The 54395-nt window shown below is 63.1% G+C and carries 63 protein-coding genes, 3 tRNA genes and 1 pseudogene (2 of these 67 cut by a window edge); 30 read left to right on the top strand and 37 right to left on the bottom strand.

Features of this window, described 5'->3' with window-relative positions:
• The 10 genes from BSL82_RS01220 to BSL82_RS01180 form a co-directional block, all read right to left on the bottom strand.
• On the bottom strand, window positions 1-663 hold the 5' portion of the coding sequence (locus BSL82_RS01220) for a phage/plasmid primase, P4 family (RefSeq protein ID WP_083578972.1). The gene continues 789 nt to the left of window position 1, outside the view; 663 of the gene's 1452 nt are visible here — the first part of the coding sequence; it begins with the start codon at window positions 661-663; the stop codon falls past the left edge of the window.
• Complete coding sequence (locus BSL82_RS01215; RefSeq protein ID WP_072595660.1) at window positions 654-992, bottom strand: hypothetical protein; 339 nt, start codon at window positions 990-992, stop codon at window positions 654-656. The genes BSL82_RS01220 and BSL82_RS01215 overlap by 10 nt, the downstream gene beginning before the upstream one ends.
• Complete coding sequence (locus tag BSL82_RS01210; protein ID WP_072595659.1) at window positions 989-1441, bottom strand: hypothetical protein; 453 nt, start codon at window positions 1439-1441, stop codon at window positions 989-991. Before BSL82_RS01210 ends, BSL82_RS01215 begins: the two co-directional genes overlap by 4 nt.
• Window positions 1422-1634, bottom strand: a complete 213-nt coding sequence (locus BSL82_RS01205; protein ID WP_072595658.1) for a hypothetical protein — start codon at window positions 1632-1634, stop codon at window positions 1422-1424. Before BSL82_RS01205 ends, BSL82_RS01210 begins: the two co-directional genes overlap by 20 nt.
• Entirely contained in the window at window positions 1631-2293 is a 663-nt protein-coding gene (locus BSL82_RS01200; RefSeq protein ID WP_072595657.1) for a hypothetical protein, read from the bottom strand. The genes BSL82_RS01205 and BSL82_RS01200 overlap by 4 nt, the downstream gene beginning before the upstream one ends.
• Entirely contained in the window at window positions 2293-2745 is a 453-nt protein-coding gene (locus BSL82_RS21660; protein WP_418361266.1) for a DUF2312 domain-containing protein, read from the bottom strand. Before BSL82_RS21660 ends, BSL82_RS01200 begins: the two co-directional genes overlap by 1 nt.
• A gap of 3 nt (window positions 2746-2748) precedes the next feature.
• The gene (locus tag BSL82_RS01190) at window positions 2749-3162 is read right to left on the bottom strand and encodes a hypothetical protein (protein WP_072595656.1); all 414 of its coding nucleotides are present in this window, start codon (window positions 3160-3162) and stop codon (window positions 2749-2751) included.
• Window positions 3163-3223: 61 nt separating this feature from the next.
• Window positions 3224-3379 (bottom strand): hypothetical protein, encoded by a 156-nt coding sequence (locus tag BSL82_RS20210; RefSeq protein WP_158010595.1) that lies wholly within the window; start codon window positions 3377-3379, stop codon window positions 3224-3226.
• Window positions 3376-3915, bottom strand: a complete 540-nt coding sequence (locus BSL82_RS01185) for a hypothetical protein (RefSeq protein ID WP_072595655.1) — start codon at window positions 3913-3915, stop codon at window positions 3376-3378. Before BSL82_RS01185 ends, BSL82_RS20210 begins: the two co-directional genes overlap by 4 nt.
• A complete protein-coding gene (locus BSL82_RS01180) occupies window positions 3915-4070 on the bottom strand; it encodes a hypothetical protein (protein WP_158010594.1) in 156 nt (51 codons plus the stop codon). The genes BSL82_RS01185 and BSL82_RS01180 overlap by 1 nt, the downstream gene beginning before the upstream one ends.
• 30 nt (window positions 4071-4100) lie before the next feature.
• On the opposite strand from BSL82_RS01180, the gene BSL82_RS01175 reads away from it, so the two are divergent.
• The 16 genes from BSL82_RS01175 (at window position 4101) to BSL82_RS01115 (ending at window position 11985) form a co-directional block, all read left to right on the top strand.
• Entirely contained in the window at window positions 4101-4868 is a 768-nt protein-coding gene (locus BSL82_RS01175) for a LexA family protein (protein WP_158010593.1), read from the top strand.
• A gap of 30 nt (window positions 4869-4898) precedes the next feature.
• Window positions 4899-5651: a hypothetical protein gene (locus BSL82_RS01170; protein ID WP_162274361.1), complete on the top strand. Its 753-nt coding sequence runs from the start codon at window positions 4899-4901 to the stop codon at window positions 5649-5651.
• Between the two features lie 44 nt (window positions 5652-5695).
• Window positions 5696-5992, top strand: a complete 297-nt coding sequence (locus BSL82_RS01165; RefSeq protein ID WP_072595651.1) for a TM2 domain-containing protein — start codon at window positions 5696-5698, stop codon at window positions 5990-5992.
• Window positions 5973-6164, top strand: coding sequence for a hypothetical protein (locus tag BSL82_RS01160; protein WP_072595650.1), 192 nt, complete (start codon window positions 5973-5975; stop codon window positions 6162-6164). Before BSL82_RS01165 ends, BSL82_RS01160 begins: the two co-directional genes overlap by 20 nt.
• A gap of 3 nt (window positions 6165-6167) precedes the next feature.
• Window positions 6168-6644: a hypothetical protein gene (locus tag BSL82_RS01155; RefSeq protein ID WP_072595649.1), complete on the top strand. Its 477-nt coding sequence runs from the start codon at window positions 6168-6170 to the stop codon at window positions 6642-6644.
• Entirely contained in the window at window positions 6641-6829 is a 189-nt protein-coding gene (locus tag BSL82_RS01150; RefSeq protein ID WP_072595648.1) for a hypothetical protein, read from the top strand. Before BSL82_RS01155 ends, BSL82_RS01150 begins: the two co-directional genes overlap by 4 nt.
• 200 nt (window positions 6830-7029) lie before the next feature.
• Window positions 7030-7395 (top strand): hypothetical protein, encoded by a 366-nt coding sequence (locus BSL82_RS01145; protein ID WP_072595647.1) that lies wholly within the window; start codon window positions 7030-7032, stop codon window positions 7393-7395.
• A 257-nt stretch (window positions 7396-7652) separates the two neighbouring features.
• Window positions 7653-7814 (top strand): hypothetical protein, encoded by a 162-nt coding sequence (locus BSL82_RS20205; protein ID WP_158010592.1) that lies wholly within the window; start codon window positions 7653-7655, stop codon window positions 7812-7814.
• A complete protein-coding gene (locus BSL82_RS20200) occupies window positions 7811-7972 on the top strand; it encodes a hypothetical protein (RefSeq protein WP_158010591.1) in 162 nt (53 codons plus the stop codon). Before BSL82_RS20205 ends, BSL82_RS20200 begins: the two co-directional genes overlap by 4 nt.
• Window positions 7973-8398: 426 nt before the next feature.
• The gene (locus tag BSL82_RS01135) at window positions 8399-9088 is read left to right on the top strand and encodes a YqaJ viral recombinase family protein (RefSeq protein ID WP_072595645.1); all 690 of its coding nucleotides are present in this window, start codon (window positions 8399-8401) and stop codon (window positions 9086-9088) included.
• Entirely contained in the window at window positions 9085-9990 is a 906-nt protein-coding gene (locus BSL82_RS01130) for a prolipoprotein diacylglyceryl transferase (protein WP_072595644.1), read from the top strand. The genes BSL82_RS01135 and BSL82_RS01130 overlap by 4 nt, the downstream gene beginning before the upstream one ends.
• On the top strand, window positions 9990-10139 hold the full coding sequence (locus BSL82_RS20195) for a hypothetical protein (protein WP_158010590.1): 150 nt from the start codon (window positions 9990-9992) through the stop codon (window positions 10137-10139). Before BSL82_RS01130 ends, BSL82_RS20195 begins: the two co-directional genes overlap by 1 nt.
• Window positions 10140-10272: 133 nt before the next feature.
• Window positions 10273-10488 (top strand): hypothetical protein, encoded by a 216-nt coding sequence (locus BSL82_RS01125; protein ID WP_072595643.1) that lies wholly within the window; start codon window positions 10273-10275, stop codon window positions 10486-10488.
• The gene (locus BSL82_RS01120; protein WP_072595642.1) at window positions 10485-10664 is read left to right on the top strand and encodes a hypothetical protein; all 180 of its coding nucleotides are present in this window, start codon (window positions 10485-10487) and stop codon (window positions 10662-10664) included. Before BSL82_RS01125 ends, BSL82_RS01120 begins: the two co-directional genes overlap by 4 nt.
• On the top strand, window positions 10657-10863 hold the full coding sequence (locus BSL82_RS20190) for a hypothetical protein (RefSeq protein WP_158010589.1): 207 nt from the start codon (window positions 10657-10659) through the stop codon (window positions 10861-10863). Before BSL82_RS01120 ends, BSL82_RS20190 begins: the two co-directional genes overlap by 8 nt.
• A gap of 144 nt (window positions 10864-11007) precedes the next feature.
• Window positions 11008-11985 carry a tyrosine-type recombinase/integrase gene (locus tag BSL82_RS01115; RefSeq protein ID WP_158010588.1) on the top strand — a complete coding sequence of 326 codons (978 nt, stop codon included), beginning with the start codon at window positions 11008-11010 and terminating at the stop codon, window positions 11983-11985.
• 76 nt (window positions 11986-12061) lie between these two features.
• Here the strand turns inward: BSL82_RS01115 and BSL82_RS01110 are convergent.
• Together BSL82_RS01110 and BSL82_RS01105 are read right to left on the bottom strand one after the other, a co-directional pair.
• Window positions 12062-12138 (bottom strand) — tRNA-Pro (locus BSL82_RS01110).
• 92 nt (window positions 12139-12230) lie between these two features.
• Window positions 12231-13529, bottom strand: coding sequence for an FAD-dependent oxidoreductase (locus BSL82_RS01105; RefSeq protein ID WP_072595641.1), 1299 nt, complete (start codon window positions 13527-13529; stop codon window positions 12231-12233).
• 389 nt (window positions 13530-13918) lie between these two features.
• On the opposite strand from BSL82_RS01105, the gene lepA reads away from it, so the two are divergent.
• Window positions 13919-15727 carry a translation elongation factor 4 gene (gene lepA / locus BSL82_RS01100; RefSeq protein WP_072595640.1) on the top strand — a complete coding sequence of 603 codons (1809 nt, stop codon included), beginning with the start codon at window positions 13919-13921 and terminating at the stop codon, window positions 15725-15727.
• A 222-nt stretch (window positions 15728-15949) separates the two neighbouring features.
• Here lepA and BSL82_RS01095 read toward each other — a convergent pair whose 3' ends face one another.
• A complete protein-coding gene (locus tag BSL82_RS01095) occupies window positions 15950-16723 on the bottom strand; it encodes a DUF1134 domain-containing protein (RefSeq protein ID WP_072595639.1) in 774 nt (257 codons plus the stop codon).
• 163 nt (window positions 16724-16886) lie between these two features.
• On the opposite strand from BSL82_RS01095, the gene BSL82_RS01090 reads away from it, so the two are divergent.
• The 3 genes from BSL82_RS01090 to yghU all read left to right on the top strand — a co-directional run bounded on the left by BSL82_RS01090 (window position 16887) and on the right by yghU (window position 19310).
• Window positions 16887-18191: a UDP-glucose dehydrogenase family protein gene (locus BSL82_RS01090; RefSeq protein WP_072595638.1), complete on the top strand. Its 1305-nt coding sequence runs from the start codon at window positions 16887-16889 to the stop codon at window positions 18189-18191.
• A 41-nt stretch (window positions 18192-18232) separates the two neighbouring features.
• Window positions 18233-18325 (top strand) — tRNA-Ser (locus tag BSL82_RS01085).
• A gap of 121 nt (window positions 18326-18446) precedes the next feature.
• The gene (yghU, locus tag BSL82_RS01080) at window positions 18447-19310 is read left to right on the top strand and encodes a glutathione-dependent disulfide-bond oxidoreductase (protein WP_072598534.1); all 864 of its coding nucleotides are present in this window, start codon (window positions 18447-18449) and stop codon (window positions 19308-19310) included.
• Between the two features lie 87 nt (window positions 19311-19397).
• Here the strand turns inward: yghU and BSL82_RS01075 are convergent, their stop codons facing one another.
• Both BSL82_RS01075 and BSL82_RS01070 read right to left on the bottom strand, forming a co-directional pair.
• The gene (locus BSL82_RS01075; protein ID WP_072595637.1) at window positions 19398-19862 is read right to left on the bottom strand and encodes a hypothetical protein; all 465 of its coding nucleotides are present in this window, start codon (window positions 19860-19862) and stop codon (window positions 19398-19400) included.
• A gap of 72 nt (window positions 19863-19934) precedes the next feature.
• The gene (locus BSL82_RS01070) at window positions 19935-20912 is read right to left on the bottom strand and encodes a diguanylate cyclase (RefSeq protein ID WP_072595636.1); all 978 of its coding nucleotides are present in this window, start codon (window positions 20910-20912) and stop codon (window positions 19935-19937) included.
• Between the two features lie 145 nt (window positions 20913-21057).
• Here BSL82_RS01070 and BSL82_RS01065 point away from each other — a divergent pair, with 145 nt between their 5' ends.
• Window positions 21058-21309, top strand: a complete 252-nt coding sequence (locus BSL82_RS01065; RefSeq protein WP_072598533.1) for a DUF3297 family protein — start codon at window positions 21058-21060, stop codon at window positions 21307-21309.
• A gap of 19 nt (window positions 21310-21328) precedes the next feature.
• Here the strand turns inward: BSL82_RS01065 and BSL82_RS01060 are convergent.
• Window positions 21329-21404: transfer RNA gene (locus BSL82_RS01060), tRNA-Ile, on the bottom strand.
• A 79-nt stretch (window positions 21405-21483) separates the two neighbouring features.
• Window positions 21484-23502 (bottom strand): sensor histidine kinase, encoded by a 2019-nt coding sequence (locus BSL82_RS01055; protein ID WP_072595635.1) that lies wholly within the window; start codon window positions 23500-23502, stop codon window positions 21484-21486.
• A 174-nt stretch (window positions 23503-23676) separates the two neighbouring features.
• On the opposite strand from BSL82_RS01055, the gene BSL82_RS01050 reads away from it, so the two are divergent.
• Together BSL82_RS01050 and BSL82_RS21600 are read left to right on the top strand one after the other, a co-directional pair.
• The gene (locus BSL82_RS01050) at window positions 23677-24156 is read left to right on the top strand and encodes an Lrp/AsnC family transcriptional regulator (protein ID WP_072595634.1); all 480 of its coding nucleotides are present in this window, start codon (window positions 23677-23679) and stop codon (window positions 24154-24156) included.
• 81 nt (window positions 24157-24237) lie between these two features.
• Window positions 24238-24375, top strand: a complete 138-nt coding sequence (locus BSL82_RS21600; protein WP_158010587.1) for a hypothetical protein — start codon at window positions 24238-24240, stop codon at window positions 24373-24375.
• Window positions 24376-24391: 16 nt separating this feature from the next.
• Here BSL82_RS21600 and BSL82_RS01045 read toward each other — a convergent pair whose 3' ends face one another.
• Genes BSL82_RS01045 through BSL82_RS01030 form a run of 4 tightly spaced genes read right to left on the bottom strand, consistent with a single transcriptional unit; the run spans window position 24392 to window position 27423 of the window.
• Window positions 24392-25813, bottom strand: coding sequence for an NAD(P)(+) transhydrogenase (Re/Si-specific) subunit beta (locus BSL82_RS01045; RefSeq protein ID WP_072595633.1), 1422 nt, complete (start codon window positions 25811-25813; stop codon window positions 24392-24394).
• Between the two features lie 40 nt (window positions 25814-25853).
• Entirely contained in the window at window positions 25854-26141 is a 288-nt protein-coding gene (locus BSL82_RS01040) for a proton-translocating transhydrogenase family protein (protein WP_072595632.1), read from the bottom strand.
• 11 nt (window positions 26142-26152) lie between these two features.
• Window positions 26153-27283 (bottom strand): NAD(P) transhydrogenase subunit alpha, encoded by a 1131-nt coding sequence (locus BSL82_RS01035; RefSeq protein WP_072595631.1) that lies wholly within the window; start codon window positions 27281-27283, stop codon window positions 26153-26155.
• A complete protein-coding gene (locus BSL82_RS01030) occupies window positions 27283-27423 on the bottom strand; it encodes an aa3-type cytochrome c oxidase subunit IV (protein ID WP_226998541.1) in 141 nt (46 codons plus the stop codon). Before BSL82_RS01030 ends, BSL82_RS01035 begins: the two co-directional genes overlap by 1 nt.
• 209 nt (window positions 27424-27632) lie before the next feature.
• Here BSL82_RS01030 and BSL82_RS01025 point away from each other — a divergent pair.
• Window positions 27633-27815: pseudogene (locus BSL82_RS01025) on the top strand (helix-turn-helix domain-containing protein); the annotation flags it as partial.
• Here BSL82_RS01025 and folP read toward each other — a convergent pair.
• From folP to BSL82_RS00980, 9 genes are all read right to left on the bottom strand, one after another.
• The gene (gene folP, locus BSL82_RS01020; RefSeq protein ID WP_072595630.1) at window positions 27812-28942 is read right to left on the bottom strand and encodes a dihydropteroate synthase; all 1131 of its coding nucleotides are present in this window, start codon (window positions 28940-28942) and stop codon (window positions 27812-27814) included. The pseudogene BSL82_RS01025 and the gene folP overlap by 4 nt on opposite strands.
• The gene (locus BSL82_RS01015; RefSeq protein ID WP_083578968.1) at window positions 28935-30017 is read right to left on the bottom strand and encodes a site-specific DNA-methyltransferase; all 1083 of its coding nucleotides are present in this window, start codon (window positions 30015-30017) and stop codon (window positions 28935-28937) included. The genes folP and BSL82_RS01015 overlap by 8 nt, the downstream gene beginning before the upstream one ends.
• A gap of 211 nt (window positions 30018-30228) precedes the next feature.
• The gene (gene rnhB, locus BSL82_RS01010; protein WP_072595628.1) at window positions 30229-30828 is read right to left on the bottom strand and encodes a ribonuclease HII; all 600 of its coding nucleotides are present in this window, start codon (window positions 30826-30828) and stop codon (window positions 30229-30231) included.
• On the bottom strand, window positions 30825-31640 hold the full coding sequence (gene thiD / locus BSL82_RS01005; RefSeq protein WP_083578967.1) for a bifunctional hydroxymethylpyrimidine kinase/phosphomethylpyrimidine kinase: 816 nt from the start codon (window positions 31638-31640) through the stop codon (window positions 30825-30827). The genes rnhB and thiD overlap by 4 nt, the downstream gene beginning before the upstream one ends.
• Window positions 31637-32974 carry a phosphoglucosamine mutase gene (glmM, locus tag BSL82_RS01000; RefSeq protein ID WP_072595627.1) on the bottom strand — a complete coding sequence of 446 codons (1338 nt, stop codon included), beginning with the start codon at window positions 32972-32974 and terminating at the stop codon, window positions 31637-31639. Before glmM ends, thiD begins: the two co-directional genes overlap by 4 nt.
• Before the next feature lie 82 nt (window positions 32975-33056).
• Window positions 33057-33758 carry an NnrU family protein gene (locus tag BSL82_RS00995; protein ID WP_072595626.1) on the bottom strand — a complete coding sequence of 234 codons (702 nt, stop codon included), beginning with the start codon at window positions 33756-33758 and terminating at the stop codon, window positions 33057-33059.
• Complete coding sequence (locus tag BSL82_RS00990; protein WP_226998717.1) at window positions 33755-35005, bottom strand: amidohydrolase family protein; 1251 nt, start codon at window positions 35003-35005, stop codon at window positions 33755-33757. The genes BSL82_RS00995 and BSL82_RS00990 overlap by 4 nt, the downstream gene beginning before the upstream one ends.
• Before the next feature lie 49 nt (window positions 35006-35054).
• The gene (locus tag BSL82_RS00985; protein ID WP_072595624.1) at window positions 35055-36485 is read right to left on the bottom strand and encodes an amidohydrolase; all 1431 of its coding nucleotides are present in this window, start codon (window positions 36483-36485) and stop codon (window positions 35055-35057) included.
• Window positions 36482-38002 (bottom strand): peptide MFS transporter, encoded by a 1521-nt coding sequence (locus BSL82_RS00980; RefSeq protein WP_072595623.1) that lies wholly within the window; start codon window positions 38000-38002, stop codon window positions 36482-36484. The genes BSL82_RS00985 and BSL82_RS00980 overlap by 4 nt, the downstream gene beginning before the upstream one ends.
• A 133-nt stretch (window positions 38003-38135) precedes the next feature.
• Here BSL82_RS00980 and BSL82_RS00975 point away from each other — a divergent pair, with 133 nt between their 5' ends.
• The 3 genes from BSL82_RS00975 to BSL82_RS00965 all read left to right on the top strand — a co-directional run bounded on the left by BSL82_RS00975 (window position 38136) and on the right by BSL82_RS00965 (window position 40640).
• The gene (locus BSL82_RS00975) at window positions 38136-38723 is read left to right on the top strand and encodes a nitroreductase family protein (protein ID WP_072595622.1); all 588 of its coding nucleotides are present in this window, start codon (window positions 38136-38138) and stop codon (window positions 38721-38723) included.
• Window positions 38724-38881: 158 nt separating this feature from the next.
• Window positions 38882-39583: a cistern family PEP-CTERM protein gene (locus tag BSL82_RS00970; RefSeq protein WP_072595621.1), complete on the top strand. Its 702-nt coding sequence runs from the start codon at window positions 38882-38884 to the stop codon at window positions 39581-39583.
• Window positions 39584-39674: 91 nt separating this feature from the next.
• Entirely contained in the window at window positions 39675-40640 is a 966-nt protein-coding gene (locus tag BSL82_RS00965; RefSeq protein ID WP_072595620.1) for an L-threonylcarbamoyladenylate synthase, read from the top strand.
• Here BSL82_RS00965 and msrA read toward each other — a convergent pair.
• Window positions 40627-41163 (bottom strand): peptide-methionine (S)-S-oxide reductase MsrA, encoded by a 537-nt coding sequence (gene msrA / locus BSL82_RS00960; RefSeq protein ID WP_072595619.1) that lies wholly within the window; start codon window positions 41161-41163, stop codon window positions 40627-40629. The genes BSL82_RS00965 and msrA overlap by 14 nt on opposite strands.
• 14 nt (window positions 41164-41177) lie before the next feature.
• Window positions 41178-41828: a hypothetical protein gene (locus tag BSL82_RS00955; protein WP_072598531.1), complete on the bottom strand. Its 651-nt coding sequence runs from the start codon at window positions 41826-41828 to the stop codon at window positions 41178-41180.
• A 92-nt stretch (window positions 41829-41920) separates the two neighbouring features.
• Between BSL82_RS00955 and ispH the strand changes: the two genes are divergently transcribed.
• The 3 genes from ispH to rnhA are packed head-to-tail and all read left to right on the top strand — an operon-like array spanning window position 41921 to window position 44278.
• A complete protein-coding gene (gene ispH, locus BSL82_RS00950; RefSeq protein WP_072598530.1) occupies window positions 41921-42871 on the top strand; it encodes a 4-hydroxy-3-methylbut-2-enyl diphosphate reductase in 951 nt (316 codons plus the stop codon).
• Between the two features lies 1 nt (window position 42872).
• The gene (gene thrB, locus BSL82_RS00945) at window positions 42873-43829 is read left to right on the top strand and encodes a homoserine kinase (RefSeq protein ID WP_072595618.1); all 957 of its coding nucleotides are present in this window, start codon (window positions 42873-42875) and stop codon (window positions 43827-43829) included.
• Window positions 43829-44278 carry a ribonuclease HI gene (gene rnhA, locus BSL82_RS00940; protein WP_072595617.1) on the top strand — a complete coding sequence of 150 codons (450 nt, stop codon included), beginning with the start codon at window positions 43829-43831 and terminating at the stop codon, window positions 44276-44278. Before thrB ends, rnhA begins: the two co-directional genes overlap by 1 nt.
• Window positions 44279-44392: 114 nt before the next feature.
• On the opposite strand, the gene rpoC is transcribed toward rnhA, so the two are convergent.
• The 5 genes from rpoC to rplA all read right to left on the bottom strand — a co-directional run.
• The gene (gene rpoC, locus BSL82_RS00935; protein WP_072595616.1) at window positions 44393-48655 is read right to left on the bottom strand and encodes a DNA-directed RNA polymerase subunit beta'; all 4263 of its coding nucleotides are present in this window, start codon (window positions 48653-48655) and stop codon (window positions 44393-44395) included.
• 57 nt (window positions 48656-48712) lie between these two features.
• Entirely contained in the window at window positions 48713-52870 is a 4158-nt protein-coding gene (rpoB, locus tag BSL82_RS00930) for a DNA-directed RNA polymerase subunit beta (RefSeq protein ID WP_072595615.1), read from the bottom strand.
• A gap of 246 nt (window positions 52871-53116) precedes the next feature.
• The gene (gene rplL, locus BSL82_RS00925) at window positions 53117-53497 is read right to left on the bottom strand and encodes a 50S ribosomal protein L7/L12 (protein WP_072595614.1); all 381 of its coding nucleotides are present in this window, start codon (window positions 53495-53497) and stop codon (window positions 53117-53119) included.
• 54 nt (window positions 53498-53551) lie between these two features.
• Entirely contained in the window at window positions 53552-54067 is a 516-nt protein-coding gene (gene rplJ / locus BSL82_RS00920) for a 50S ribosomal protein L10 (protein ID WP_072595613.1), read from the bottom strand.
• Window positions 54068-54335: 268 nt separating this feature from the next.
• Window positions 54336-54395: the 3' portion of a 50S ribosomal protein L1 gene (gene rplA / locus BSL82_RS00915; RefSeq protein WP_072595612.1), read on the bottom strand. 639 nt of this gene lie beyond the right edge of the window; only the last 60 of its 699 coding nucleotides appear in the window; the start codon falls outside the window, past its right edge; it ends in the stop codon at window positions 54336-54338.

Raw genomic sequence — 54395 nt, 5'->3', positions numbered from 1 at the left:
ACCATAAATAAAGAACAGTGAGTGCTCGGTGGTCATGCCCGTGAGGCAGTACCCGGCCACGCGCTGGAGGTAGGTCATCATGGCCGGATCGTTGCGAGTGGCATCTTGGAGGAACTGAAGCCAGCGCTCGGGCCTCTCGCTCGACGGCTGGCAACTGGTTCGTTTGGTAATGTATTCACCTGGACGCGGCTTATGCATCCTGCCTGTTTTTAGGTTAAGCGTTCCGCCGGGCGTGCCAAGCAGCCACGGATCGCTGTCCCAGATCTCCGATGTGACGGAGTGAACCGGGTCGGCGCGAGCAAAGCGCTCAGCGCCCGCCGCGACACTGGATTTGCACATAGCCTTTCTGCCGGAGCCGAGCCTTCGCCCGAGAACTCGCGCATAGTGAAACGCTACGGGAGTATCGAGTTTCATCCAGTGAGTTTCGGCCCACTGGAACCACGCACCGGCATGATGGTCGAAACGCATTGTGCTGCCGAATTCACGAGTGAAGGCGAGCGCCACCGAATCCTCTGACGGCTCCATCGCGTGCGCGTTTGGCAGCTCGACGACATTGTTCATGTCCTCATCTGGATCATCAAAGGCGGCCGGAACCCGTTCGGCTTGGGTCTTCGCCTCGGCCTCCAGCCATGCAGCCTCGTCATCTGATGCCGTCACGCGCATGGCCTCTCCGGTCGTCCGGTTATAATTTCAGCACTGGTGCGCTCCGGAAGGCTCTCGACCTCCTCGATCGCCGTAAGCGCCTGAAGCATCGTCATCAGGGCATCGCTGATCTTTTGCAGATCGTCACCGAGCAGGTCGCGATAGAGATAGGTGCTGACCATGTCGCTGATGGCCCAGGCCACATGCTTGCGCCATTCCGGGCGGCCGGGTTCGTTATTGCCAAGCGCCTGCTGCGCAAGGTTTTGCGCAATCATCATCCGCTTCCGGAACTTCAGTTGCGCCGGGTCGGCCGCGAACGGCACAACAAGCCCAAGCTGATCCTCGGTCATGCGGCGATCCTCCCGACGAAAGGCGCGCCGGCGTGCATCAGGTGCTTCATCAGCGTTTCCGGGGTGCGGTAGACGCCGCATTTGTGCCCCATGCGGTAAAGCCGGTTCAGGCGCTCGCGCTGTTGCGTGGACGGCATTTTCTGCCCGTCCTTGAACTCCGCGAAGAAAACACCCCGGTCGCTGTCGTGATGGGCGGCCCATGTGATGACGAGATCGAGCGCGCCGGCTCGCGCGCCCTCGCGCCAACGCTGGATGCGCTCCCAGTCCGATGCACGTCCGGCATTCGGAATGGCGACGATATCTACAGCGGGCGCTATGCGCGCCATCTGCGCGATGAACGACTGTTGCCGCTGGATTTCGGACGAGGTTAGTCTGTCCTTCGGCTCGATGAACCATGGCTCGTCGCCATCCTCCGCGATGGCGAGCAGATCATCCAGGGGACTGCGCACGCTGGCGTCTCCCTTGCTCGACCTGAAGCATGTATTCGGCGCGCTTGAGCGACAGCCGATATTGCTTCGCCAGTGATACGGCTGTGATGTTGCGCAGGTGCACCGCGCTTGAGAGAAGCCGCTGTGCATTGGCGACGGCCTGCGCGCTGTCTACGGCGGGCGGCTTGTATGTGTTGGCGCGGATCATGCTCATGCCGCCACGCCTCCCAATGTCTGCGTGTAGACGCGGCTGAAACTCTGCCTGCGTTCGGGACGCGCTGGCGCTTCGGCCGCGGCGAACATGCGGTTGAGCAGCTTTTCCGGCGTCTCGCTGGCGGCCTGATCCTCGATGATCCGACGCGCCTCCGCTGACGGAACTCGCTTCACCCGCACCAAGTGGCGATATTCGTTGACCAGATGTGGTGGACACCAGTCGAGCACGGTCGCCGTGCGCTTACGCCCGGCTTCCGGACGAGAGGCGAGATAGTTTTGCCACTGCTCGTCCGTCCACGGCCTTGTGCCGAGCGCACGGGCGCGTTCGCGGATTTTCTGCGGATCACGCTTCGCCCGCGCCCTGGTGATGCGGTCGACCAGCATCGCGCGGTAGGCGGGATCTTCTAGCTTGCGGTTGACGGCAGCGCGATGACGGGCGCGGAGTTCCGGGTCAGCCATGATCGCGCGGGCACGCTCGGCCTGGTTCCTTTTCAGGATGATGGGGTCTTGCCTGATGCCGAGGATGCGACACGCTGATTTGACCGTGCCGATCGACATTCCGATTGCGTCGGCGATTTCGGCATGGGGTCTGCTGTCGCCGATCATCCGCCGCAGCGTGTCCTCGTGCTGCGTCCAGCTATATTCCCCCCGCCTCGGCATCAGAACGCCAGTCCGAGTTGGACGGCGTAGGTTTCGCGCAATGCGTTCTGCTCCTCGCGCTTCTGGCGCTCGACAGCCCGCTCACGGATCACCCATTTGATGGTCGGAACGTCGAAGCCCTGGCTCTTGGCCTCGGCGAACACGTCTTTCAGGTCATCGTTGAGGCCCTTGCGCTCCTCGATCAGGCGCTCGGCGCGTTCGACATATTGGCGAAGCTGATCGGCGGCCACGTTCATCGGCATTTCCCCGGAATTGTGCCCGGCCGTCGGCGCGGACGTATCGATATGCTCAAGCTCGCCACGCGCTTCCGCTGCGTCGGTCAGGCGCGCCTCTTCGGCGTTGAACCCGGCGATCGATGCGGCGGCCTCGGTCGATTGCCCGCTCCGACGCGCGGCGAGATAGGCGCGGAGCTGGATGGAGCCCGGTGATGCTGGATTATTCCCCCCGGACATGGGTCAGGCCACGCGCCTCAGATGGCGGTCGGCACGAGCGATAAGGTTGTCGAGCTTTGCGCGCGCCCTGCGCAGGACCGGGGCGATCTCCACCAGTTCCTGATGCGTCAGGTCGGACCCGCCATCGCTGTCGCCTTCCTTGGCCTCCGCGATTGCATGGGCGGCGGAAAGCACCGGTAGCAGGTCGCAGCCGTCGGTGTTGCAAGTGGCGTGTTGAGGCACGGCGCGGGAACCGGATGGCGCGATGGCTGGATCGATGGTTCCCGGGCCGAATTCGTGCTCGAAACTGAGCAATGTGACCGTGTCGAGATTGCCCTTGAGCCCGCGGGCGTTTTTGATCGTGCCGGGCGAAACTCCTACCCGGTCGGCAAGATCCTCGTCGGTCAACCGGTGCTCGAACTGCACCCGGCGGATCATTTCGGCGACCCCTGCCCGGTAGGAATTGTTTGTCGGCCTCGGCTGTCTCGGAGCCAATACGTTATTCGGCTGCGGCATTATTGGTTTCCTCATGGAATGGAGGTTCATCATCTCCGACCGCGATCTGGCGGATCGGCACGAAACGAAGCGGCTCGACGACGTAGAGGCCGTCGGTCTCGGAAATCACGCACGGCTGCGCGAGAAGAGCGGCGATCATGCTGAACCTCCGCCGGAGCTTGTTACGGCTCCGGCTTCGGCTACAGTTGGGGTGCGATCACCAACTGAAAGGACGGGCCACCCATGTCGGACGACCACGCAAGTCTTGTCTTCAACCTCATTCTGGACTGCGGCCACAAGGTCGAGATATCGCTGGGGCGGCTCGATGTTGGTGGTGAGTTCATCTGCCCGCGCTGCAAGGCGGTCTCGCACTTCCCTGAGGAGCAGCGTGTCGCCCTCAAACGTAAGTTCAGGACCAAGGAGTTTCGGGAGCGGAACGCCATTATCGTTCACCCGCGGCGCGGATAGGTCGTCCATCACGCAGGCCAGAGCGGCGATGGCGAGATGCTCGATGTCCTCGCCGTCAGCCGAATATTCATATCGGCGGCCGGTCTCCAGGCGGATCGTCCGATTGGAGGCGGGGATCAAGTCTATGTCCATGATCTCGAACACGCGGACGGTCGTTCCATTCGCGACCACGTCGAAGCCGATGGCGACTGGCGCGAGACGCACGGAAAGAGATACGATCTCCGCCATCACGCCGCCGAGGCCTGTTGGCGAGGGCGTCGGGCCTCCATGTACGATTCCAGCGCAAGCAAAGTGGACGCGGTCGGGTTCCAGCCTTCCGCCTCGACATCTCTGAGCGTGTTCGGGTGCAGGCCAGCCGCGATGGCGAGCCCTGCCCTTGTCACGCCGGGCTCCCGAAGGAGCGCCCGGACGGCATGAATTGTCTCGGATACCATGACCGGGAGAAAAACACATCTGAATGTGATTTTCAAGCCATCAATCACATCAAGATGGGATTATCTGGTGCTATCCGGTTGGGAATGGACAAGGTTGCCGAAAAGCGGGAACGGTTGCGCGCCTTTATGAAGGAGCGCGGGCTAAAGGCGTCGCGGTGGGCGAAGCCTGCGGGCGTGTCGGCCAACTCCATATACAATTTCCTGAATGGGCACTCGGAGGGGCTGGACGCGGCGACATATGCGAAGCTGGCCCGCGTAGCCGACGTGCCCGTCTGGATGCTTACGGGGGAACATCCCGACATCAGCGCGCCGACCGCCGTGATGGTGTCGGGGTTTGTTGAGGCGGGGTGCTGGCAGGTGGCGGATGAGTGGGATGAATCGCAATGGTATCCGGTGGACGTGCCGATCCCGCCCAGATTTCAAAGACGAGCGAAGGCCTTGGAGGTGCGCGGAAAGTCGATGAACCTCGACTATCCGGAGGGCTCAATTGCGATCTGGGTGGACATGCTCGATTTCCGCACGCCGAAAGACGGCGACCACGTGATCGTCTATGCCCACGCGCGCGATGACACGATTGAAGCAACGATTAAGGAATATCGAGTATCCGACGGCAAGGCATGGCTGTGGCCGCGATCAACGGAGCCGGAACATCAGGCACCTGTCAACGTCGACGAGCCCGCGGAATATGTGAAGTGGATTGAGGTCAAGGGTATTGTGATCGGCTCTTACAGGCCAAGGGTGTTTTGAAGATCAGCAATTCGCGAGCCAGGGAACATTGTGAAAAAGGGGGGACAATTGCGGACGGGAAGAAAATGGACGCTTCTGCTTCAACGAGGCGCGGCATTTGCGATGCTGGCACCCATCTTATCGTGGATGTCGGTTCCCGCGTGGGGGCAGGCGCTGGACGACTGGTCTGACGCGCTTAATATCCGGGCGACGTCATATCTGGACCCTGGCCCGGCGCATGTCGTGCAGATATCCGTTGGTGAGCCGCTCGTAAGAGACATCAAAGAGCGCATTGCCACCGGCGCAAAGCTGCTGGAACCCGTGGCAATGCCGGAAAAAGTTAGCGCGAAAATGCCCCTTCGGACGGGTGAGCCGCTATTTCAGATTGGCACGAAAAAGGCATTCAAGGCGTGCACCGTAAGATTGAATGAACTGAGGTGGCCCACCTGCCTTATTGATGACGATGGTGATGGCCGATTCGATCGAGCTGGCCGAAATTCTCTAGCTCCCGCTCATCCGTTAGCGGCCCCGGCTGCTTATGCAACATCGAGCGATATTCGGGTTCCGGCCGTGGCGTCAGGCTTTTCGCGAGCAATTCTGTACCAGGGCTTCGCAGGTGATGCGCTTCGCTTGAGCTACCGCGAGTTCTCGGATGACATTGCCAGACCAGCGTTCAGCGAAGATCTGAGCGTGCCTTTAGGCAAAACGTTCCCGCAGAAATTTGCGGTCAAAGGCCTTGTGTTCACAATTCATTCCATCGACGGGATGGGGTTGGAATATAGCCTCGAATCGACCGCCTGGTGAGTTGGTAATGCCTTTTGATGGGCGGGCGTAGCAGGGGGAAGAATATGGCGCTATCGACCGCGCAACTTTCACTGATAGAGCAGCGGGTGGCAAATGACGGTCCGAGTACCGCCGTCGCATTCCTGCTTTGGCTCTTTACGTGGTTTCTAAGTGGCCACCGTTTTTACCTGGGCCGGGGCGGTAGTGCCGTTCTGCAGATCCTCAGCTATTTCCTTCTGATTGGCTTCATCTGGTGGATCGTCGACGGGTTTAGGCTCACCGACATGATACGGCAGAAGCGGGACGATCTTCGTCACCGGCTGACAACCGATATGCTCGCGCATGCCGGGGTCGAAGCGTAGCCCGACCCGCTACCGCCTGATGCTGTTCCGCCGTCCGGCCGGGCCGTGGCGCGAGACGATCGAGGAAGCGCGCGAGGATGCGATCAGGCAGGGCCTCGGCGCGCAGGATGAGCATGTGCCGGATCGGGTCTATCTGGACGCGGCGGCGTGGGTAAAAGTATCAGGGGGATGAGTAATGGCAGAGCCTGGCGCGCCCCTTGTGGCACGATGGATCGGCTCTTTTCTGCGGGCGATCCCCGGTCCATCCGAAGCCTGGGCTGATATCGTGGGGCATCTTGCATGGCCAGTGGTGGCGGTGTTCCTTGTCTATCGCTTCAGGCGCTATTTGCGGGTGTTTCTCGGCACAATTGCAAACCGGCTCCAAACGGATCATATCAAAATCGGGACGTTCGAGTTCACTCCAAATTCACCTGTGTGGGTGCTTGATCCCGACGAGGTAGACGAATCGACATTTGCTTTCGACGGGGATGACGTGAGGCGGATCGAGGCCATTTTCGAGTTCGTCGGCCAGAACGATGGCTATCACAAGGTGATGAAGTGGCTGAACCAAGCGACCACTGGATCGTTGAAATTGGAAGATTTCGTAACCAGGCCCGAGTATGCTACGCTGCGTGCGCGAGCTTTTAGAGAGATTGAAGGATTGTCGATATGACAAAGAAATTCTTCACGAAGGTCTCACCCAAGGCCGTTGAAGGAATTCGCAGGGTTTTTGAGCGCGACGGCGCGGAGGTTCATGCGCAGCTCCAGTCAGACGGAACGGCGATTGTCGTTGTGATCTCGCCGGATGACGGCGGGTCGTCGCAGAAGCGCGCAACCAGGCAGCGCGAAGCAGCTTAAACGTTCCCCCCCTCCCATTGCGACCGACTGACCCGCCCATGTGGCGGGTTTCTTTTTGCGCGAATCGGGCGTCGCACATCAAAACCACATCATAATGTGATTTCTCACTTGCATATCACATCCTAATGTGATTTTATCCTCCCCATCACCGCAGATCGCCTCCGGGCCGAAGACGCGGACAGGATGGGAAGACAAGCACAATGGCATGGAACCTCGCAACACCGCCGCACCTTCGCAGGCCGGACGATCACGAGACCACGATCAAGACCGTGGCATGGGATCAATACCCGGTCGCCAAGGTGCTCTTGGAGGCGTGCTACCAACTCTCGCTGATCGCGGAGGGAGATCGCGTCACCTGCGCCATGGAAAAGATCATGGCGCGCGATGCTCTGGCGACGGTCAAGGATCAGCTTTCGGACTATCGCTTTCAGGTTCTCGACGACGAAGACACCTATGACCCGGACGTGCTGGTCGAAGGCATCGAAGTCGAAGACGCGATCCGCAAAGCCTGCGCGATCAAGATTGCCGATATTCAGGTGATCGGGCGCGGAAAGGTCGCGGGATGAAACGCGCCCTCTTCCCCTTCAAGATGCTGGCGATGTTCATCTTCATCGTCGGTGGCCTGATCCTCTCACCATTCGCGAGGAAGAAATGAACGCAATAACTCCCCCCTATTCCCGCTCCTCTTACGAAGGGGATGGCGGGTGGAAGGACGGCAGGCTTGGGCAGGCTTACGATCTGCTCTGGTCCGTGTTGGAAGAACGCGGGGAACGGCCGTTCGGCAATCCTCTACTTGCTCAGATCGAGAACTTGGATGCGGGTCATGATTAACGAACGCGATGATGGCCGGTGCCCCGAATGCGGCGAAGACGAGATGGACGGGGCGCGCTGCTATTACTGCGGCTTCCACGATTACAACTGCGGCATTTGCGACAAGTGCACGGTTCCGCAGGAATGCGCCCAAGCATCGGAGGATCGGAAATGATCTACCGCAAGCAAGAGAACGCCTTCCGCAAGTGCAGGGATGCTCTGTGTGATGGTCCGGATGATCCCTTGGTCCTCGTTGTGATGATGATAGCCATGTTCGGCGGACTGCTGGCGTGGATCAAGATTGTCTACACGGTGGCGGAGTTGTTCAAATGAAGTTCTGCAAGGACTGTAAGCACGCCGCGCCGGATCGCTTTTATAACACGCCATTTCTGCGCAGGACGACCAAGGACAGTTGGCGTTTCGCAAGGTGCTTCCATCCGTCGCTCGTCTTTAAGGAAACCAATCTGGTGAGTGGCGAGATAGCCGTTGATTACGACACGTGCTCTTCAAAGCGCCGATCCGGGTGCGGCGAAGACGCCAAGTATTTCGAGCCACGAGAATAGTCCCCGCGCCGTCCTCGCGCGCCATCCCTGTAGGCGCGACGGCTTTATCAACAGCGTCCCGGTTCGAGGGCCGGGATGCGGGAGGATCACTGAAATGAGGGCCGTGGAAATTGGTCGGGCGGAATCCCCTTTGCTCCCACCCGGACAGGTCGATGCACGACCCTCTTTTCAGTGATTAATTTGGAAGGGTTCTAACATGGGCATCACCCATTATCCGTTGATGATCCAGGGCAGCGACGAATGGCTGCAAATCCGCTGCGGCCTTCTGACTGCCAGCGAAATGAAGCTGATCGTCACGCCGACGCTCAAGATCGCCAGCAACGATAAGGAGCGCGCGCATCTGTACGAGCTGCTTGCCCAGCGCATCACCGGCTATGTCGAGCCGCATTATGTGAGCGACGACATGCTGCGCGGGCAGGACGACGAGATCGAGGCGCGCGCGCTGTACGCGAAGAACTATGCGCTCGTGCAGGAAATGGGCTTCATCACCAACGACCGTTGGGGCTTCACGATCGGCTATTCACCGGACGGGCTGGTGGGCGACGACGGGGCGATCGAAGCCAAGTCGCGCCGGCAGAAATATCAGGTGCAGACGGTCATCGAGAACCTGTCGAACGAGACGGTTCCGGCTGACTTCGCGATCCAGCTTCAAACCGGCTTGCTGGTGTCGGAGCGGCGATGGATCGACTTCATCAGCTACAGCGGCGGGCTGCCGATGGCGGTCATCCGCGTGTTTCCAGACCCGATCGTTCAGGACGCCATCGTCAACGCGGCGGGCGAGTTCGAAGCCCGGCTGTTGAAGCGGATGGACGAATATCATGCGGCGATATCTGCCCGAAAGCTCGTGCAGACCAAGCGCCGCGTCGAGCAGGAGATGTACGTATGAACGACATGAGCGCAGTAATCGTGCCGAAGTCGGACCAGATCAATGCCGACGATCTGATTTCCGGCCCGCGCACCATTCGCATCACCGAAGTGGATATTCGGCCCGGCACTGAACAGCCCGTCTCGATCTATTTCGAGAACGACGAGGGTAAGCCGTGGAGGCCGTGCAAGTCCATGAGCCGCGTTCTGGTGTCGGCATGGGGGCCGGACGCAAAGGCTTATGTCGGCCGCAGCGTCACGCTCTACCGCGACCCCAAGGTTAAATGGGGCGGCATGGAGGTCGGCGGCATCCGGGTTTCGCACCTGTCACATATCGAGCGCGACATGGTGATGGCGCTCACCGCGACCAAGGGCAAGCGCGCACCCTATACGGTCAAGCCGCTGGCCGCTCAGGAGCCGCCACAGACCGCGAAGGTCGATCGCGTTGCTGAGGGCGTGAAGGCTCTTGTCGCGCGCCTGAGCGCACCTCGAGCCGATCGTACGGCAATCGCGGCCGAAGGTGGCGTGGTTCAGCAACGCGCATGGCTGGCAGCCAACCGCCCGGATCTATCCGCGCAGGTCGAGGCGCTGTTCAAGCCTGCCGACAATCCCTTTGACGAACAGCCCGCCACGACCCCGGCGGCTGTGCAGTCCCCGGAACCGGCGGTTAAGGAAGACGCCGGGCAATCTGCTGCACCCATCCCTGATGATGCCGAGCCCGGGGCGGCGTCAGTGGAGATCCCTGAAGCCGCGCTGGCACTGATCGGCGAGATCAACGGCTGCGACACCGAGGAACTGCTGTTCGAGGTGGAGAACGCCAAGGCCAACGCCGACGTCTACAAGGCCCAGCCCGCGCACATCCGCGCGATGATCGACGCGGCGACGGATCAGCGGCGGAAGCTGTTGAGGGGGGAGATGCTGTGATGGCGGTGATCGAGGTCTTCTTTCTGGTGGCCAACGTCGTGTGCGGCATGTTGGGGCTCGCGATCGGCGGCAGTGCCTACCTAGCCATGGGCAATATGTTCGTGGCGGGATGGATGGCGGCAACGCTGGTGCGGCGGACCCTGCGGTGACCACCCGCGATCTACAGACGCAGCACTGCAAGCGATGCCTGGACGAATCCTACACAGAAGCCCCGCATACCGAGGGCTGGGAATATCGGGACGGGTGGCTGTGTCAGGTCTGCAAGTTGAAGGAGATGAAGAGGTGAGCAAGTCGTTCCTAGCCATAGCCGAAGCAGCCGATTTTCCGGCGTCAACCATGACGTTCATCGTCCCGCAGGGCACCCCTCTTGCGGGCGGCGTGTTCGAGATCAAGCGCATTCGCAGCACCACGGATGAGGATAGGGCGACGTTCTCGAAAGAACTGGCGATGAACCAGGCCGAATATGATCGCCGGGAAGCGGCCGGAGAGGAAATATGAGCACCATCGTCAAGTTCCCCGGCGTTCGACATGCCGGGCCGTCGCTCGACTATCTGAACAGCCCGCCGCTACATCCGGAGCCGAAACCGGGCTTTGGCCTCAAGCTGCGCTGGGCAATGTTCGGCGCGTCGCTGTCGATCATCGTCATGTTCACGATGGGGGCGATCGGTGGGTGAACCCATCCCCGTCACCTGCACGACCTGCGCGCGCTCGTTTGAATATGAGCAAGCCAAACTGCTCGACGGCGGGTTGAACGCGCAGGGATGGGACTGTCGGGGCGGCAATCGCGTGTGCCCGGGGTGTCGATCAGGAACCGCCGTTGCCGCAGCGCCGACGACTTTTGAAGCGGCGGGGGAGAAAGATGGCAATGCATGAGAGGCCCTACACCGTCGCCACGCTTGCGGCCCGATGGGAATGCTCCGAAGGGGCGATCCGCGCCCGCATTCGCTCCGGCGAGTTGCAAACCTTCCGGATCGGGACATTAATCCGCATCCCGGCATCCGAGGTGGAGAGAATAGAATGTCCGACCCATTCACAGTCCAGCGATTCAGAGACGGATGGGCTATCGTCTGGAAGGACGAAGGAGGCAAGCGCCACCGCCATGCCCTTGCGGCCGCCAGTCGGGTTGCAGCGGAAGCAGAAGCGCGCCAGCGCTGGCGGCTCGGCGATCATACATCGTGGACCGTGGGCCGGGTGATGCTCGCATATCTCGACGACAGGGAAAAGGCGGAGATCGCCAGCATAAGCCGCCGCAAGGACGCCTGGAAGGCGATGCGGCACTATTGGGATGATGTGAACCCGGCCCTGATCGATGAGGCCATGTGCAAGGGCTACGCGGCCCAGCGGAATGCCGGACAGGCGACGATTCGCTATGAGTTGTCGCAGCTTTCGGTTGCGCTGCGCTGGGGCAAGGACGCGAAGCTGATAAAGGAAGCGCCTTCCATCTGGAGGCCGGACGCGCCAGACCGAATCGAGCGGCATCTGACCAAGGAGCAGTTCAGGAAGTTCCTTTCCGAAGTGAAGGCCCCACACGCCCAGCTCTACATGGTGCTGGCGCTGGCGACGTGCGCGCGCCCAACCGCGATCCTGCAACTGACGTGGGATCGGGTGGATTTTGAGCGCGGCCTTATCAACCTCAACCGGGCTGGCCGGGTGCAGACCGCCAAGCGCCGCCCGACCGTTCCCATCGCCGACTACGCCAAGCAGCCGCTCAAGGAAGCCTATGAGGCACGGCAGAGCGAATATGTGATCGAGCGGGGCGGCAAGGGCATCCAGAACATCAAGAAAGCCTTCCTTGCAGCATCCCAAAGGAGCGCTGTTCACGCAACGCCGTACACGCTCCGCCATACCGGCGCTGTCTGGCGCGCCGAGGACGGCATTCCGATGAGCGAATTGGCCCAGCTTATGGGGCATGACGACAGCCGGACCACCGAGAAGCACTACGCAAGATATTCGCCAACTTATCTCAGAAAGGCAGCCAATGCAGGTTCATGGTGAACCTCAAAAAGCAGGCGCGGGGTTCAATCGAACCCTCGCCTGCTGTCCATTTAGAGGAAAAAAGCTAGGAAAATCATGGTCGGGGAGAGAGGATTCGAACCTCCGGCCCCTGCCTCCCGAAGACAGTGCTCTACCAGGCTGAGCTACTCCCCGACACATTCCCCGGCGTGAACCGGGGGGGCGCAGTGGCGCGGCTTATAGGAGGCGTTGGTGTTGACCGCAAGCGGGTTTAGAACGCCGCCGCATCATGGATTGATCGCCGACAGCATCTCGTCGATGCTCGTGAATTTCTCTCGCGGGCTGCCGTCGCGCGCCCGTGCGATTTCGGCGGCGTCGATCTTCTTCCAGTCCTGAAAGGTCACGACCTTCAGCCCACGCGTGGCGATCAGCCGATCAAGGCCCGGCCGCCCTTCCCTTGTGCCCGAAGGCGCATCGGCCGCGATCAGTTCGGCGATGGCGAACCCGTCGGGACGGTTGGTGCCGATCGTCCCGGTCGGCCCGCGCCGTGCCCAGCCCACGCAATAAAGGCCGGGCGCGATGCGCCCCTCCTCGTTCGTGAACCGCCCAAGCCTGTCGTCATAGGGAATGCCGGGTATCGGATGGGTCCGATAGCCGATGCACGACACCACCATTCCGCAGGGAATGACGATCTCCTCCCCGGTTCCGACTGCATTTCCGTTTTCGTCCAGCCGCGTTCGCTCCACGATCAGGCGTTCCACCCTGCCCTCGCCCTCGATCCGGACGGGCCGCATGTAAAAGTCGAAGCGGATGTCGATTTCCGCGTCCCGGCCGTTGGTCCGCGCGAACTGCCGGAGATGCGTCACCGATTTGCGCACGCCCGGCTCTAGCCCGGCATCGGCTTCCTCGGGAGGCAGATCCTCTGACCGGACATGCGGCACGGCCCGTTGAAGCTCCCCCAACTCGCCCAGTTCCTTGGGCGTCATCTGGATCTGGTGCGGCCCGCGTCGGCTGACGATGTGGATGTGCTTCACCCCGGAAAGGCTGAGCGCGGCAAGGGCATGGCGGGCGATGTCCGATCCCTCGAACTCGTCGCGCGTCTTGGCGAGCACGCGCGTGACGTCCAGCGCGACATTGCCCGCGCCTATGACAGCCACGGAATCGGTCAGCAGCGGTGGATCCAGATGCGCGAAGGCCGGGTGACCATTGTACCAGCCGACCAGCGTGGCCGAACCGATCACGCCCGGCAGTTCCTCGCCCGGAATGCCGAGCTTTCTGTCGCCCGGAGCGCCGGTCGCCACCACGACCGCATGGTAAAGGTCGAGCAGCTCGGCCACCGTCACCGAACTGCCGATATCTATATTGCCGATGAAACGGACATTGTCCGTCAGCGCGGTGGTTTCGTAGCGCCGCGACACCGCCTTGATCGATTGATGATCCGGGGCAACCCCTGCCCGAATCAGCCCGAACGGGGTCGGCAGCCTGTCGATGACATCAATGCGTACTTCGTCGCCGAACTGTTTTTGCAGTGCCTCGGCGGTGTAATAACCGGCGGGGCCGGAACCAATGATCGCGACGTGCAGCATCCACAACTCCTCGCTTTTAAGCCGATGCTAGCGCATCCAGCCATCGCAGCAAGGACTTGGAGGAAAAAACCGCTTCCCGGGGGTCTAGGTCGGGAAGCGGTCATTGACGGCGAGAAGCGGGTTAGCGGCCGAGGCCGCTTGCGCAAGTCCGGACGCCACCCGAAACTCGCATCAATAACGTGGTGGAAAGGGTCCAAGACCACGTACCCTCATTTCTGCATCACTCGTGCCAAATGATGGAAAGAGACGGAAATCCGCCATATTAACCAATTTGGTTATGGTTAACGGCTTCGGCGGGTGTAAAATGCTTCGACGCGCGATGGCGGAGCGAATTCGCGTAGCGCTTCGCCCCCTTACACAAGCCCGTGTTTTCGGCTAACGCCGCGCGCATGACCGCACCGATAGACCGCATCCGCAACTTCTCGATCATCGCGCACATCGACCATGGCAAGTCCACCCTTGCCGACCGGCTGATCCAGCGCACCGGCGGGCTGACCGATCGCGAAATGTCCGAGCAGGTGCTGGACAATATGGATATCGAGCGCGAGCGCGGCATCACCATCAAGGCACAGACGGTCCGCCTGAACTACACCGCGAAGAACGGCGAAAGCTATGTCCTCAACCTGATGGACACGCCGGGCCATGTCGATTTCGCCTATGAGGTGTCGCGCTCGCTCGCCGCCTGCGAGGGCGCGCTGCTGGTGGTGGACGCGGCCCAGGGCGTGGAGGCGCAGACGCTGGCCAACGTCTATCAGTCGATCGAGCATGACCATGAAATCGTGCCCGTGATCAACAAGATCGACCTGCCCGCCGCCGAACCGGAGAAGGTGAAGGCGGAGATCGAGGACATCATCGGCCTTCCCGCCGACGATGCGGTGCTTGCCAGCGCCAAGACCGGCATCGGCATCGACGAAATACTGGAAGCCATCGTCCACCGCATTCCGCCGCCCAAGGGCGATCCGAACGCGCCGCTCAAGGCGATGCTCGTCGATAGCTGGTACGACCCCTACCTCGGCGTCGTCATCCTTGTCCGCGTGATCGACGGCGCGCTGAAGAAGGGCCAGCAAGTCAAGTTCATGCAGGCGGGCACCATCCATCTGATCGATCGCGTCGGTTGCTTCCGCCCCAAGATCGAGACGCTCGACGCGCTTGGCCCGGGCGAGATCGGCTTCATCACCGCGCAGATCAAGGAGGTGTCGCAGACCGCCGTCGGCGATACGATCACCGATGCGAAAAGACCCACGGCCGCCCCCCTGCCCGGCTTCAAGGAAGCGCAGCCGGTGGTGTTCTGCGGCCTTTTTCCCGTCGACGCCAACGACTTCGAGAAGCTGCGCGAGAGCATGTACAAGCTCCGCCTCAACGACGCCTCGTTCAGCTTCGAGATGGAGACATCGGCCGCGCTCGGCTTCGGTTTCCGCTGCGGCTTCCTGGGCCTTTTGCATCTGGAGATCATTCAGGAACGGCTCAGCCGGGAATATGACCTCGACCTCATCACCACCGCGCCTTCGGTGGTCTACAACATCTTCATGAACGACGGGTCGATGAAGGAGCTTCACAATCCGGCCGACATGCCCGACCCGGTCCATATAGACCGCATCGAGGAGCCGTGGATCGACGCCACCATCTATGTGCCCGACGAATATCTCGGCAGCATCCTGAAGCTGTGCCAGGACCGGCGCGGCATCCAGAAGAACCTCACCTATGTCGCCGGGCGGGCGCAGCTCACCTATGAACTGCCGCTCAACGAAGTGGTGTTCGACTTCTACGACCGGCTGAAGTCGATCAGCCGGGGATACGCCAGCTTCGATTATCAGCAGATCGGCCACCGCGAGGGCGACCTGGTGAAGATGACGATCCTTGTGAACAGCGAGAATGTCGACGCGCTGGCGATGATCGTCCACCGCAGCCAGGCGGAAGCGCGCGGCCGTCACATGTGCGAGCGGATGAAGGACCTGATCCCCCGCCACCTGTTCAAGATTCCGATTCAGGCGGCCATCGGCGGCCGGGTCATCGCGCGCGAAACCATAGCCGCCCTCCGCAAGGACGTGACCGCCAAATGCTATGGCGGCGACATCAGCCGCAAGAAGAAGCTTCTGGAAAAGCAGAAGGAAGGCAAGAAGCGGATGCGCGAGTACGGCAGCGTCCAGATCCCGCAGGAAGCCTTCATCGCGGCGCTGCGCATGGGCGACGACAAATAGAAAAAACGCCCACTTCGGGGGAAGTGGGCGGTAGTTGGGGGACAGCTTCCAAGCGCAAGCTTTTCCACTATCCGGTTCGCCGAGCCTGATTATCCCTTTTTTGGACACCCGCCTATTCCCGGAAATGGGTATATTCAGGTCCCAAAGAAGATTTTATGTCCGGATCGGATGAAGGCGGGGTGTCGATCGTCGATTTGCCGTACGATGCGGCCGGATGACCATTCAGAACGGCAATATCTTCGATTTCTTCGAGAACTTCATATAGCCCACATTGGCCCCCAGCCGCCAGCCGACGCCGAGCTTGATCGGAACGATGATGATATCGTCGCGCTGCAGATAATTGGCAGTGAAGCCGCCGACGAAATAGAGCTTGCCCTCGATCTGCGGAAAGCGCTCGAACAGACTCTCGGTGTCATAAAGGTGATAGACGAGCGCGAATGTCTTCGACGCATCCGCGCCGATGTCAAAGCCGACGGACGGCCCGGTCCAATAGACCGGACGCTCGCCCTCCACCTTGTGGAACAGCGTGCCCGAGCCATAACGCAGGCCGACGGCAAACGCGCCGCCCGCCTCCCGGCCGACGATATAGCCGTTGGGCTCGCCATTTTCCCGGAAGATGCCCTCAATCAATCCGGCAAGCCCTTCGGCGCCCTTACCGAAAACATTCTCGGCCTTGGCGAGCACATCTTCCTGCGAATAGGTCTGGGCTGAAGGCGAGGTTCCGGCGGCGGCCGCTGCGGCGTCTGCCTGCGCGCCGCCCGTTTCCGGCTGGCCCGACGGCACCGCTGCGGCAGCTGGAACCGGAGACTGGGCTTGCGGCTGCACCGGCTGGCCGGCCGCTGCTGCAGGGTCGACGGTCCCGACCGGAGCCAGATCGGCATTGGCCGCGTTCAGCGCGGCATCACCCGTTTGCGCATGGGCCGACAGGGGAGCAAGCGCCGATGGTATGAGAACTGCCCATAAGGCTAAGCTCAACTTGGCTCGTTTGAGGCGCATCAAACCTTTCTCCCCGCTTGCGATCTGCCGCTAGATATTGACCGTTATCGCGATCTGGCCTGTCAGTGCAATGAACGGATCGGCAAAAGGCGAATTTGAGCGGCTCGACACGCAAGGACTGGCCCGGCATAGGTCCAGCGCGGTTTAGATCAGGGAGTAAGCTATGCAGGTGACGATCATCGGTTCAGGCTATGTGGGGCTTGTATCCGGAACCTGCTTTGCCGATTTCGGCCATGAAGTCGTGTGCGTCGACAAGGACAGTGCGAAGATTGAGGCGCTGAATGCCGGCAAGATCCCGATCTATGAGCCGGGCCTCGACGATCTTGTCGCAACCAACGTGGCGGCGGGCCGGCTGTCCTTCACCACCGAACTGGCCGATGCGGTCGCCAGCGCCGATGCAGTGTTCATCGCGGTCGGCACACCGTCGCGTCGCGGCGACGGCCATGCCGATCTCAGCTATGTTCATGCCGCGGCGGAAGAAATCGCACAGTCGCTTTCCGGCTATACCATTATCGTCACCAAATCGACCGTGCCTGTCGGCACCGGCGACGAAGTGGAGCGCATCGTCAGGGACGTCGCGCCGCAAGCCGATTTCGATGTCGTTTCCAATCCGGAGTTCCTGCGCGAAGGCGCGGCGATAGAGGATTTCAAGCGGCCCGACCGCATCGTCGTGGGCACCACCAGCGAACGCGCGCAGGAGGTGATGGCCCAGCTCTACCGGCCATTGTACCTCAACCGCTCTCCCCTGCTGTTCACCGCGCGCCGTACGGCGGAGCTGATCAAATACGCCGCCAACGCCTTTCTCGCGGTCAAGATCACCTTCATCAACGAAATCGCGGACCTGTGCGAGCAGGTGGGCGCGAACGTACAGGACGTCGCGCGCGGCATCGGCCTCGACAACCGCATCGGGTCGAAGTTCCTTCATGCAGGGCCGGGCTATGGCGGCTCCTGCTTCCCCAAGGACACGCTGGCGCTGCTGAAGACGGCGCAGGACCATGATTCGCCCGTGCGGATCGTGGAGGCGACCGTGGCAGTAAACGACAACCGCAAGCGGGCGATGGGCCGCAAGGTCATCAGCGCCATGGGCGGCAACGCGCGCGGCAAGACCGTGGCCGTGCTTGGCCTGACGTTCAAGCCCAACACCGACGACATGCGCGAAGCGCCGTCGATCGCCATCGTCCAGACGCTTCAGGACGCAGGCGCGCGGGTCCGCGCCTATGACCCCGTGGGCATGGATCAGGCCCGGCGCGTCATCGAAAACGTCGATTACGCCGAAAGCGCCTATGGCGCGATCGAGGGCGCCGACGCGGTGGTGATCGTGACGGAATGGGACGCATTCCGCGCGCTGGACCTGAAGCGCGTGAAGTCGCTGCTGAAATCGCCCGTTTTCGTCGATCTGCGGAACATCTATCCGGTGGATGAGGTGACGCGCGCCGGGCTGGAATATACTTCCATCGGACGCAGTTGAACCCTGCGCGAAGCCCGGCTATAGCCGCTCGGCCGACTCCGGGAGACGTGGGTGAGTGGCTGAAACCAGCGGTTTGCTAAACCGCCGTAGGGGGATTACTCCTACCGAGGGTTCGAATCCCTCCGTCTCCGCCAGTTCGCCGTTGTTTATCGCCCGGAGACGTCGGTTCAATCTGGCCCAGATCATCCCCGAGCACTTTTGCCCGACGCTAACGGGGGAACAACACCAGGAGCGAAATCCAATGACCGCAGAGCCATATGTCCCCCGCGCGTGTGGACGTGGGATGCCGGAAAAACCGGCGGCGCATTTGCGAGCATCAATCGTCCGATCGCCGGCGCGACGCACGAGAAAGACCTTCCGGTCGGCGAGCACCCCCTTCAGCTATATTCGCTGGCGACGCCCAACGGCCAGAAGGTGACCATCATGCTCGAGGAGTTGCTCGAGCTTGGCATGAACGCGGAATATGACGCCTGGCCGATCCGTATCACCGAAGGCGACCAGTTCTCCTCCGGCTTCGTGTCCGTCAATCCGAACAGCAAGATCCCCGCGCTGCTCGATCGCGGCACATCGCCGCCCCAGCGCGTGTTCGAATCCGGCGCGATCCTGCTTTATCTCGCCGAGAAATTCGGGGCCTTTCTCCCGACCGATCATGCCAGCCGCACCGAGGTGCTGAGTTGGCTGTTCTGGCAGATGGGCAGCGCCCCCCTGCTGGGAGGCGGCTTCGGTCACTTCTACCTCTATGCGCCTGAAAAATACGAATATGCCATCAACCGCTACACCATGGAGGTGAAGCGCCAACTGGATGTCCTCGACCGGCAACTGGCCGATAGCGAGTATATCGCAGGAGACGCCTACAGCATCGCCGACATCGCGATCTGGCCGTGGTATGGCCGCGTCGTGACGGGCGACGCCTACGAGGCTTCCGAATTCCTGTCGGCTGACAGCTACACGCACTTGATCAGATGGGCGCGGCAGATCGGCGAGCGGCCGGCGGTGCAGCGCGGGGTGATGGTCAACCGCCTCAACGGCCCGCTCGAAGGCCAATTGCATGAACGACACAGCGCCGCCGATTTCGAAACCAGAACGCAAGACAAGCTGGAGGCAACCGGCGACTCCTGACGGAGGGCATAGCGCCCTCGGATGTTCGGCGAACGCGAAGAGCCGGGACCGTCGAACAATGCGGCCCCGGCCTTCACGGGGTTCCGGTTAACGCCTGTCTTTCGAACGCTCTGCGCGTGGGGGGCGGCCCTGAAAGCCGGGGCGCGACTGGTTCATGTGCCGCCGTTCGATGCGCGACGGCACACGCTTCACCTCCGCCTCCGTTGAGCGTTCGCGCCAGCGCTCGCGCGCCTCGGCGCGGTCCTTGCCGCTCCAGCGGGACTTGTCCGAATGCCGCCTGCCTTCCCACTTTCCGTCCGGCTTGCGGTCCTTCCAGCGTGAAGAATGGCGGTGTCGGGGCACATGATAATATCCGGGGCTGTCCCGATAGCCATAATCATAGCCGTAGTAGCCCGGATAATATCCGGGGTAGCCGTAGTCGTCATACCAGCCGGAACCGACCGAAACCGATCCGTAGGAACGCCCGTATCCGTCGGTCATGCATCCGGAAAGGGCCAGGCCGGCGATCAGCAGCGCGGCCAGTCCGGCCGGGCGAGACATCGGCATCCTCATAACATCGTCTCCCGCACAGGGTCTATCGTGCGAGGGTAAACGCTGCCCGTTGAATGGGGGGTGAACCCGGGGTCAGGCCGAAAGCCGCGATGACGCAGCGCTTCCCCTGCCCTGAAAGCCGATGACGTTCGACGGCGGGACGGAGGCTCCATGGACACGCACGACATTGCGCCCTGCCCGCTTCGCCTCATAGCACGCGAGGTCCGCGCGGCGCAGCGCGTCGCGGGCGGAGGCGGTGGTCGGCGTGATGGCGGCGACGCCGATGCTGGCGGTCACCGGGTCAAGATTCCGGTTCCTTCCGATCGTCACTGCGGACACGCGCTTTCTCAGCCGCTCCAATATCACCCGTCCGGTCTCCACCCCGCAATCGAACAGGATTATGCCGAATTCGTCGCCGCCAAAGCGGGCGACCTGATCTCCGCTGCGGATCGATTTTTCAAGTTCGCGGCTCACCGCAACCAGCACCATGTCGCCATATTCGTGCCCCGCGGTGTCGTTGACGGCCTTGAATCCGTCCAGGTCCATGAAGCACAGGCAATGTTCCTTGCCTGTCCGCCGGGCGCTCTCCAGGGCTTCGGTCAGGGTCATCTGAAACTTGCGGCGATTGGGAAGGCCGGTCAGCGGATCGTGCAGCGCCTTGTGCTCCAGTTCACGCTGGATCTCGCGAACATCGGTCATGTCCACGATCTGGGAGATGAAATGGGCTGGCCGCCCCCGTTCATCCCTGGACATGGAGACCGACAGCAATCCCCAGACGATGCTGCCGTCCTTTCGTACATAGCGCTTTTCCAGCCGGTAGTTCTCGCGCCTCCCCGCGATCAGATCGTCGACCAGTTGGAGATCGGCCTCCAGATCGTCGGGATGGGTGAGTTTCTGGAAATTAAGCTTCGAAAGCTCTTCCGGGGAATAGCCGAGCAGGCGCGAAATCGCGCGGTTGACCCTCAGCCAGCGGCCATCGGTGGAGACAAGCGCGAAGCCGACCGGAGAGTCATTGAGGAGGCTTTGATAGAATCCATCGCCAAATGAACATTCCCCGGTGTCCGCATCCATCGGAAGCTACTTTCCCTGATCCCGCCCCTTTCCTAGCGAAGCCCGGTTAAGGAAGTCTTGGCGATGCTTCGTGAACCGCATTGGCATTCCGGACCGGCGCGTCTATCTGCCCTCTTGCATTTGTTCGCACATCCAAGAGGCCAAGATGACCGATGTTCCGCCCGACCGTCTCGCGATCGACCCGCGCAGCCCCTATCATGACGCGGCGCTTCTGCAGCGGGGCGTAGGCATTCGCTTCAAGGGCGTAGAAAAGACCAATGTGGAGGAATATTGCGTCAGCGAAGGGTGGATACGGGTGGCTGCGGGAAACACACGCGACCGTCAGGGCAACCCGCTGACGCTGAAGCTGAAGGGCGAGGTCGAGCCCTATTTCCAGGATGCGGCGGCGAAGGAATAACATCGCTCGCTTGGAGTGCTGGTGGGCCCGGAGGGACTCGAACCCCCAACCTAGCCGTTATGAGCGGCCAGCTCTAACCATTGAGCTACAGGCCCCACCGCATGGCGTCAAAGCCGTTCGCCGATAGCGCCCTTTGCCGGTCCGCTGCAAGCGTCCGCTCGCGGCCAATGCAAATCAGGCGACATTTCCCGCCTGCCGTGCCTGTGCGCGGCTGCAAGGCAGGGTGAGCATGAAAAGCGAATCCTCTATCTCGAACTGCCCGCCAAGCGCCGAGGCAAGCTGACGGACAAGGCGCAACCCGAACCCGAGGCCAAGCGCGGGCGCTTCAAGGCCCGCGGCAAAGCCCGCCGACGCAGGGTCGTAAAGCGCCTCGGCGTCCCTTCCGGCAAGCGCGGCAGGACGCGAGAGGAAAATCCGGACCGAATCGCCCTCGCCGGAACCGACGCCATAGGTCAGCCGGTCCCCCGCCCGGGCCGCGCCGATGACGGCCGCGAACAGCCGGCCGACGACGCGCTCCAGCACTTCCTCGGATGTCTCTATCGCCGGAAGGCCGATGGCGATGCTTCCGATCAGCTCGATCCCGCGCTCGCGCGAAAGCCCGCGATACCGGCCGATCACCCGTTCCACCAATCCGCCCGCATCGACCAGCGGCGGCCCGTCGGGCGCTCCATTCGCGCCGCGCGCCGCGGCGTCCATATCGTCGATCGCCGCCAGCAGCCGGTGCGCATCCGCCAATATATCCTGCGCCCGGTCGCGATAGCCTTGCGCGGCGGGGCCAAGCATCTGCCGATCGATCATCTCGGCAAAGCCGACGATTGCATTAAGCGGCGTGCGAAGCTCGTGCGTCATCTGGCGGATTGCGTCCGGCGAAGGCGGTTCCTTCTGCTCCTGCCTGCGCTCCGCAAGGATGGTCGGAGCGGCGGGCGTGGGCGACGCCAACTCCTCCGCCGCAACCGCTGCATCCTCTTGAACGCGGCGCGCCGTGCCCCTGAACCCGCAGAACCTCCCGCCGCGCGGATCGAAGAACGGGACTCCGGAGATCATCCAGACGCCGCTCGCCTCTCCGCTGCCCGGCAGGCGCAGGCGGCCGTCGCGGAATGGCGCACGACGTGCGAATGCGGTCGCCACCTTCATGTCCACGCCTTCGATCGCCTCCGGCTCCGACAGGGCGACCGTTCGGCCGATGACCGCCTCGCGCGCGATGCCATCGACCCACAAGATCATCCCGGATGTATCTGTTTCCCAACGGAAATCATGAACGGCGAGCTGTGGCTTCGTATGTGGAGCCTCCGCTTCCGGAACGGTCGTCCACTGGCTCTCCGGGATATCGTCGATCGGCTCTTCTGCGGCCGAAGGATGTTCCCGCACATGCGACTCCGACTCCAAAGCATCTTCGGCGTCAGAAGGTTCATACGAAGCCGCCTCTGGCGGGCGCGGGATGCGGGCGCGGAACTCCTCGATGCGCCGGAGCAGTTCCCGCACCTGGGTTTCGCCTTCGACCACGGCGGGATCGCGCGGGCGCGCTGGTTCGGCCGGTGCATCGGCGCGCTGGGGCTGCGGCGCTTCGGTTGCGAAAAGATGGTCGACGCGCCGTGCCTTCGCCGTTTCACGAGCGGGCCGGACGAAGGGCGTCGGTTGGGGCGCGGTCTTGGCGGGCTCGACTATCGGCGGCAGCGCGTCGGCAGGCGCGGCCGGGCGCGCCGTCGTTTCTTCCCGGCCTTCCAGCCCGGTCCAGGGCAGTTCCGGCTCTTCCGGCGCAGCAAGCGCAAGGTCGGCCGGCCCAAAGGATTCCAGCAGCGTCTGGACGCGCTGGGGAAGATCGCGGCGCGACCGGAGAACGCTGCGGGACTGCGGCGGCATTGTCGGGAGAATGGCGAGCCATTCGTCCTCGCCGAGCCGCGCGGACGCCAGAAACACGGCGACGTCCTTCACCTCTTCGCGGCTGAAATGCGCGACAAGCCGGGCCGGCACGGCAAATCCAGCAAGGCCCTGCGCGAGCCCCGCCCTCACCTCGCGTGGAACGTCTTCGCGAATCGCATCGATGGCCTCATAGGCGCGGCGCGCGAGCCGTTCGTCATGATCGGCCCGCCCCTGTGCGATCAGATCGACGAGCTGCCGGTATACGGTCACGCGAACGGAACCGCCGTTCAGCGGTTGCGCCAGCACCGTATCGATCATGTCGTCGAAGCGCACCTTGGTTTCCCGGCTCCGCTTTGCTTGTGTTTGCGCCTGATCCCTCTCTGGCCGCAATTGGTTAAGAGGCTACCAACAATTGCCGCCTTTAACGCACATGCCTCCGAATGGATATTGCGCAAACGAGTAATTTAATTATGTGAAAGCGCTGTTCGACTAACCAGATGGAATAGCATGGCCGGCACGGCGGTTCTCGATCCGATCGACCGACTCATCCTGCGGACGTTGCAGGAGGATGGGCGGACGACAAATGTCGCGCTTTCGGAGAAAGTGGGCCTCACCGCCCCCCCGTGCCTGCGACGGGTCCGCAGTCTGGAGGAATCCGGCATCATTCGCGGCTATCACGCCCGACTCGATCCGGACCGCTTGGGCTATGGCATCACCGTCTTTGCGATGGTGAGCCTGAAAAGCCAGGCCGAGGCTGATCTGCGCGCCTTTGAAGAGCATGTGAACGCGCTGCCCGAGGTCCGCGAATGCCATATGCTCAACGGCGAGATCGACTTCATCCTCAAGATCGTGAGCCATGATCTGCAGGAGTTTCAGAAGTTTCTCACCGCGCGGCTCACCAGCGCGCCCAATGTCGCCGGCGTCAAGACGTCACTGACGATCCGCACGTCGAAATACGCGCCCGGCATCCCCGTCGACGAGGAATAGACCGCCCAGCTGTTCCAGGCACTCAACGATGTCGGCTTCACCATCCCGGCAGGCGGGGCCAGCTATTGGGTGGGAGAGGCCATGCACGCGACGGCTTTCCAGGACCTGCCCGAAACGCCCGACAAGATCAGCCAGACGGCCGCCATGCTCGCATCGAACGCGGCCCATCTGGCCGGCCTGTTGAAGCAGGCCGCCTATCCGGGGCTGGAGGAGGGCTGACGGGCAGCCCTCTTCGTCAGTGACCCAGCGCCTTGACGATTTCCTCGACCATCTTCTTGGCGTCAGCGAGCAGCATCATGGTGTTGTCGCGGTAGAACACCTCATTGTCGACGCCGGCATAGCCGACGCCGCCCATGGAGCGCTTCACGAACAGCACGGTCTTGGCCTTTTCCACGTCAAGCACGGGCATGCCGTAGATGGGCGAGGTCTTATCGGTCTTGGCGGCCGGATTGGTCACGTCGTTCGCGCCGATGACGAATGCGACATCGGTCTGCGCGAACTCGGAGTTGATGTCCTCCAACTCGAACACTTCGTCATAGGGCACATTGGCTTCGGCCAGCAGCACGTTCATGTGCCCCGGCATACGGCCCGCGACCGGGTGGATCGCGTATTTCACCCTGACGCCCTCTGCCTTCAGCAGATCGCCCATCTCACGAAGCGCGTGCTGCGCCTGCGCCACCGCCATGCCATAGCCCGGCACGATGATGACCTGTTCGGCCTGCTTCATCAGGAACGCGGCGTCTTCGGACGAACCGCGTTTCCACGGCCGGTCCGTCGCGGCGGCGGCCGCGCCGCCCGCGCCGCTGTCTGCGCCAAAGCCGCCCGCGATCACCGAGATGAAGCTGCGGTTCATCGCCTTGCACATGATGTAGGAGAGGATCGCGCCCGACGAGCCCACCAGCGCGCCGGTGATGATCATCGCCGTGTTCTGGAGCGTGAAGCCCATGGCGGCCGCCGCCCAGCCCGAATAGCTGTTCAGCATCGACACCACGACCGGCATGTCCGCGCCGCCGATGGGGATGATCAGAAGGAAGCCGATCAGGAAGCTGAGTGCCGTCACCGTCCAGAACACCCAGGGGCTCTGGTCGACCAGGAAATAGGCGATCAGGCCCAATATGCCCGCGAGCATGCCGAGATTGATGACATGGCGGCCGGGCAGCATGATCGGCTTGCCGGACATGTTGCCGTTCAGCTTCAGAAAGGCGATCACCGACCCTGAGAAGGTGATCGCGCCGATCGCCACGCCCAGCCCCATCTCGATCCGGCTGACCTGATGGATCACGCCCAGCACGTCGGCGATGCCGAACGCGCGCGGGTTGAGATAGGCGGCGGCGGCCACCAGCACTGCGGCAAGCCCCACCAGCGAGTGAAAGGCAGCGACAAGCTGCGGCATCGCCGTCATCGCGATCTTGCGCGCGGTGATGAAGCCGATCACGCCGCCGATCGCGATTGCGATCGCGATCTCGATGATTGTAACGTTCAGATGCAGATAGATGGTCGTCAGCATCGCCAGCGCCATGCCGAACATGCCGAAGCGGTTGCCCCGGCGGGAACTGCTGGGGCTGGAAAGCCCCCTCAGCGCCAGAATGAAGCAGATGCCCGCGACCAGATAGGCGACGGCGGCCCAGCCGGGCGTGGCGGAAACGGCTTCGTGCATGATCTATTCCCCCAAAAGGCGACAGCGAGCCAAGGCCGCGTCAGCCCTTCTTCTCTTTCTTCTTGTACATGGCGAGCATCCGTTCGGTGACGGCGAAGCCCCCGAAGATGTTGATGCTTGCAAGCACGACGGCGATCAGTCCCAGCCATTTGGACGTGGCCGATCCGGCGGCGGCGCTTGCGATCAGCGCGCCCACGACGATCACCGACGAGATCGCGTTGGTCACTGCCATCAGCGGCGTGTGAAGCGCGGGCGTCACCGACCAGACGACATAATAGCCGACGAAACACGCCATTACGAAGATCGACAGGATCGAGATGAAGTCCATCGTCTGTCCCCTCAGTTCTGCAGCAGGCGCGGATTGACCACCTGACCGCCCCTGGTCAGCCGGATCGCGTCGCCGATTTCATCGCCATCGGGAAGCAGCGGGCGGCCCGCGTCCTTGTCCCAGAAAGCCGACAGGAAATTATAAAGGTTGCGGGCGAAAAGCGCCGAGGTGTCGGCCGCCAGCCGCGACGGTACATTCCGGTGCCCGACTATGGTCACGCCATGCCGCTCCACCACTTCACCGGCGACCGCGCCTTCGACATTGCCGCCCTGCTCCACCGCCAGGTCGACGATCACCGAACCGGGGCGCATCGATGCGACCTGCGCGTCGCTGATCAGCCGGGGCGCGGGGCGTCCGGGGATCAGCGCAGTGGTGATGACGATGTCCTGCTTGGCGATATGTCCGGACACCAGCGCCGCCTGTGCCGCCTTGTATTCGTCGGACATTTCGGTGGCGTAGCCGCCCGTTCCCTCGCCTTCGATGCCCTTCACGTCCTCGACGAAGATCGCCTTTGCGCCAAGGCTCTCGATCTGCTCCCTGGTCGCGGCGCGGACGTCGGTCGCAGAGACAATCGCGCCCAGCCGCTTGGCGGTGGCAATCGCCTGCAAGCCGGCAACGCCGACGCCCATGATGAACACCCGCGCGGCGGAAATGGTGCCCGCCGCAGTCATCATCATCGGCAGCGCCCGGCCATAGACCGACGCCGCGTCCAGCACCGCCTTGTAGCCCGAAAGGTTAGACTGCGACGACAATATGTCCATCGACTGGGCGCGCGTGATCCGCGGCATGAACTCCATCGCCAGCGCCTCGATCCCGGCGCCCGCATAGGCGTCCACCCGCGCGCGTTCTCCGAACGGATTGAGTCCGGCTACCAGCCACGCGCCCGGCTTCAATCCGGCGAGCGACGCCGGATCGGGCCCCTGCACGCCGAGAATGATGTCGGCATCCTTCAGCACCGACGCCCGGTCGGCAACCGACGCGCCTGCGGCTTCATATTCAGCGTCGCTGACAGAAGCCGTCGATCCGGCCCCGGTCTCGACCGCCATGGTCGCACCCAGCCCGATAAACTTCTTCACCGTCTCGGGAACGGCGGCCACCCGGCGCTCCCCGGCAGCGCCCTCACGCAGAACCGCGATCTTCATCAGTAAACGAGGATCGCGATGACGACAGCCGCGGCGACCAGGCTGACAATGGTTCCCCATTTGAACAGGACGAGAAAACCGGAATAGGTGCTCTCGTGCGCCTTATAGTCCATACCGTTTGAAGCGTCGTTTGCCGTCATGGCCATCCCTGTCGCTGTTTATAGCCAGATACGAGACAGGCTTCGGCGATAACGTCGAAGCCTGTCAGCGTTTAGGCCGCCTTAACCTCGATCGCGGTAGAGCGCAAAGCATTAGTTGATTGATCGAGGCAGGTATGAGCGCCCATCTTCGCAGTGTATTTCCGCCGGACGAGGCGGGCCTGGCAACGAGCGAATCGGCTTGTGGCGAGGGAATTCCGTTGTTCGAGGCCAATGGTCATGTCAGATCGCTTGACGAACTGGAAGCCGATATCATCCGCATCGCGATCCGCCATTATCGCGGACAGATGAGCGAAGTCGCGCGGCGGCTCGGTATCGGGCGTTCCACCCTTTACCGCAAGCTCGCCGAACTTGATATCGAACGCGGCCGCTAGGATAGCGGCGGCGTCAGCGCGGCGTCGCGAAGCCCGCGCCAGACCTTTGCCGCCTGCACCGTTTCACGCACGTCATGCACACGTAATATCTGCACGCCGCTTGCAAGCCCGGTCATGGCGAGAGCAATCGAGCCACCGAGGCGCTCCTCCACGGGCGCTTCATTCGCCAGCGCGCCGATCAACCGTTTGCGGCTCGCCCCCAGCAGAATCGGGCAGCCCAGCCCGTGGAACAGCGCAAGTCCGTTCAACAGATCGAGATTGTGCCGCAGCCGCTTGCCGAAACCGATACCGGGATCGATGATGATCCGCTCGCGGGCTATCCCTCCCGCTTCGGCCGCCGCTATCCGGCGTTGCAGCCAGTCATAGACCTCGATGAGCGGATCGGCATAGCTCGGCTGGTCCTGCATCGTCTGCGGGTCGCCCTGATGATGCATCAGCACTACGGGACAGGCTGAACGCGCCACGACGCCGATCGCCGCGTCGTCAAAGGTCAGGGCGGACACGTCGTTCACGATATGCGCCCCGGCGTCGAGCGCAGCCTCCATCACCGAGGCCTTGCGCGTGTCGATCGAAAGCACCGCACCCGATGCCTTCAGGCGCTGCAGAACCGGCTGCACGCGGGCAAGTTCATCGCCCTCCCACACGGGCTGCGCGCCCGGCCGAGTCGACTCGCCGCCTATGTCGATGATCGACGCACCCGCGGCTGCCATGTCGACCGCGGCGGAGGCGGCCGCATCGGCGTCCATGTTGCGCCCGCCGTCGGAAAAACTGTCCGGAGTCATGTTCAATATGCCCATGACATGCGGCTGGTCGAACCGAAGCGTCCGCTCGCCAAGCCGTAGCGCGGGACGCTCTGCGGTCAGCCGCGCCAATGTGCTTTCCGCAGAGGCGCGCGGGCCGGCGGCCAGTTCTGCCAGCGTTGCCTCCAGCCGCTCGACCGGAACAAGCTCCGACCGGACCCGCTTTTCGTCCTGCGCTGCGATCAGTTCGACGGCTGAAAACCAGAGCAGCCCGCCCGCAAGCCGCAAGGCCTTTCCGTCATGGCCGAACGGCGCATCGATGAACCCGGTCGGCCGCAGATAAACCCGGACATCCTCGGGCAGATCGCCCAGCCGGGTATCAGGCATCGAGGTTGGAGCGATACGCGTCGCGCAGACGATCAAGGCAGATAAGGCTTTTGCCGTCATCGACATGCCAGAAGGTCCAGCCGTTGCAGCTTGGCGCGCCTTGCGCCGCCGCGCCGATCTGATGGATGGAGCCTTCGTGGCCGTCCATCTGGACGCTGCCATCGGCGCGCACCCGCGCCCTGTAGCGTCGCCCGAGGTCGGTAAGGGTCGCCCCCGGCTGGATGAGACCGTTCTCGACCAAGGCACCAAAGGGCACGCGCGGAGCCGCCTTTTTCGACTGCATCGTCAGCATCGCGGACTCGTCCAGCGGCAGAACTCCATCGATCCGGTCCTGCGCGACACGGCAATAGCGCGGCTCCCGGTCGATGCCGATATAATGGCGGCCCAGCCGCTTGGCGACCGCGCCCGTGGTGCCGGTGCCGAAGAACGGATCGAGCACGACCGCGCCCGGCTCGGTCGAGGCGAGCAGGATGCGATAGAGCAGCGCCTCGGGTTTCTGGGTGGGATGCGCCTTCACGCCGTCCACCTTCACGCGCTCGCCGCCCGAGCAGATCGGCAGCACCCAGTCGGAGCGCATCTGCAGCTCCTCGTTCATCGCCTTCATCGCCTTGTAGTTGAAGCGATAGCGGGCGTTCTCGCTCTTTGACGCCCAGATCAGCGTCTCATGCGCGTTGGTGAAGCGCGTGCCCTTGAAATTGGGCATCGGATTGGCCTTGCGCCAGATGATGTCGTTCAGGATCCAGAATCCCTCGTCCTGCAGCTTCGCGCCGACGCGAAAGATGTTGTGATAGCTGCCGATCACCCACAGCGTTCCATCGTCCTTCAGGATGCGGCGCGCCGCCTTCAGCCATTCGGCGGTGAAGCTGTCATAGGTCTGGAAAGTGTCGAACTTGTCCCAATCGTCGGTCACCGCGTCGACGCGGCCGCCTTCCGGACGGAAAAGGTCACCACCAAGCTGGAGATTATAGGGAGGATCCGCAAAGACCAGATCGACCGAGTTCTCGGGCAGTTCGTTCATGGCGGCGATGCAGTCGCCCTGAATTATCATATCCAGCGGCAAGGCGTTTCTTCTCATTGGACCCCCGTCAAGCAACAGAAGTCCACCTTGAATCACCCGGAATCCCAAGGCAACCCACGAGTCGCACCTGTGGACAGGCCGGTGGATAGGGCTGTGGAGGGATTTGTAGCGCCAACCACTACAGGTAGAGTCCTCGACCCCGGCAGGGACTCAACTGCTTGTGGTGTTGCCCGGAAGACTCAATCCTCGGCAGCTTGAAAATAATTCTTCAGAGCAGGTGATATTGGGCCACAGGCGCGAATGAACGCCGGTGCAACGGGGTCGGTCCCAGTCTTCTCAGCGCATCCAGATGTTCCGGCGTGCCATAGCCCTTGTTCGTCCGCCAGCCATAGCCGGGGTGCGCCTCGTCATGGCCGATCATCATCCGGTCGCGCGTGACCTTGGCGATGATCGACGCCGCCGCGATCGACAGCGACAGCGCATCGCCGCCAATCACCGGGCGGCAGGGATAGGGCCATTTCGGCTTCTGGTTGCCGTCGACAAGCACCATCACCGGTGCATGGTCCAGCGCATCGACGGCCCGCCGCATCGCCAGCAGGCTCGCCTGCAATATGTTGATGCTGTCGATCTCCTCGACGCTTGCGATGCCGACGCCCACCCTGGCGCATCCGACAAGCTCGTCATGCAGGCGCGCCCGCGCGATCTCGCTCAGCTTCTTTGAATCGTTGATCCCGTCGGGAATGCAGTCGGGGTCGAGCAGCACCGCCGCTGCAACCACAGGACCCGCCAGCGGCCCCCGCCCCGCCTCGTCGACGCCCACGACGGGGCCGCCATAGCCAAGCTCAAGTTCCAGCGTTGGTCCGGTCATGGCTTCACCCGGTCGAATGGAACGACCCCCAGCGCATGGCCAAGCGGCCCATGCCCCTGTCCCAGTCCGGGGGCTGCAAGCATCGCGGCGCGCACATAGGCGCGGGCGCGGGCGACTGCATCGGGCAACGCCATGCCCTGTCCCAGACCGGCCGCGATCGCGCTTGCAAGCGTGCAGCCGGTGCCATGGGTATGGCGCGTCTCGATCCGGTTATCGGTCCAGCTGTGAACATCCTCGCGCGTCACAAGCTGGTCGACCACTTCATCGCCTTCCAGATGCCCGCCCTTCGCCAGCACCGCAGCGCCCAGTTCATCGCCAAGCGCCCGCGCCGCGTCGAGCGCATCTTCGGCCGATACGATCGTCCTGCCCGTCAGCGCCTCCAGCTCCGGGATATTGGGGGTCACCAGCGTCGCCCTCGGGAGCAAGCGGCGCTTCAGAGTGTTGACCGCATCCGCCGCCAACAGCGACGCGCCGCCCTTCGCCACCATCACCGGATCGATGACGATGGGCACATGGCCGTCGAGACGGGCCAGCACGTCCGCCACCGCCTCTATCGTCGGCGCATCGCCCAGCATCCCGGTCTTGATCACGTCCACGCCGATATCGTCGATCACCGCCCGCATCTGCGCGGCGATGGCGTCGGGCGGAACCGGCACGACGCCCGAGACGCCCAGCGTGTTTTGAATGGTGATGGCGGTGATGGCGGTCATCGCATGGCCGCCCATCATCGTCACGGCCTTGATGTCGGCCTGTATGCCGGCGCCTCCGCCCGAATCCGAACCCGCGACAACCAGAACCCGAGCGATGGTCACACCGCCTGCCGCACGGCATCGCAGATGCTGTCGACCACTTCGGCGACCAGCGTCTCATCCTCACCCTCGGCCATCACGCGGATCAGCGGCTCGGTTCCCGACTTGCGGATCACCAGCCGCCCGGTGCCGTTGAGCCGGGTTTCAGCCGCGCTGATCGCCTGCTTTACGCCCTCCGACTCCAGCGGCTTGCCCTTTGCGAAGCGGACGTTCTTCAGCAACTGCGGCAGCGGCTTGAACAGCGACAGCGTCTTGCTTGCCGGTTTTCCGCTTTCGATCAGCGCCGCAAGGATCTGCAGCGCCGCCACCAGCCCGTCGCCGGTGGTCGCATAATCGGTGAGGATCAGGTGCCCGGATTGTTCGCCGCCGACGTTGCAGCCCTTCTCGCGCATCATCTCCAGCACATAGCGGTCGCCCACCTTGGCGCGATGAAGCGTAAGCCCCTCGCTTTCGACAAACCGCTCAAGACCGAGATTCGACATCACCGTCGCGACGATGCCGCCGCCCTGGAGCTTACCCGAACGCGCCCAGTCTCGGGCGAGCAGCGCCATAAGCTGGTCGCCGTCCACCACCTGGCCTTTTTCGTCGACCACGATCAGCCGGTCCGCGTCGCCATCCAACGCGATTCCGATATCCGCGCGCACTTCCCTGACGCGGGCCTGGAGCGAGGCCGGATGGGTGGAGCCGCATTTGTCGTTGATGTTGGTGCCGTTCGGCGCGACGCCGAGCGAGATCACTTCAGCGCCCAGTTCCCAGAGCGCGGTCGGCGCGACCTTGTAGGCGGCGCCATTGGCGCAATCGACCACGACCCGCAGCCCATCGAGCCGCAGATGTTCGGGGAAAGTCGCCTTTGCGAAATGGATATAGCGGCCCTGCGCGTCGTCGATCCGCGCGGCGCGGCCGATGCTTTCGGCCTCCGCCAGATCGGCTCCACCGTCGATCAGCGCCTCGATGACGGCTTCGTCCTCGTCGGAAAGCTTGAAGCCGTCCGGCCCGAACAGCTTGATGCCGTTATCGGCGAACGGGTTGTGACTGGCGGAGATCATCACGCCCAGATCGGCGCGCATGGATTTGGTGAGCATGGCCACGGCGGGCGTGGGCATCGGGCCGACGAGCACCACATCCATGCCGACCGAGGTGAACCCGGCGGTCAGCGCCGATTCCATCATATAGCCTGAAAGCCGGGTGTCCTTGCCGATCACCACCCTGTGCCGGTGCGCGCCGCGAAGGAAGCGCTTGCCGGCCGCCTGCCCCACGCGCATCGCGATTTCGGGAGTCATCGGGAGGCTGTTCGTCCGGCCCCGGATACCATCGGTGCCAAAATATTTTTTCGTCATTGGAGGCCTTGCCCGTCGAGTCACTTTTCGAGACATTCTCTAGCGCCAAAGTGATTCTAGCGCGAGAGGGAGGCGAAACACCTCAGCCAATCCAGCGCCAGATCCCCGCGGCGGGTCCCCCGGCCGGAAGGTGCGCCCAGGTCGCCGCCAGCCAGATGACCAGACCTATGGCAAATGCCGCCCAGCCGGGCAGCGCATCGCCCCAGCGCAGCCTGCCTGCCAACTGCCCCACGAACGGAACATAGGCCGTCTGGCGCTGCCACCACACCCAGTCCGGCCCCATCAGGCGCTTCTTCTTGGAATCCTGACCAAGGCTGCCGAAAAGCGCGAGCGCCAATATGCCGCCCGACAGGATCAGGTTCGCCGTGCTGCCCCACAGCGCCATATGAACCAGCGCCCAGATGATGAACGCCCACATCATAGGGTGGCGCGTGATGGCATAGACCCCATGCGGCCGGTCCGGCAGGTCGATGCGCCCTTTCGGGTTCACAGCTGCCGGATTGCCGCGAAGGGAGCCTGCAAGCAGCACCGATGCAAACAGCATCAGCAGCGTCGCCACATCCCAGAACCATGGCGGCGCGACCCACCAGACCGGATCGGACGAGATGCCGAGCCGCGCTCCTATCATCCAGCCGAAGGTCGCAAGCGCCGCCAGCGAATAGAGGCCGAGAAAGCCTTTCTCCCCCACCCGCCGCACCAGCGATTTCCTGAACGGATGCGAAAGCAGCAGATGCGTGCCGACAAAGGACGTGGTGGCGAGCGCCAGATGCGAGACGGGTGTCACTGCCGATAGGCCCTTGGTGAAGGCGCGGCGCCGCGCACCAGATAACGGTCGCGCAAGCGGCTTTGCCGCGTGACGAGCGGTTGTTCCACTCCGTCGATGAAGACCTTTTCAGGCGCGGAGGACAGCTCCAGCGGATCACCGTCCCAGATCACGACGTCCGCCCGCCGGCCGGGCTTCAGGCTTCCAAGCTCGGCTCCAAGCCCCATGATCTCGGCGGGCGTGCTGGTGATTGAGGCCAGCGCCTGTCCCCAGCTCAGCCCGGCCGCACCGGGAACCTTTGCCAGCGCGACCAGATTTCCCGCATATTGCGTCTGGAGCCGCGTCTGGCGGGCGTCATTGTCGTCGATCATACCGATGGCGACGGTCACGCCCGCCCTCGTCATGCGCCCGACGTTTGATTGGGTTGCTGCGAGCATTTCGAACGTTTGCGGCAGGTCGTTGAGCGCGCTTGCGATCACCGGCACTCGCGCGGCCGCGATCCGGTCGGCCACCATCCAGCCTTCGCTCACCCCCACCAGCACCAGCTTCAACTGCGTGAACTCGCGTTTCAGCGCGAGAGCCTGGAGGATGTCGGCGGCACGCTCGACACGCACAAAGAGCGGCTGCTCGCCTTGGACGACGGGCGCGAGCGCGGCCGCATCCAGCCGCATCAGCAGCGATTCCCGGCTCCGCCCGCCTTCATAGGCGGCAGGGCTGCGGGCATAGTCGCGGGCCTCGTACAACGCATTGCGAAGCTGGACGTGCGCGGCCGCCCGGCTCCCGCCCGCCTTGGCCGCTCCCGCCTCCCCGAATTCCACGAACTGAAATGCGTTGGCGCGGGTCACGGCGTCCATGTCCTCGCCCAGGTCGATCACCGCGCCCTGGCCCGCAAACAGATCGCGCCCGATGGCAGGGGCGACGATGGCGCGCGTTACGCCTCCGGCCCGGTTCACCTGAACGGCCGCCGCGTTCGGGTTGACAGCGGGCGCAACGCTGATCGCCGCGCCGAACGGCGACCCTGTAGCCGCCGCATCATTGGTCTGGGCGACGGCATCCACCTCCACCAGCCCCAGCCGGGAAAAACCGCCGAAGATGCCGGGAGTCACCCACTTTCCCGCCGCGTCGATCACGCGCGCGCCGCCGGGAGCCGCGCCTCGCCCGACCGAGACGATCCGCCCGTTGCGGATCAGCACGGTCGCGCCTTCTATCGGCTGTCCTCCATTGCCGGTCGCGACCCTGCCGCCGGTGATCGCGATCGTCTGCGCCATTGCCGGCACAGGGAGCAACGCCAGCAATGCGGCGATCGGCCACTTCACTTCACATCCCCTCACCCGGCTGGCCAAGCTCGAAATCGGACACCCGCCGCCGCTTGGGGTCGTGCATGTCATAGAGCAGCGCTCCGTCCACCCAGACCTTTTCGGGCCGGGTGTAGACCGACATGGGATCGCCGTTCCAAAGCACCACATCGGCCATCTTGCCGGGTTTCAGGCTGCCTGTCTGCTTTTCTATCCCAAGCGCCCTTGCCGGGTTGATCGCAAGCCACGTCCACGCCTTTTCCGGAGAAACCGCAATCCCCGCGCGCCGCCCCGCCGCCATCGCCTTTGACGCTTCCTGATTCAGCCGCTGGATGCCGTTCTCATCGTCCGAGTGGACAATAGCGCAGGCCCCCGCATTTTCCACCATCGCCACATTTTCCCAGATGGCGTCATAGGATTCCATCTTGAACCCCCACCAATCCGCCCACATCGCCGAGCATATGCCGTTGTCGCGGAGCAGATCGGCGATCTTGTAGGATTCGACGGCGTGATGGAATGCCGCCACGCGATAGCCGAACTCCTTTGCCATATCGATGACGATGGCCATTTCGTCGGCGCGATAGCAATGGTTGTGGATGGCGATGTCGCCAGTCAGCGCGGCGGCCATCGTCTCCAGCCCCATGTCGCGCTTTGGCGCATCGGAGGGCTTGGCCTTGCCGTCCTTCGCCTTGCGCTCATAATCCTGCCATTTCCGCAGATAATTCTGCGCGTCGGCCCATGCCTGACGGTCCAGCGCAACATTGCCCATGCGCGTTGTCGGCATCCGCCCCTTCGCGCCATAGACGCGCTTCGGATTTTCCCCGCACGCCATTTTGAGGCCATAGGGCGCGCCGGGAAACTTCATCTCCTGAACCGTGCGTCCCGGCACATTCTTCAGCACCACGGAACGCCCGCCGAACAGATTGGCCGATCCGGGGAGGATCTGGAGCGTCGTCACGCCGCCATTTGCCAGCGCGCGGCCAAAGCCCGGATCCTGCGGCCAGACGGAATGCTCCGCCCAGACGCCCGCGTTGAGCGGGCCGGACATCTCGTTTCCATCCGAATGCGCCGCAACGGCCGGGCTTGGATAATTGCCGAGGTGACTGTGGATATCGATGATGCCGGGCGTCACCCATTTGCCCGCCGCGTCGATCACCGTCGCGCCTTCGGGAACCGCGAGGTCGCTGCCGCCGATCGCCTCGATCCGCCCGTTCGCCAGCCGGATCGCGCCACCGTCGATGCGCCCGCCCTCGCCGTCGAACATGGTCGCGCCCCGGATCACCGTGACGTCCGACGGCGCAGGCCGATAGGTGGAGGGAAACGGGTCCGCAGGTATCGTCACCCGCTCTTCATTGACGGCAACGGAAGAAACGGCTGCGGGCGCCCGGTCGCTTCCGGCACAGCCTGCCAGAGCCAGGACGATGGCCAGCGCGACACCCCCCGAAGCCTTCATGCCAGTTCTTCGTCCTTCAACGTGTCGAGGTGCATCAGCCGCAGCACCAGGGGCGAGATCAGCATCACACCGACGCCGACCGCAACGGCCGTCCAGCCGACCGTGCTGTAGACCGAAAGTACCGTCTCCTTGCCCGCCGTCTCCCCCTCCAGTCCTTCCGCGCCTGTTGCCGCCGCGATCAGCCCCGAGACAAAATTGCCGGTGGCCGAGGCAAAGAACCATGTGCCCATGATGAGCGAAGCCATGTGCGCCGGGGCCAGCCGGTTCATTGCGGAAAGGCCGACGGGCGACAGGCAAAGCTCTCCAGTCGTGTGCAGGAGGTAGATCAGGAAGACGAAGACCACCGGCGTCAGATTATCCATCCCGAACGCCGATGCGCCTGCCACCAGCACGAGAAACCCTGCCCCGAGCTGGATCATCGCCAGCCCGAATTTGGCCGGGGCCGAGGGCTCAAGCCCGCGTCGCCCAAGGGCGGTCCACAGCCATGCGAACAGCGGCCCGAGCAGGACGATATAGACCGGATTCACCGACTGGAACACGGACGCCGGAACCCCGGCCCTGTCGACGTGGCGATCGGTGAACAGGTTGAGCGAAGACCCGGCCTGCTCGAACAGCGCCCAGAACAGGATCGATCCGAAAATGAGGAAGATCGCCGCGAATATGCGGTCGCGTTCGTCGCGGGACAGCTTGGTGACGGCGGTGTGAAGCACATAAAGAACAAGCACCGCCCCCGCGCCGCCCAGAAGCCAGCCGACCAGTGCCTGATGCTGGACCATGAACCAGCTCACGCCCACCGCCGCGACGCCGAACAGATAGAGCAGCCATTCCAGCTTCACTCCGGCGACGCGCCTTTTCAGCGCCGCGGGATCGGGCGCCTCCCCCCTTCCCAACAGCAGCGGCCGGAAGACCACGAACACTAGAAGCCCCAGCAGCATGCCGAAGCCCGCAAGGCCGAAGCCATAGGCCCAGCCATAGGTTTGCCCCACAAGTCCGCATGCAAAGGCGCCAAGCGCAGCGCCCACATTGATGCCCATGTAGAAGATCGTATAGGCGGCGTCCCGCCGCACGTCGGTGCGCGGATAGAGCTGGCCGACGATGACCGAGATATTGGCCTTCAGAAATCCGGAGCCGACGATGATGAACGACAGCGCCAGCCAGAACAGGTTGATCGCATAGCCCTGTTGCCCGCCGTCGCCCTCGAATCCCATCAGGAAATGGCCGAAGGTGAGCAGCACCGCACCGAACAGCACGGCCTTGCGCTGGCCCAGATAGCGGTCCGCCAGATAGCCGCCGATCACCGGCGTGATGTAGACGAGCGCGGTGTACGCGCCGTAGATGATCGAGGCGTCCTGATCGGAAAACAGCCAGTGCTGGGTGAGATAGAAGATCAGGAGCGCCCGCATTCCATAATAGGAAAAGCGCTCCCACATCTCGGTGAAAAACAGGACGAACAGCCCTTTGGGGTGGCCCAAGATCGTTGCTTGCCGTGGCTCGTCTGGAATGGCGGCAATGGCCATAAGTCGATAAGCTCCCCAAACAAACCGGCAAGCGCCGGCCCCCGATACGCGGGAGACTAGCGCACGGCGCGCCGCTGTGAAGCCCAAACTCGTCCGGCTTGGCCGCGCCGCGCCTTCATGCTAGCCGCCGATCATGGATTTCAACGACACCTCATCGCCGCTGGCCCTTCTTCTTTCGCGTCGGTCCGGCAAGCCGCGCGACATGATCGCGCCCGGCCCGGACGCCGGCCAGCTCCACACGATTCTGGAAGCCGCGATGCGGGTGCCCGATCACGGCAAGCTCGCGCCGTGGCGCTTCGTGATCGTCGAACAGGATCAGCGCGACCTTCTGGCAAAGCTGCTGGTCGATGCCTACCGGGCCGAAAAGCCCGGAGCCGGGCGGCTTGAGCTGGAAGCGATGGATCAGTTCGCACGCCAGGCCCCCACCCTGGTGGTGGCCCTCTACTCGCCTGCCATCGCCAGCCAGATCCCCCAGTGGGAACAGGAACTGTCGTGCGGCGCGGCGTGCATGAACCTGCTCGCCGCAGCGCATGCGATGGGGTTTGTGGGCGGCTGGCTCACCGGCTGGCCCTCCTATTCGGATGCCGTCCGCAACGCCTTCGGCCGCGCGCATGAGCGGATCGCAGGCTTCATCTTTATCGGCAGTCCGTCGCGCGATCTCGAGGAGCGGCCAAGGCCGGCATTCGACGATAAGGTAGAGCGCTGGAACCCTGTGCCGTAACGGAGATGGATCGTCCCCAAATGGGACAGTAATTCCATTCCGATTGTCGGAATTGATTACATTACAGTCGTCAAAAAACGGCCGAAATGGCGGATTTCCGCGCCTGGCACGGCAATTGCTTAACATTGCGTTGAGTAATTGGTGCAAGGACAACGAAAATGCGCAAATCGGTTTTTGCTCTGTTGACGGGGATCAGCCTTGCCGCTGTGGCGCCCGCACAGGCCGCGACGTTTACCAACGGTGACTATTCGCTGAACTTCAACGGCATCTCGGAAAGCTATTCGCTCTATCCTGATCCCGTCCCTGGACTGGCGGCGACGCTGGATCTGACGGTCAGCGGCGCAGGCACGGACAGCTGGACGCTCGTCTACAAGCTGTCGAACCTGTCGGATCCGTCGATCTGGGAAAAAACCCGCATCACTGCGCTTGGATTTGACGTTCTGAGCGGCGGCTTCACCGGCGGATCGGTCGATGGCGACGACGTCTTCAACAAGACCTTCACGCCGGGCGGCTTCCCATCGCTGGATGGTCTCGGCGGAGATCGGAACGTTTGCATCAACGGCAATCCCGGCGGCGGCGCCTGCCAGGGCGGCGGCAATGCAGGGCCGACGACCGGCAATTTCATCACCGGCACGATCACGCTGAACTTCTCTTCGGACTTGGCTTCCCTCGAACTCGATGACGGCATCATCCGCTGGCAGTCGCTCGATTCCGAAGAACTCGGCTTCAGCGGCGATTCGGGCATCGGCCTGGTTTCGGAAATCCCCGAACCGGCGACCTGGATGACCATGATCGCGGGCTTCGGCCTGATCGGCATGTCGCTGCGTCGTCGCCGCACGGCCGCCCAGGTCCTCGCCTGAGCCAAGCGACAAGCGCATTTGAAGGGGCGCGGTGGAGACATCGCGCCCCTTTTGCTTTTCCGGATTTCTTCCACGCCGCTATAGCGCGTGAATGACCGAATCCCCGCCTCTCTACGAGACTCGCGTCGCCGACATATCGGCTGAAAGCATTGCGCTCGCCGCCGCGTTGATTCGCGAAGGCCGGCCGGTCGCGATCCCGACCGAGACCGTCTATGGCCTCGCCTGTGACGCCACCAACGCCGACGCGGTTGCACAGGTCTATGCGGCAAAGGGCCGCCCCAGCTTCAATCCATTGATCGCTCACGTCACCGGGCTCGAAATGGCGCGGCAATACGTCGCAGTTCCTCGGCAAGCGCTTGATCTGATGGCGCGGTTCTGGCCGGGGCCGCTCACATTAGTGCTGACGCTCTGCCCCGAGACGGCGATCTCGTCGCTGGTCACGGCCGGCCTCCCCACGCTCGCCGTCCGCTGTCCCGATCACCCTGTCGCGCAGGCGCTCATCGCTTCCGTCGGCAGGCCTCTGGCAGCGCCGTCGGCCAATGCCTCGGGACGGATCAGCCCGACCCGCGCCGAACATGTGTTGCGCAGCCTTGGCGGGCGCATCCCACTCATCCTCGACGCCGGGCCGACCACGGCTGGCCTGGAATCAACGATCGTCGCCGTGACGCCGGATGGCTTGCGCCTGCTTCGCGAGGGCGCGATTCCGGCGGAAACGCTTGGCCTGGGCCGCGCCGTCACCGAGTCAGAAGGCAGGCCGTCAGCGCCCGGGCAATTGATGAGCCACTACGCCCCCCGCCAACCGGTGCGGCTTAATGCGCTCTCGGCAATGCCGGGCGAGTTCCTGATCGGGTTCGGCGACATGGGCGGGGACGTGAACCTTTCCCCTTCCGGCGACCTTGTGGAAGCAGCCGTCCGCCTGTTCGATCTGCTTCACATCGCCGAAGATAGCGGCAGGGATGCAATCGCCATTGCGCCGGTTCCCGATACAGGGCTTGGCCGCGCCATAAACGACCGGCTGCGTCGCGCGGCCGCGGAACGCCCGCTCAGGCCGTCTTGAGCCTGTCGGCGTAGCTCTTGCGGAACTTCGCGAGCTTTGGGGCCGCAACCGCGATGCAATAGGGGTTCCGGCCGCCTTCGCGGTCGAAATACTCCTGATGATAATCCTCGGCCCGCCACCAGATGTCGAAGGGTTCGACCGTGGTCACGATCGGCTGGGGCCAATCAGACTGGTTGCGCTCAATTGCGGCGCTGGCCGCGGCCTCCTGTTCCGGCGAGTTCGGAAAAATCGCCGAGCGGTATTGCGTGCCCACGTCATTGCCCTGCCGGTTCAATTGCGTGGGATCGTGGATGTGCAGGAAAATATCCAGAATATCGTCATAGCTGATGATGTCGGGGTCAAACTCCACCCGGACCGCCTCGGCATGGCCGGTATCGCCGTCGCAGACCTGGCGATAGGTCGGGTTCGCGACCCGGCCGCCGGTATAACCGCTTTCCACCGACAGCACGCCCTTCAGATCATTGAAGATCGGCTCCACGCACCAGAAGCACCCGCCAGCGAGAATCGCGATGTCGGTGGCCATCGTCTTCTCCGGTCCTATTTGGTTGCGTTATAGGCGAGCTGCGCCTGGTCGAGCTGGAATCCGACCAGCACCTCGAAGCTTGCATTGCGCACGGCGTCGCGGACGCCCGGCTCGGTCATCGGGTCGATCGCCGCGTCCTCGTCCCCGGGCCGGCGTTCCCGCGTGATCTTCTCCTGAATGTCGGCCGGAAGAATGGCTGCGCTTCTGATCACCCGGCTCTGCGCGGAACCGGATGCCTGCGCACGGTCCTGCCCTTCGGAGAAATTGACGGTCACCTGCCCAAGCTGCTTTGCAACCAGCTTGTCGCCACCGCGAACCACCGCGACGAAGAAAGGCAACGTAACGCTTTCGGCCGCTCCCGCCTCGTTGCGCCGGGCAAGCACATCAAAGCTCACATTGGTCACGAATTCGCTGCCGTCGTCCGAGCAGCCGCCCCTGACGTTGGTGATCGTCGCCACCGTGTCGATCGCATCGGCGGCGGTCGCCCCCGGCGTGCTGAACAGCGTGACATCGCCCGTATAGGCGGGCACCGCCACCGCCGGGCATGGGTTCCGCGTCACCTTCAGCGGGTTCCTCTGGCAAGCGGTCAGAGCGAGAGCGGCGGTCAGGACTATGGCTGATGTGCGAAACAACACTGGCGAGCGTTCCTTGGACGAGGCAGCCATCAGGCGTGCCTTTTTGGCAATTATCGGTTGCATCATAGGAAGCGGGTTCACCCGCGACAAGCGATCGCATAAGGACATGACCGATGACTGTCATGGAAACTGTATCGCCACGCCGGAAAATCGACCTGCTGATCGCAGCGCCGCGCGGATTCTGCGCCGGTGTGGATCGCGCGATCCGCATCGTGGAGCTTGCGCTGGAACGCTATGGCGCGCCCGTCTATGTCCGGCACGAGATCGTGCATAACCGCTATGTGGTGGACGGGCTGAAGGCAAAGGGAGCCGTCTTCGTCGAGCATCTGGACGACGTTCCCGACGATCTCCCCGTCATCTTTTCGGCGCATGGTGTACCGAAGTCGGTGCCGGAAGCCGCGTCGGCGCGCGGTCTTGAATATCTGGACGCCACCTGCCCGCTCGTCTCCAAGGTTCACCGCCAGGCCGAAAAGATGGTGACGGAGGGGCGGCACATCCTGTTCGTCGGCCATCGCGGACACCCGGAGGTGATCGGCACCTTCGGCCAGGTGCCGGAAGGAACGATCAGCCTCGTCGAAACCGCGGCCGACGCCGAGGCCATAGAAGTGAACGACCCGGGCAATCTCGCCTTCCTGACCCAAACGACGCTGTCGGTGGACGACACCTCGGAAATCGTCACGATCCTGAAACGCCGTTTCCCCGCCATTCTCGCGCCTAAGGGCGAGGACATTTGCTACGCGACGTCAAATCGCCAGGCGGCGGTGAAATCGATCGCGGGAAAGTGCGACGTCGTGCTCGTCATCGGCGCTCCCAATTCATCCAATTCGCTTCGCCTGGTGGAAGTGGCGCAACGCTCCGGTTGCGTCGCCCATCTGGTACAGCGCGGATTGGACGTCGATCTCGCCTGGTTTGACGGGGCGCGAACGGTTGGAATCACCGCCGGTGCATCCGCGCCTGAAACACTTGTGCGTGAGGTGATCGACCGGCTGGCGGAGCGTTTCGAACTGACGGAGCGCGAAGTCGTGACCGCGACGGAGGGCATCGCCTTCAAGCTGCCCAAGGCGCTTCAGTAACATGGCGGTCTATACGCATGTGCCCGCCGATGAACTCGCGCGGTTTCTGAAGCAATATGACGAAGGCGAACTGGTTTCGGCCAAGGGGATCGCCGAAGGGGTCGAGAACTCCAACTATCTGATCGACACCACGCGTGGACGCTACATCCTCACCCTTTATGAAAAGCGGGTGGCGGAGAAGGACCTCCCCTTCTTCCTGTCGCTGACCGAACATGCGGCAGGCAAGGGTCTGCCCGTACCCGGCCCCATCCATGATCGGCTTGGCCGCGTCCTCCAACGGCTGGCGGGCCGCCCGGCCTGTCTGATCGAGTTTCTTGCGGGCGTCTCGCTCGATGAGCCGAATCCTGACGCCTGCGCCGAAATCGGCCGGTTTCTTGCCCGCTTTCATGAGGCAGTGGCGGATTTCCCGCTGGACCGGCGGAATGGCCTGTCGCTCGCTGCCTGGAGAAAGCTGGCGGCGCAATGCGGCGACGGACTGGCGCAGATCGCGCCGGACCTGCCGGCGCTGGTGGACGCGCAACTGGGCGCGCTGGAGCGGGAATGGCCACATTCGCTTCCATCGGGGGTCATCCACGCCGATCTTTTTCCAGACAATGCGCTGTTTCGCAACGGCAGGATCAGCGGAGTCATCGACTTCTACTTCGCCTGCACCGACAGCTTTGCCTATGATCTGGCGGTCACCCACTCCTCATGGTGCTTTTCCGCGGATGGCAAGGAACATCACGCCGACCGCACCCAGGCGCTGATCGAGGGTTATCAATCGCTCCGGCCGCTGTCGGAGGCGGAAAAGCAGGCGTTTCCGGTGCTCTGCCGGGGGGCGGCGATGCGGTTCCTGATGACCCGTTGCTATGACTGGCTGAACACGCCCGCCGACGCGATGGTGAACCGCAAGGATCCGCTCGCCTTCCGCCGCCGCCTCGATTTCTACATCCAGTCCGGCAAAGGCCTGATCGGCTGATGGCTGACATTCAGGAAGTCGAGATTTACACGGACGGCGCGTGCAAGGGCAATCCCGGTCCCGGCGGCTGGGGCGCGATCCTGCGCCAGGGCGATCGGGAGCTTGAACTCTCCGGCGGCGAGCCGCTTACCACCAACAACCGCATGGAAATAACCGCTGCGATCGAGGGGCTGAAGGCGCTGAAGCGGCCCTGCAAGGTCACGCTCTACACCGACAGCGTCTATGTGCGCGACGGCATCACCAAGTGGATTTTCGGCTGGCAGCGCAACGGCTGGCGTACGGCCGACCGCAAGCCGGTGAAGAATGCCGAACTGTGGCAGGCCCTGCTTGAGGCCGCCCGCCCCCATAGCGTTCACTGGCAATGGGTGAAGGGCCATTCGGGACACCCGGAGAACGAGCGCGCAGACCAGCTTGCCTGCGCCGCCGCCGAAAGGCAGCGCGGGGGCTGAGAGCCCGTTCGCAGACCCCACCCAGCCGGATTGCCCGCCAATTCGAACACGCATGAAAAAGCCCGCCGGATCGTTCCGGCGGGCTTTTCGTCAGTTCACGAAAGAAGGTGAGACTTATTCCTCGCCCTCATTCTCGCCCGCACCCGCGACCGCAGCCAGCGGGTCCTGCCCATAGGCCAGTTCCCCCGGCTCGTCACGGGACACAAGCTCTTCCGCCGTTACGACATTGTCGTCGCGTTCGGTCAACGCCGGTTGCCGGGCGCGTTGCGCGGCGCGAAGGGCGGCGTCGCGGCTGTTGGCGGTGACGCGAAGGCGACTCATCGCAGCGCCCGTACCCGCCGGTATCAGACGCCCGACGATGACGTTTTCCTTCAGGCCGTTGAGCGTGTCGATCTTGCCCTGGACAGACGCTTCGGTCAGCACGCGCGTCGTCTCCTGGAACGACGCCGCCGAAATGAACGACCGGGTCTGGAGCGAGGCCTTGGTGATGCCCAGCAACACCGGCTTGCCGTCGGCAAGCTTGCGACCCTCGGCGGCGGCCTTGGCGTTGATCTCGTCCATCTCCTCGCGGTCCACCTGCTCGCCGACCAGCAGCGTGGTGTCCCCCGATTCGGTGATCTCGACCTTCTGCAGCATCTGGCGGACGATCACCTCGATGTGCTTGTCGTTGATCTTCACGCCCTGGAGCCGGTAGACTTCCTGAATCTCCGCCACCAGATATTCGGCCAGCGCTTCCACGCCCAGCACGTCAAGGATGTCGTGCGGATCGGGGTTGCCGTCGATCAGGTAATCGCCGCGCTGGATGAAGTCGCCTTCCTGCACGGTCATGTGCTTGCCCTTGGGCACCAGATACTCGATCGGCTCCTGCGACGGGTCTTCAGGACGAAGGATGATCCGGCGCTTGGCCTTGTAATCCTTGCCGAACTCGACCCGGCCGGAAACGCGCGCGATGATCGCGTTGTCCTTGGGCTTGCGCGCCTCGAACAGCTCGGCCACCCGCGGCAGACCGCCGGTGATGTCGCGTGTCTTTGCGGCTTCACGCGGAATACGCGCGATCACGTCGCCTGCTTCCACCCGCTGCCCCTCGTTGACCGAGAGGATCGAGTCCACCGACAGCAGATAGCGTGCCGCCTCGCCGGAATTCTCGTCCAGCAAGGTGATGCGCGGGCGCAGATCGTCCTTCTTGTTGGAACGGGCGCGCCAATCCACCACCACCTTGTTGGTGATGCCGGTGGCTTCGTCCACCTGCTCTTCAAGCGACTGACCCTCGATCAGGTCCTGGTACTTAACCGTACCGGCGCTCTCGGTAATGATCGGCAGCGTGTACGGATCCCATTCGGCCATCCGCTCGCCCTTGGACACGATGTGACCGCTCTCGAACTGGAGCGTCGCGCCATAGGGAATGCGGAAGGTCGCCCGTTCACGGCCCTCGCTGTCGATGATCGCGATTTCACCGGCACGCGACAGCGATACACGGCGGCCGCGACCGTCGACGATCGTCGGCATGTTGCGATATTCGAGCGTGCCGTCCACCGGCGCTTCCAGCGTCGACTGTTCGGACACCTGCGCCGCGCCGCCGATGTGGAAGGTCCGCATCGTAAGCTGCGTGCCCGGCTCACCGATCGACTGGGCCGCGATCACGCCGACCGCTTCGCCCATGTTCACCGGCGTACCGCGCGCGAGATCGCGCCCATAACAGGCGGCGCACACGCCCGTCTTGGATTCGCAGATCAGCGGACTGCGGATCTTGACGACAGGAACGCCCACCGCCTCAACCAGGGCAACAGCCGCCTCATCCAGCAGGGTGCCCAGCGGGATGACCGTCTCATTGGTCTTGGTGTCGATGATGTCCTCGGCGACAGTACGGCCCAGGATGCGTTCGGCAAGCGACACGATGGTCGTGCCGCCTTCGATGATCGCGCGGGTTTCAAGCGCGCGCTCGGTGCCGCAATCCTCCTCGATGACGACGCAATCCTGGCTTACGTCCACCAGTCGGCGGGTGAGATAGCCGGAGTTGGCCGTTTTCAACGCGGTGTCGGCCAGACCCTTGCGAGCGCCGTGCGTGGAGTTGAAATATTCAAGGACGGTCAGCCCTTCCTTGAAGTTCGAGATGATCGGCGTCTCGATGATTTCACCGCTCGGCTTGGCCATCAGGCCGCGCATGCCGGCAAGCTGCTTGATCTGGGCCTGGCTGCCGCGCGCGCCGGAATGCGCCATCATGTAAATGGCATTGATCGGCTTTTCACGCCCGTTATCCAGCTTCTGTTTGGACGAAATGCGCTTCATCATCGCGTCGGCCACGCGGTCACCGCAGCGTGCCCAGGCGTCCACGACCTTGTTGTACTTCTCGCCCTGGGTGATCAGGCCATCCTGATACTGCTGCTCAAAGTCCTTCACCAAGGTTTTGGTTTCGCTGACCATTTCCTCCTTTTCGGGCGGAATGACCATGTCGTCCTTGCCAAACGAGATACCCGCCGAACAGGCGTGACGGAAGCCAAGCGCCATGATCGCGTCGGCGAACAGCACCGTCTCCTTCTGGCCGGTGTGGCGATAGACGGTATCGATGACGTCGCCGATCTCCTTCTTCGTGAGAAGGCGATTGACCACATCGAACGGCACCTTGTGGCTCTTCGGCAGCGTTTCACCGATGAGCATGCGGCCAGGCGTGGTCTGGGCGCGCTTCATATAGGTGTTGCCGTCCTCGTCCGTCTGCGGAACGCGGCTGGTGATCTTGGAGTGCAGAGTCACCGCGCCCACGTTCAGCGCCTGATGGACCTCCACCATGTCGCTCAGAAGCATGCCTTCGCCCGGCTCGCCTTCGAGTTCCATCGACAGATAATAGAGGCCAAGGACCATGTCCTGCGACGGCACGATGATCGGCTTGCCGTTCGCGGGGCTGAGGATGTTGTTGGTCGACATCATCAGCACGCGCGCCTCAAGCTGCGCTTCAAGGCTCAGCGGCACATGGACGGCCATCTGGTCGCCGTCGAAGTCGGCGTTGAAGGCCGAGCACACCAGCGGGTGAAGCTGGATCGCCTTGCCTTCGATCAGCACTGGCTCGAACGCCTGGATGCCGAGACGGTGAAGCGTCGGCGCGCGGTTCAGAAGCACGGGATGTTCGCGGATCACCTCGTCGAGGATGTCCCAGACTTCCTTGCGCTCTTTTTCCACCCATTTCTTCGCCTGCTTCAGCGTCATCGACAGGCCCTTGGCGTCGAGACGGGCGTAGATGAAGGGCTTGAACAGCTCCAGCGCCATCTTCTTGGGCAAGCCGCACTGATGCAGCTTCAGTTCGGGGCCGGTCACGATGACCGAGCGGCCCGAATAGTCGACGCGCTTGCCGAGCAGGTTCTGACGGAACCGGCCCTGCTTGCCCTTCAACATGTCGCTGAGCGATTTCAACGGCCGCTTGTTGGCGCCCGTGATGGTGCGGCCACGACGGCCATTGTCGAACAGCGCATCGACCGACTCCTGAAGCATGCGCTTTTCGTTGCGGACGATGATGTCGGGCGCACGCAGTTCGATCAGCCGCTTCAGACGGTTGTTCCGGTTGATCACGCGGCGATAGAGGTCGTTCAGATCCGACGTCGCGAAACGGCCGCCGTCGAGCGGCACCAGCGGACGCAGTTCGGGCGGGATGACCGGAACGACGTTCAGCACCATCCACTCCGGACGGTTGCCGGATTCGAGGAAGCTTTCGACAACCTTCAGCCGCTTGATGATCTTCTTCGGCTTCAGCTCCGACTTGGTCGTGGCCAGTTCTTCGAGGAGCTGTACCTTCTCGCCCTCGAGGTCGAGTTCCTCAAGCAGCTTGCGTACGGCTTCAGCGCCGATGCCGGCGGTGAAGGCGTCCTCGCCATGCTCGTCCTGCGCTTCCATCAGCTCGTCTTCGTTGAGAAGCTGGAACTTGGTGAGCGGCGTCAGGCCGGGTTCGATGACGATATAGTTTTCAAAATAGAGGACGCGCTCAAGGTCCTTCAGCGGCATGTCCAGCAGCAGGCCGATGCGCGACGGCAGCGACTTCAGGAACCAGATATGCGCCACCGGGGCCGCAAGCTCGATATGGCCCATCCGCTCGCGGCGGACCTTGGAAACCGTGACTTCGACACCGCATTTTTCGCAGACGATGCCCTTGTATTTCATGCGCTTGTACTTGCCGCACAAGCATTCATAGTCCTTGATCGGACCAAAGATGCGCGCGCAGAACAGGCCGTCCCGCTCCGGCTTGAAGGTGCGGTAGTTGATCGTCTCCGGCTTCTTGATCTCGCCGTAGGACCAGCTCCGGATGCGTTCTGGAGAAGCCAGTCCGATCTGGATCTGGTCAAACGTCTCCGGCTTCGCCGCGGGGTTCATGAAGTTCATCAGTTCCTGGTTCATGCCCAAGTCCTTCCTCGAAACTCTGTGCCCCTCTCCCGCCGGGAGAGGGGAAAAACATTAAGCGGCGTCGTCGACGACTTCGGCGTTGGTCAGCTCGACATTGAGGCCAAGCGAACGCATTTCCTTGACGAGCACGTTGAAGCTCTCCGGAATGCCGGCCTCGAAGGTATCGTCGCCCTTGACGATCGCTTCATAGACCTTGGTGCGGCCGACCACGTCGTCGGATTTCACCGTCAGCATTTCCTGCAAGGTATATGCAGCGCCATAGGCCTGAAGCGCCCAGACCTCCATTTCGCCGAAGCGCTGGCCGCCGAACTGTGCCTTGCCGCCCAGCGGCTGCTGGGTGACGAGGCTGTACGGTCCGATCGACCGGGCGTGGATCTTGTCGTCCACCAGATGGTGCAGCTTCAGCATATAGATGTAGCCGACAGTCACCTTGCGGTCGAACTGCTCGCCCGTGCGGCCATCGTACAGCTCGACCTGACCCGAGCTGTCGAGCCCGGCCAGTTCCAGCATCTCCGACACGTCCGCCTCGCGCGCACCGTCGAACACCGGGGTCGCCATCGGCACGCCGCCCTTCACATTGGCGGCGAGTTCCAGCAGGTCCTCGTTGCTCTGCGCGTCGATCTCCGCATGATAGGCCTTGCCGTAGATCGACTTGAGCTGGTCGCGGACCCGCGTCGCGTCGCCGCTGTCCAGCCCCTGCGCCTTGCTGTTGATGTCTTCCAGCAATGCGCCGATCTGCTTGCCCAGACCGCGCGCGGCCCAGCCCAGATGCGTTTCGAAGATCTGGCCCACGTTCATCCGGCTCGGCACGCCAAGCGGGTTCAGCACGATGTCGACATGCGTGCCGTCCTCAAGGAACGGCATGTCCTCGACCGGGAGAATGCGCGAGATAACGCCCTTGTTCCCGTGACGGCCGGCCATCTTGTCGCCCGGCTGCAGCTTGCGCTTCACCGCGACGAAGACCTTCACCATCTTCAGCACGCCCGGCGGCAGCTCGTCGCCGCGCTGCAGCTTCTCGACCTTGTCCTCGAACCGCTTCTGCAGGTTGGTCTGCGCCTCTTCCCAGGCGCCATGCATGGCTTCCAGGTCGGACTGGACCTTGTCGTCGGCCACCGCGAACTTCCACCATTCGCGCTTTTCGACGCTGTCGAGCAGCTCGTCGTCGATCACGCCGCCCTTCTTCACACCCTTGGGCGCGGCCGCGGCGGTCTGCCCCAGCAGCACTTCGCGAAGCCGCGTGTAGGTCGCGCGGTTCAGAATGGCGCGCTCGTCCTCGCGGTCCTTCGTCAGGCGGTCGATCTCCTCACGTTCGATCGCAAGCGCGCGCTCGTCCTTGTCGATGCCGTGGCGGTTGAACACCCGGACTTCGACCACGGTGCCCGCCACGCCCGGCGGCAGCCGCAGCGAGGTGTCGCGCACGTCCGACGCCTTTTCACCGAAGATCGCGCGGAGCAGCTTTTCTTCCGGCGTCATCGGGCTTTCGCCCTTCGGCGTGATCTTGCCGCACAGGATATCGCCCGGCTCCACCTCTGCGCCGATATAGACGATGCCCGCCTCGTCCAGGTTCCTGAGCGCTTCCTCGCCCACGTTCGGGATGTCGCGGGTGATATCTTCCGGCCCGAGCTTGGTGTCGCGGGCCATCACCTCGAACTCCTCGATGTGGATCGAGGTGAAGACGTCGTCCTTCACGATCCGCTCTGAGATCAGGATGGAATCCTCATAATTGTATCCGTTCCAGGGCATGAACGCGACCAGCACGTTGCGCCCCAGCGCCAGTTCGCCCAGCTCGGTCGAAGGACCGTCGGCGATCACCTCGCCCCGGGCCACCAGATCGCCCACCTTCACCAGCGGGCGCTGATTGATGCAGGTGTTCTGGTTCGAACGCTGGAACTTCATCAGCGTGTAGATGTCGACTCCGGTCTTGCCCGCCTCGGTCTCTTCCGTGGCGCGAACGACGATGCGGGTGGCGTCCACCTGATCGACGATGCCCGTCCGCTTGGCAGTGATCGCGGCGCCTGAATCGCGCGCCACGGTCGCTTCCATGCCGGTTCCGACGAAGGGCGCTTCGGCGCGCACCAGCGGCACGGCCTGGCGTTGCATGTTGGAACCCATCAGCGCGCGGTTGGCGTCATCGTTTTCCAGGAACGGGATAAGCGACGCTGCAACGGACACGAGCTGCTTGGGCGACACGTCCATCAGCGTGATCTGCTCGCGCGGCGCCATCAGGAACTCGCCCGCCTCACGCGCCGAGATCAGTTCCTCGACGAAGCTCCCCTCGCCGTCCAGCTCCGCGTTCGCCTGGGCGATCGTGTGCTTGGCCTCTTCCATCGCCGACAGATAGACCACCTCGTCGGTGACCTTGCCGCCCACGATCTTGCGATAGGGCGTCTCGATAAAGCCGTATTTGTTCACCCGGCTGAACGTCGCCAGCGAGTTGATCAGGCCGATGTTCGGCCCTTCCGGCGTTTCGATCGGGCAGATGCGGCCATAGTGCGTCGGATGGACGTCGCGAACCTCGAAGCCGGCGCGCTCGCGCGTGAGGCCGCCCGGCCCAAGCGCCGACACGCGGCGCTTGTGGGTGACTTCCGACAACGGATTGGTCTGGTCCATGAACTGCGACAGCTGCGACGAGCCGAAGAACTCGCGCACCGCGGCCACCGCCGGCTTGGCGTTGATCAGGTCGTTCGGCATCACGGTCGAGATGTCGACCGAGGACATCCGCTCCTTCACCGCGCGTTCCATGCGCAGCAGTCCGACGCGATACTGGTTTTCCAGCAGTTCGCCCACCGAACGGACGCGGCGGTTGCCCAGATTGTCGATGTCGTCGATCTCGCCCTTGCCGTCCTTCAGGTCGACCAGGGTCTTGATGACCGAAAGAATGTCTTCGGTGCGCAGCGTCGTCACATCGTCCGGGCAGTCCAGCTCCAGACGCATGTTCATCTTGACGCGGCCGACGGCCGACAGGTCATAGCGTTCGGGATCGAAGAACAGCCCCGCGAACAGCGCCTCGGCGGTCTCGCGCGTCGGCGGTTCGCCAGGACGCATCACGCGATAGATGTCGCTGAGCGCCTGGTCGCGCTCCTCGGCCTTGTCGGCCATCAGCGTGTTGCGGATCCACGGACCGACATTGACATGGTCGATGTCGAGCAGCTCGATCTTGTCGAAGCCCGCCTTGTCCAGCCTTTCGAGGTTTTCGGCCGAAAGCTCGTCGCCCGCCTCGATATAGATTTCGCCGGTGGTCTCGTTGATGAGATCATAGGCGGAATAGCGGCCGAAGATTTCCTCGGTCGGGATCAGCAGTTCCTTCAGCCCGTCGGTCTGCGCCTTCTTGGCGGCGCGCGGCGACACCTTCTGGCCCAGCGGAAAGGCGACTTCGCCCGTCTCGGCGTTGACGACGTCGAACATCGGCTTCTGGCCGCGCCACTGCTCCGGCTCAAAAGGCACGCGCCAGCCGTTCGGATCACGCGCCCAGCTGACGCGGTTGTAGAAGTGGTTGAGGATTTCCTCGGAATTCATGCCCAGCGCATAGAGCAGCGACGTCACCGGCAGCTTGCGCTTGCGGTCGATGCGGACGTTGACGATGTCCTTGGCGTCGAACTCGAAATCGAGCCAGGAGCCGCGATAGGGGATCACGCGCGCCGCAAACAGATATTTGCCCGACGAATGCGTCTTGCCGCGGTCATGGTCGAAGAATACGCCCGGCGACCGGTGCATCTGCGACACGATCACGCGTTCGGTGCCGTTGACGATGAACGTGCCGTTCTGCGTCATCAGCGGCATGTCGCCCATGTAGACGTCCTGCTCCTTGATATCGAGCACGGACCGGGCTTCCGTATCGGGATCGACCTCGAACACGATCAGGCGCAGCGTGACGCGCATCGGCGCGGCAAAGGTCATGCCCCGCTGACGGCATTCATCGACATCGTATTTGGGGTCTTCCAGCTCGTAGAAGACGAAATCCAGCTCTGCGGTACCCGCGAAATCCCGGATCGGAAACACCGAGCGCAGGGTCTTCTCAAGCCCCGACACATAGCCGTCGGCCGGCCGCGAGCGAAGGAACTGCTCGTAGCTCTCGCGCTGCACCTCGATCAGGTTCGGCATCTGCACCACTTCGTGGATGTCGCCGAAAACCTTGCGGATGCGCTTCCTTGCCGTCACGTTGCCGGCGGCCTTCGCGCCTGCGGTCGTTGGGGCTATCTGGGTTGCCATGTGTTCCTGCCTCGCGCCGTGTCAAATCCGGTCCGGCCTCGCAGCCGGGTGGAGCCTTTAGATACACCAGAACGACGAAGGGTGCGGCCTCCCGGCTCTGGGAAACCACACCGCAGCGTCGTGTCGTCCTTCCGGTTCCCAATTCGTTGGGCCCGCTGCGCAACTGCAGGCCCTATCCCGGAAACCGGCCGGAAACCCGCCTCGCGGCGCAGCCCTGAAGCCGCGCCGGAAGCGGATGGATTTCAGTTACTTCAGCTCGACAGTGGCGCCGGCCTCTTCGAGCTGCTTCTTGACCTTCTCGGCCTCGTCCTTGCTCACGCCTTCCTTGACGGCCTTCGGCGCGCTCTCGACGAGAGTCTTCGCTTCGGTCAGGCCAAGGCCGGTGATCGCGCGGATTTCCTTGATCACGTTGATCTTCTTGCCACCGTCGCCGGTGAGGATGACGTCGAATTCGGTCTTTTCCTCAGCAGCCGCGGCGCCAGCGCCACCGCCGGCCGGAGCAGCCGCAACAGCGACAGCAGCGGCGGCCGAAACGCCCCACTTCTCTTCCAGAAGCTTGGCGAGTTCCGCCGCTTCCAGAACGGTCAGGTTCGAAAGGTCGTCAACGATTTTCTGAAGGTCTGCCATTGATAGTCTCCATATGGGGCATGTGCCCCCTAGATTTCAAGATGATAGGTTCGATCAGGCGGCTGCGCTGTCGCCATAAGCGGCGAATACGCGAGCCAGCTTGGATGCCGGCGCATTGGCGAGCTGGGCAACCTTGGTCGCGGGCGCATTGATAAGCCCCACGATCTTGGCGCGCAGTTCGTCCAGCGACGGCAGTTCGGCCAGCGCCTTGACTCCGTTCACGTCCAACACGGTGTCGCCCATCGCCCCGCCCACGATTTCGAACTTGTCGTTCTTCTTCGCGAACTCAACGGCCACCTTGGCCGCTGCGACGGGATCGACCGACGTGGCAAGGCCGGTAGGCCCAACCAGCAATCCGTCGAGCGACGTGTATGACGTGCCATCGAGAGCCAGACGGGCAAGCCTGTTCTTGGCCACTTTATAGCTGGCGCCTGCTTCACGCATCTTGACCCGAAGCTCGGTGGCCTGGGCAACCGTCATTCCCTTGTTGAGGGTGACGACGACCACGCCCGTCTCGGACAAGACTTTGTTCAGCTCGGCAACCAGTTCGGCCTTTTCAGCTCGATCCATGCCTCACTCCTTTACTGACCTTCGGCCCATCCGAAGGTCCGCTTGCGGCCCCTGACCCGATACGCCGGCCAGAAGCCTGTCCGAGGGGTGGTCGCCTGACCGGATCGGCGGAAAACCGCTTCATCGGCAGACCCGGCCTTCCATCGCACGGAAGAACCGGAAAACCATTTCCCCGTCTGTGCCGGCGGATTTTAAGCCTCCTCACGGAAGCGCCAGCAGTCTCGGACGGAACACGCCCGGAGCCGAAACCCCGGACTAACTAAAAAACTCAGACCGTAGCCGTATCCGCCACGTCCACCTTGAGGCCCGGCCCCATGGTCGACGACAG

It is taken from the genome of Tardibacter chloracetimidivorans, from assembly GCF_001890385.1.
In the GTDB taxonomy this organism is placed as follows: Bacteria; Pseudomonadota; Alphaproteobacteria; order Sphingomonadales; family Sphingomonadaceae; genus Tardibacter; species Tardibacter chloracetimidivorans.
This window is presented reverse-complemented; position numbering and strand designations above follow the sequence as displayed.

Bases quoted from the DNA above. Each gene is read 5' to 3' on its own strand.
- BSL82_RS21660 (WP_418361266.1), bottom strand. From the start codon at position 2,745: ATGTCCGGGGGGAATAATCCAGCATCACCGGGCTCCATCCAGCTCCGC.
- BSL82_RS20205 (WP_158010592.1), top strand. From the start codon at position 7,653: ATGATTAACGAACGCGATGATGGCCGGTGCCCCGAATGCGGCGAAGAC.
- rnhA (WP_072595617.1), top strand. From the start codon at position 43,829: ATGGCTGACATTCAGGAAGTCGAGATTTACACGGACGGCGCGTGCAAG.
- rpoC (WP_072595616.1), bottom strand. From the start codon at position 48,655: ATGAACCAGGAACTGATGAACTTCATGAACCCCGCGGCGAAGCCGGAG.
- BSL82_RS21600 (WP_158010587.1), top strand. From the start codon at position 24,238: ATGCACGCGACGGCTTTCCAGGACCTGCCCGAAACGCCCGACAAGATC.
- BSL82_RS00990 (WP_226998717.1), bottom strand. From the start codon at position 35,005: ATGGCGCAGACGATCGCGATCACCGGCGGCAGGGTCGCGACCGGCAAT.
- BSL82_RS01090 (WP_072595638.1), top strand. From the start codon at position 16,887: ATGCAGGTGACGATCATCGGTTCAGGCTATGTGGGGCTTGTATCCGGA.
- BSL82_RS01135 (WP_072595645.1), top strand. From the start codon at position 8,399: ATGGGCATCACCCATTATCCGTTGATGATCCAGGGCAGCGACGAATGG.
- BSL82_RS01040 (WP_072595632.1), bottom strand. From the start codon at position 26,141: ATGGACTTCATCTCGATCCTGTCGATCTTCGTAATGGCGTGTTTCGTC.
- BSL82_RS20200 (WP_158010591.1), top strand. From the start codon at position 7,811: ATGATCTACCGCAAGCAAGAGAACGCCTTCCGCAAGTGCAGGGATGCT.
- BSL82_RS01105 (WP_072595641.1), bottom strand. From the start codon at position 13,529: ATGCTGCACGTCGCGATCATTGGTTCCGGCCCCGCCGGTTATTACACC.
- rnhB (WP_072595628.1), bottom strand. From the start codon at position 30,828: ATGACCGGACCAACGCTGGAACTTGAGCTTGGCTATGGCGGCCCCGTC.
- BSL82_RS01160 (WP_072595650.1), top strand. From the start codon at position 5,973: ATGCCGGGGTCGAAGCGTAGCCCGACCCGCTACCGCCTGATGCTGTTC.
- rpoB (WP_072595615.1), bottom strand. From the start codon at position 52,870: ATGGCAACCCAGATAGCCCCAACGACCGCAGGCGCGAAGGCCGCCGGC.
- BSL82_RS01190 (WP_072595656.1), bottom strand. From the start codon at position 3,162: ATGATCCGCCGGGTGCAGTTCGAGCACCGGTTGACCGACGAGGATCTT.
- BSL82_RS01120 (WP_072595642.1), top strand. From the start codon at position 10,485: ATGAGCACCATCGTCAAGTTCCCCGGCGTTCGACATGCCGGGCCGTCG.
- glmM (WP_072595627.1), bottom strand. From the start codon at position 32,974: ATGACGAAAAAATATTTTGGCACCGATGGTATCCGGGGCCGGACGAAC.
- ispH (WP_072598530.1), top strand. From the start codon at position 41,921: ATGGAAACTGTATCGCCACGCCGGAAAATCGACCTGCTGATCGCAGCG.
- msrA (WP_072595619.1), bottom strand. From the start codon at position 41,163: ATGGCCACCGACATCGCGATTCTCGCTGGCGGGTGCTTCTGGTGCGTG.
- BSL82_RS00970 (WP_072595621.1), top strand. From the start codon at position 38,882: ATGCGCAAATCGGTTTTTGCTCTGTTGACGGGGATCAGCCTTGCCGCT.
- BSL82_RS01165 (WP_072595651.1), top strand. From the start codon at position 5,696: ATGGCGCTATCGACCGCGCAACTTTCACTGATAGAGCAGCGGGTGGCA.
- BSL82_RS01065 (WP_072598533.1), top strand. From the start codon at position 21,058: ATGACCGATGTTCCGCCCGACCGTCTCGCGATCGACCCGCGCAGCCCC.
- lepA (WP_072595640.1), top strand. From the start codon at position 13,919: ATGACCGCACCGATAGACCGCATCCGCAACTTCTCGATCATCGCGCAC.
- BSL82_RS01185 (WP_072595655.1), bottom strand. From the start codon at position 3,915: ATGGCGGAGATCGTATCTCTTTCCGTGCGTCTCGCGCCAGTCGCCATC.
- BSL82_RS01115 (WP_158010588.1), top strand. From the start codon at position 11,008: ATGTCCGACCCATTCACAGTCCAGCGATTCAGAGACGGATGGGCTATC.
- folP (WP_072595630.1), bottom strand. From the start codon at position 28,942: ATGCCTGATACCCGGCTGGGCGATCTGCCCGAGGATGTCCGGGTTTAT.
- BSL82_RS00975 (WP_072595622.1), top strand. From the start codon at position 38,136: ATGGATTTCAACGACACCTCATCGCCGCTGGCCCTTCTTCTTTCGCGT.
- BSL82_RS01130 (WP_072595644.1), top strand. From the start codon at position 9,085: ATGAACGACATGAGCGCAGTAATCGTGCCGAAGTCGGACCAGATCAAT.
- BSL82_RS00980 (WP_072595623.1), bottom strand. From the start codon at position 38,002: ATGGCCATTGCCGCCATTCCAGACGAGCCACGGCAAGCAACGATCTTG.
- BSL82_RS01200 (WP_072595657.1), bottom strand. From the start codon at position 2,293: ATGCCGAGGCGGGGGGAATATAGCTGGACGCAGCACGAGGACACGCTG.
- BSL82_RS00985 (WP_072595624.1), bottom strand. From the start codon at position 36,485: ATGAAGGCTTCGGGGGGTGTCGCGCTGGCCATCGTCCTGGCTCTGGCA.
- BSL82_RS01015 (WP_083578968.1), bottom strand. From the start codon at position 30,017: ATGAGAAGAAACGCCTTGCCGCTGGATATGATAATTCAGGGCGACTGC.
- BSL82_RS01205 (WP_072595658.1), bottom strand. From the start codon at position 1,634: ATGAGCATGATCCGCGCCAACACATACAAGCCGCCCGCCGTAGACAGC.
- BSL82_RS01095 (WP_072595639.1), bottom strand. From the start codon at position 16,723: ATGCGCCTCAAACGAGCCAAGTTGAGCTTAGCCTTATGGGCAGTTCTC.
- rplJ (WP_072595613.1), bottom strand. From the start codon at position 54,067: ATGGATCGAGCTGAAAAGGCCGAACTGGTTGCCGAGCTGAACAAAGTC.
- BSL82_RS01075 (WP_072595637.1), bottom strand. From the start codon at position 19,862: ATGAGGATGCCGATGTCTCGCCCGGCCGGACTGGCCGCGCTGCTGATC.
- rplL (WP_072595614.1), bottom strand. From the start codon at position 53,497: ATGGCAGACCTTCAGAAAATCGTTGACGACCTTTCGAACCTGACCGTT.
- BSL82_RS01070 (WP_072595636.1), bottom strand. From the start codon at position 20,912: ATGGATGCGGACACCGGGGAATGTTCATTTGGCGATGGATTCTATCAA.
- BSL82_RS01150 (WP_072595648.1), top strand. From the start codon at position 6,641: ATGACAAAGAAATTCTTCACGAAGGTCTCACCCAAGGCCGTTGAAGGA.
- BSL82_RS01175 (WP_158010593.1), top strand. From the start codon at position 4,101: ATGAATTGTCTCGGATACCATGACCGGGAGAAAAACACATCTGAATGT.
- BSL82_RS01145 (WP_072595647.1), top strand. From the start codon at position 7,030: ATGGCATGGAACCTCGCAACACCGCCGCACCTTCGCAGGCCGGACGAT.
- BSL82_RS20210 (WP_158010595.1), bottom strand. From the start codon at position 3,379: ATGATCGCCGCTCTTCTCGCGCAGCCGTGCGTGATTTCCGAGACCGAC.
- BSL82_RS00965 (WP_072595620.1), top strand. From the start codon at position 39,675: ATGACCGAATCCCCGCCTCTCTACGAGACTCGCGTCGCCGACATATCG.
- BSL82_RS01045 (WP_072595633.1), bottom strand. From the start codon at position 25,813: ATGCACGAAGCCGTTTCCGCCACGCCCGGCTGGGCCGCCGTCGCCTAT.
- BSL82_RS01215 (WP_072595660.1), bottom strand. From the start codon at position 992: ATGACCGAGGATCAGCTTGGGCTTGTTGTGCCGTTCGCGGCCGACCCG.
- BSL82_RS00955 (WP_072598531.1), bottom strand. From the start codon at position 41,828: ATGGCTGCCTCGTCCAAGGAACGCTCGCCAGTGTTGTTTCGCACATCA.
- BSL82_RS01050 (WP_072595634.1), top strand. From the start codon at position 23,677: ATGGCCGGCACGGCGGTTCTCGATCCGATCGACCGACTCATCCTGCGG.
- BSL82_RS01030 (WP_226998541.1), bottom strand. From the start codon at position 27,423: ATGACGGCAAACGACGCTTCAAACGGTATGGACTATAAGGCGCACGAG.
- BSL82_RS20195 (WP_158010590.1), top strand. From the start codon at position 9,990: ATGGCGGTGATCGAGGTCTTCTTTCTGGTGGCCAACGTCGTGTGCGGC.
- BSL82_RS01035 (WP_072595631.1), bottom strand. From the start codon at position 27,283: ATGAAGATCGCGGTTCTGCGTGAGGGCGCTGCCGGGGAGCGCCGGGTG.
- BSL82_RS01155 (WP_072595649.1), top strand. From the start codon at position 6,168: ATGGCAGAGCCTGGCGCGCCCCTTGTGGCACGATGGATCGGCTCTTTT.
- thrB (WP_072595618.1), top strand. From the start codon at position 42,873: ATGGCGGTCTATACGCATGTGCCCGCCGATGAACTCGCGCGGTTTCTG.